Here is a 57,671-nt window from a genome sequence, read left to right as displayed (position 1 = left end):
AAATGAACAGGCAACGGCTGCAGAGGCGTTTCAGTGCGTGGAATGCGCAAGTTGAACAAGGCCGCCAGCACGTACAACAGGATCATGGTGGCGATGGCCGCCTCGGGTGGTGTGTCCACGCCGGTGTTGATCAAAGGCAAATCGAAAGCCAGCAGGTGCGGCGACACGACCTCGCCCATCAACTGACCGCCCAGCACCACACCCAGGATGATGGAGGTGATCGTCAAGCCCTCGATCCAGCCATTGGCCTTGACCAACTGTGAAGGCGGCAGCAACTCGGTCAGGATGCCGTACTTGGCTGGCGAGTAAGCAGCGGCGCCCAGTCCCACCACCGCATAAGCGATCAGGGGGTGGCTACCGAACAGCATCATCAGGCAACCGACCACCTTGACGCTGTTGGAAAAGAACATGACCCGGCCTTTGGGCACCGCGTCGGCAAAGGCGCCGACAAAGGGCGCCAGCACCACGTAGAACAAGGCGAACATGGGCACCAGCGCCGCAGGCTGCCAATCAGGAGCACCCGAACTTTTCAGCAATTCCACCGCGGCCACAAACAAGGCGTTGTCGGCGAGCGAGCTGAAGAACTGCGCCGCCATGATGGTGAAAAAGCCTTTTTTCATAAGCGGGCAGTCACTGTCTTCATGCGTGTGATGTTGGACCTTCTCCACCCACCAGACATCGGTAAAGCGGCAGGCCAAGCCGCGGTTTATAGCATGGCCACTGGCACAATCCCCTCATGCCCCGTCCCTTAGAAGCCCTCATCCACGTGGATGCCCTCCACCACAACTTGCAGCGTGCGCGCGACTGCGCGCCAGACGCGCGGGTGTGGGCTGTGGTCAAAGCCAATGCCTACGGTCACGGCATCGAGCGCGCCTTTGAAGGCCTTCGCGCCGCCGACGGCTTTGCCCTGCTCGACATCGCCGAGGCGCAGCGCCTGCGCAAACTGGATTGGCGCGGCCCCATCCTGTTGCTGGAGGGCGTGTTCGAGGCACGCGACCTGGAATGGTGTTCGCGCCTGGGCCTGTGGCACGTGGTGCACTGCGATGAGCAGATTGATTGGCTGGCCCAGCACAAGACCGAGTGGCCACACCGCGTCTTCCTGAAGATGAACACCGGCATGAACCGATTGGGTTTCACGCCACCCGCCTTTCGCAGCGCCTGGGCCCGTCTGTCGGCCTTGCCACAGGTCGACGAGGTGTCCTTGATGACGCACTTCTCGGACGCGGACGGGCCGCGGGGCATCAGTCAGCAGGCCGCGTTGTTCTTCACCACCTGCGCAGACCTGAGCGGTGAGCGCAGCCTGTGCAACAGCGCCGGTACCTTGCGACACGCGCAGGATGCGAAGGTGCGGGGCGACTGGGTCCGCCCGGGCATCATGCTGTACGGCTCCTCGCCCGATTACCCTGAACACGACGCCGCCCATTGGGGCTTGCAGGCCACCATGACCTTGAAGTCGCAGCTCATTGCCATCCAGCATCTGAAAGCTGGCGACACCGTGGGCTATGGCAGCCGCTTCGTCGCCGACCGCGACATGCGCCTGGGCGTGGTCGCTTGTGGTTATGCCGATGGCTACCCTCGCCACGCACCCGATGGCACACCCTTGATGGTCGATGGTGCGCGCGTGCCCTTGATCGGGCGCGTGTCCATGGACATGGTCACGGTGGACCTCAGCGCGGCGCCCCAGGCCCGGGTGGGCAGCGAGGCGACCTTGTGGGGCCATGGCCCTCAGCTCGACGGTCACGCGACCGAATTGTCAATCGACGAAGTGGCCCGGCATTGCGGCACCGTCGGCTATGAATTGATGTGCGCGCTTTCACAGCGGGTTCCAGTCAGCGCGGTGTAACGCACCAAATCGGCACAGCACTTGCATGCAGTTTTCCCTTTTGCCCGGCCCTCAATGAGTTTTGCACCAGAATCAAGCATGGACATCGACCACCACCGCCACCAGTTGCGCATGACCTTGCTCATGACGCCCGACATGGCCAACTTTTCCGGCAACGTGCATGGCGGCACCATCCTCAAGCTGCTCGATCAGGTGGCTTATGCCTGTGCCAGCCGCTATGCCGGCTGCTATGTGCTGACCTTGTCGGTTGACCGCGTGACCTTCCGCCAGCCCATCCACGTGGGCGAGCTGGTGACCTTCCTGGCGTCGGTCAACTTCACCGGCAACTCCTCCATGGAGATCGGCGTCAAGGTGATCGCCGAAAACATCCGCACCCAAGTGGTGCGCCATGCCAACAGCTGCTTCTTCACCATGGTCGCGGTGGACGACAACAACCGCCCCAAACCCGTGACGCCGCTGGAGCCCACCACGGCCGAGGAAAAACGCCGCTTCGAATCCGCCCTGTTGCGCCGCCAGTTGCGCCAGGAACTGGACCGCAAATTCAAGGCCATCCAGGACAACCAGAAGGACGGCGACGAGATCGCCTGAACGACGACCTTTCATGGCCAAAGACAAAACGATCTTCACCTGCTCCGAGTGCGGCGGCACCAGCCCCAAATGGCTGGGCAAGTGCCCCCACTGCAATGCCTGGAACACGCTGGAAGAGACCCGCGCGGACACGGGCCCGGCCAAGAACCGCATGCAGGCCCTGACGCGGGGGCTGAACGCGCCGCAGCCGGTGGCGACCTTGTCCCACATCGAAGCGGCCGACATTGCCCGCACCCCGACCGGCCTGGAAGAGCTGGACCGGGTGCTGGGTGGCGGCATCGTCACCGGGGGCGTGATCCTGATTGGCGGCGATCCGGGCATCGGCAAATCGACCCTGCTGCTGCAGGCGCTGGACGCCCTGTCGCGCCAGATGCCGGTGCTGTACGTGACGGGTGAGGAAAGCGGTGCTCAGGTTGCGCTTCGCGCGCAGCGGCTGGGCCTGGATGGCTCGAAGGTGCGGGTGCAGGCCGAGATCCAGCTGGAGAACATCATCGCCACCTTGGAGGCCGAGCAACCGTCCTTCTGCGTGATCGACTCGATCCAGACCATCTATTCGGACCAGCTGACTTCGGCACCGGGTTCGGTGGCTCAGGTGCGTGAATGCGCCGCCCACCTCACCCGCGTGGCCAAGTCCAGCGGTTGCACCATGGTGCTGGTGGGGCATGTGACCAAGGAAGGCGCCTTGGCCGGGCCACGCGTGCTGGAACACATCGTCGACACCGTTTTGTACTTTGAAGGCGAAACCCACAGCAGCTTCCGCCTGGTGCGCGCCATCAAGAACCGCTTCGGGGCCGTGAACGAGATCGGCGTCTTCGCGATGACCGACAAGGGTTTGAAGGGCGTGAGCAACCCCAGCGCCATCTTCCTGTCCACGCACGATGAGCCGGTGCCCGGCTCGGTGGTGATGGTGACGCTGGAAGGCACGCGCCCGCTGCTGGTTGAAATCCAGGCACTGGTCGATTCCGGTGGCCCCAGCCCGCGCCGCCTGAGTGTGGGCCTGGAGCGCGATCGCCTGGCGATGTTGCTGGCGGTGCTGCACCGCCACGCCGGCATGGCCTGCTTTGACCAGGACGTGTTTGTGAACGCGGTGGGAGGCGTGCGCATCAGCGAGCCAGCGGCCGACTTGGCCGTGTTGCTGGCGATTCAAAGCAGCCTGCGCGGCAAGCCTTTGCCCAAGGGGTTTTTTGCGTTTGGCGAGGTGGGCCTGGCCGGTGAGATCCGGCCTGCGCCGCGTGGCCAGGAGCGCTTGAAGGAAGCGGCCAAGCTGGGGTTTTCAATCGCGGTGGTGCCCAAGGCCAATGCGCCCAAGAAGCCGATTGAGGGCTTGACCATTCACGCCGTGGACCGGGTTGAACAAGCGGTGGACTTGGCACGTTCGCTCTGAGTGCTGAGCGTGCCGCCTATGGTGCTTTTCATCAAAAAGCGCGAGGCGGGGATGAGGCGGTGGCTGGCAGGGCTCCTATGGTGGCAGTCCACCGCTGCGCGGCGGACTGCTCTGTGGTGCTCGCCCCATCCCTCATCGCCTCGCCAGCGGCGTGGCATGAACGGGGCCTTGACATGCCACCAGCAGGGCGAAAAAGGGCTGGGCGGGCATCCGGCGGGGCGCCTTGTTGGTGCTGAGGAGCGGAGTGGCGAGGTGGGCGCGCGAAGCGCGCATCGTCATCTGGCTTGTCGCCGATGTTTGAACGAAGCGCCTGAAGGGCGCGCAGTGAGTTTCGGCGACACCACCTCGGCGCGAGCACCGCAAGGGCGTCTCGCTTGAAAAGCGGGACCACCAACATGAAGCCCTGCCGGATGCCCGCCCAGCCCGCGCCCTGCGCCGCCTGCAAAAACCCACAACCCCTGCGAACCGGCAGACCAAGAAAACTAACGCTTGATGGCCTGGCGCAGGTTCATGCCCGACAGCAGCAAAGTGCCAAAGTAAAGCACCCCCGCCGCCGCCAGACAGCCGGCCATCAGCCCCACACGCAGGAGCGGCTGACCATGCAAGCCCAGCCAGTCAATGCGGTGCGCCGCGAACCACAGCAACACGCCCAACAAGCCAGACGCCAGCACCACGCGCAGCGCGAACAACACCCATCCCGGCGAAGGCTGATACCGCCCCGCGCGCCGCAAGCCAATCAGCAACCAGGTGGCATTGATCAGCGAGGCCACACCAATCGACAAGGCCAGGCCGGCATGGCCCAGCCAAGGCACGAACACCAGGTTGAGCAACTGCGTGAAAACCAGCACCGTGATGCCGATGCGCACTGGCGTGCGGATATCCTGCGTCGCGTAAAAGCCGGGCGCCAAGATCTTGATGCCGACCAGGCCCATCAGCCCCACGCCATAGCCACTCAGGGCCAGCACCGTCTGGCGCACATCGGTCGGGCTGAAACGGCCATAGTGGTACAGCACGGACACCAGCGGCTCGGCAAACAACAACAAGGCCACGGCGCAAGGCAGCGCCAGCAAGACCACGAGGCGCAAGCCCCAATCCAGCAAGTTGGAAAACTCGGTCTTGTCACCACTGGCTTGCGCCTTGGACAGCTGCGGCAACAGCACCACGCCCAGGGCCACGCCCAGCATGGCGGTCGGGAACTCCATCAGGCGGTCGGCGTAAGTCAGCCACGAGACTGAGCCGGCCTGCAGATGCGATGCGATCTGCGTGTTGACCAGCAAGGACAACTGCGCCACAGACACACCCAGCACCGCCGGCCCCATTTGGCGCAGGATGCGCCGCACGCCCTGGTGATGCCACGCCGCTTTGATGCCCGACCACGAAACGCCAATGCTGGGCAACGATTTGATCCGAACCAGTGCGGGGATCTGGATGCCCAGCTGCGCCACGCCCCCCACCATCACGCCCACGGCCAGCGCCAACACCGGGTCCAGGCCATGGGCCCGAAACACAGGCGCCGCGAACCACGCCGCGGCGATCACCGACAGGTTGAGCAATACCGGGGTGGCGGCCGGCACCGCGAAACGCCCCCAGGTGTTGAGGATGCCCGCGCTCAGCGCCACCAAGGACATGAAGCCGATGTAAGGAAACATCCAGCGCGTCATCACCACCGCTGCGTCGAACCCGCCGCTCTCGCGCAGTCCAGAGGCCATCAACCACACCAAGACCGGTGCCCCCACCACGCCCAGCACGCTCACCACCAGCAAAGTCCAGAACAGGACCGTGGCCACGGCGTTGATGAGCAGGCGGGTGCCTTCATCGCCCTGACGGGTGCGGCTTTCGGACAGGATGGGCACGAAGGCTTGCGAAAAGGCCCCTTCGGCGAAAAGGCGGCGCAGCAGATTCGGGATGCGGAAAGCGACATTGAAGGCGTCGGTGGTGGCGCTGGCCCCGAAGGCGGCGGCAATCAGCAGTTCGCGGACGAGGCCGGTGATGCGTGATGCCAGGGTCAGCAGGGAGACGATGGACGCGGATTTCAGCAAACTCATCGCCGGGATTATAGGAAGCGCGCGCCCGGCCTAGGCAAAAGCTTTCGGGGACGTTATAATCGTCGGCTTTTCCACCAACATCGGCTTTGTGGGGTGCGAATTGGCCGCCAGGGTTGCAAAACCCGAGGTTTGACCAGGCATCCGCAAGGCCCATTAAAAATCATGCCATCAGCATCGAAGCCCAAAAAGACCGTCCGCATTGCCTCTGGCCGCAAGCGCGTTCGTCAAGACGTCCGCCTGAACGCCGCCAATTCGGCCCTGCGTTCGAAGTTCCGCACCGCCATCAAGGGCGTGCTCAAGGCTGTCAAGGCTGGCGACAAGGCCCAGGCCTCTGACGCTTTCAAGACCGCCCAAAGCGTGATCGATTCGATCGCCGACAAGGGTCTGTTCCACAAGAACAAGGCTGCTCGCCACAAGAGCCGCCTGTCGGCCAAGGTCAAAGCCCTGGCTACCGCTGCCTGATCCACAGATCAGCCAACCGGGCTTCGGCCTCGGTTGTCAAAGGTCTGCAAAAAAGCCCGCAAAAAAGGTCCGCTTCAAGCGGGCCTTTTGCTTTTGGCGGCCTGTTCATTCCCTGCCAGGCAATGAACAGGCATCCGTCACTTGCAAATCGTTGTCGCGGGCAAAGTTCATCACAAAGTCCCAGGCCATGGGCTCCAGGTCACGCAAGGCTTCGTTGACGATCACACATTTGACGTCGCCAATCGATGTCGGCACGCAATAGGGTGAATAACCAATGTGGGCTGAACGGCCCATGTGGGCCGCCCCGGGCCTGAAAGATGACATGGCCCCCGCCAGGCGCTCGGCCCAATCGCTGGGCCGAAAAGTCTTGCCTGATTTGGTCAGGCCCTGGATGAAAACCTCGCGAGGTTTGGAACTTCGGGGGGGAGTCAATGACACGTTGGGGCTTTCGATGGCGGCCGGTTTTGCCGGCGTGCTGCAAAGAGAGGTCGCGACTTCAAGGGTGGTATCCATCGGCAACAGCCCCACATTGTCGATCACAAGACTGGTGCGTCGCAACATTGATGCCAGTAACCCCGTGCATCGGGGGGCGCAAACACAACGCTCCCGAGGGCGCGCCGAAGCCGCGCCTTTTCCTTAGAATGCCCGTAGCGCGGTATTGCCACTGCGCTTTTTCTTTTTTGCGAGAAACCAAGCCATGAACGCCCCTGTGACGATGCCCCACGTGATGCCCACTTATGGACGCCTGCCCATTGCCTTGTCGCACGGCCAGGGCGTCCGAGTCTGGGACACCGATGGCCGCGAGTACCTGGACGCGCTGGCTGGCATCGCCGTGAACACGCTGGGCCACAACCACGCCAAGCTGGTGCCCGCACTGCAAGACCAGCTCACCAAGCTGATCCACAGCTGCAACTACTACCAGGTACCACTGCAAGAAGAATTGGCGCGCCTGCTGGTCGAGCGCTCGGGCCTGACCAATGTGTTCTTCTGCAACTCTGGCCTGGAGGCCAACGAAGCCGCGCTCAAGATCGCGCGCAAGTTCGGCCATGAAAAGGGCATCGACAAGCCTGAAGTGATCGTTTATGAGAAGGCCTTCCATGGCCGCTCGATCGCCACACTGTCGGCCACGGGCAATCCCAAGGTCTGGGCTGGCTTTGAGCCCCTGGTCGAAGGCTTTGTGCGCGTGCCGCTGAACGATGTCGCCGCGTTGAACGAAGTGGCCGAGACCCACCCCAATGTGGTGGCGGTGTTCCTGGAAGTGATCCAGGGCGAAGGCGGCGTGAACCCCGCCCGCAACGACTACCTGCAGGCCGTGCGCAAGCTGTGCGACGAGCGTGGCTGGTTGCTCATGCTGGACGAAGTGCAATGCGGCATTGGCCGCACCGGCAAGTGGTTCGCGCACCAATGGGCCGGCATCCAGCCTGACGTGATGCCGCTGGCCAAGGGCTTGGGCTCGGGCGTGCCGATCGGCGCGGTGGTGTGCGGCCCCAAGGCAGCCAATGTGCTGCAGCCAGGCAACCACGGCACCACCTTTGGCGGCAACCCGCTGGCCATGCGCGCCGGGGTCGAGACCTTCAAGATCATGGAAGAAGATGGCCTGCTGGCCAATGCCGACCGCGTGGGCGCTCACCTCAGGTCCGCACTGACGCGCGAGTTGGGCGAGCTGAAAGGCGTGGCCGAGATCCGCGGCCAGGGCCTGATGATCGGCATCGAACTGGACCGCCCTTGCGGCGTGCTGCTGAGCCGGGCCATGGAAGCCGGCCTGCTGCTGAGCGTGACCGCCGACAAGGTGATCCGCCTGCTGCCCGCCCTGATCCTGACCACGGAAGAAGCCGACCAGATCGTGGCCTTGCTGGTGCCCCTGGTCAAACAGTTCCTGAACGAAACCAACGCGGCCTGAGCATGAAACCCGGATCCAGCCTGATCAAGCACTACCTGCAGTTCAAGGACCTCCGCGCCGAGGAATACGCCTACCTGTTCGAGCGCGCGGGCCTGATCAAGCGCCGCTTCAAGAACTACGAGAAGTACCAGCCGCTGGCCGACCGCACGCTGGCCATGATCTTCGAGAAGGCCTCCACGCGCACCCGCGTGAGCTTTGAAGCGGGCATGTACCAGATGGGTGGCTCGGTGGTGCACCTGACCACCGACGGTAGCCAGTTGGGCCGCAGCGAGCCGATCGAGGACAGCGCGAAGGTCATCTCGCGCATGGTTGACATCGTGATGATCCGCACCTACGAGCAGTCCAAGCTGGTGAAGTTCGCGGCCAACTCGCGCGTCCCGGTCATCAACGGGCTGACCAACGAATACCACCCCTGTCAGATCCTGGCCGACATCTTCACCTACATCGAGCACCGAGGCACGATCCAGGGCAAGGTGGTGGCCTGGGTGGGCGATGGCAACAACATGGCCAACACTTGGCTGCAGGCAGCCGAGATCCTGGGCTTCACGGTGCACGTGAGCACCCCCAGCGGCTATGAGATCGACCCAGTGGTGGCCGGCATCAACAACACGGCCTGCTACAAGGTCTTCAAGGACCCGATGGACGCCTGCCGAGGTGCTTCGCTGGTCACCACCGATGTGTGGACCAGCATGGGATTCGAGGCCGAGAACGAAGAGCGCCGCCTGGCCTTTGCCGACTGGTGTGTGGACGAAGAGATGATGGGCGTGGCCCAGCCCGATGCCCTGTTCATGCACTGCCTGCCCGCCCACCGCGGCGAGGAAGTGGCCGCCGAGGTGATCGACGGCCCGCAGTCAGTGGTGTGGGATGAGGCCGAGAACCGGCTTCACGTGCAGAAGGTGCTGATGGAGTACCTGCTGTTGGGCCGCATTGGCTGACCCAGGCTGAGGAACGCTCAGCGCTGAAGCGACACAGGCACGCGGAACACATCCATTGCGTGCGACAGCTCGTCGGCCTGGCGGCTCAGGCTCTCGGCGGCAGCGGCTGTTTGTTCCACCAAGGCGGCGTTGTGTTGCGTGGCTTGGTCCATGCGGCCAATGGCTTGGTTGATCTGGCCAATGCCGTCGTTCTGTTCCGAGCTGGAGACCGCGATCAAGCCCACCAGTTCCGTCACGCGGCGCACCTGGCCCACCAGCTCGCCCATGGTCTGGCCCGCGCTGTCGACTTGCGTCGAGCCGGCCTCGACCTGGTCCACGCTGCTGCCAATCAATTGCTTGATTTCCTTGGCGGCTTCAGCGCTGCGTTGCGCCAGCATGCGCACCTCTGAGGCCACCACCGCGAAGCCGCGGCCTTGCTCGCCAGCCCGGGCGGCTTCCACCGCCGCGTTCAGCGCCAGGATGTTGGTTTGGAAGGCAATGCCATCGATCACGCCAATGATGTCGGTGATCTTGCGGCTGGATTGCTGGATGTCACTCATGGTGGTGACCACGCGGCTCACCGACTCGCCGCCCGCCAATGCGAATTGGGATGCGGTGCCCGCCAGCTGATTGGCTTGCTGCGCGTTGGTCGAGGTGGACTTGATGGAGCTGACGATCATCTCTACCGAGGCCGCGGTTTCTTCGATGCTCGCGGCCGCCTGCTCGGTGCGCTGGCTCAGCGACTGGTTGCCTGCAGATATCTCACCGGAGGCCACACGCACGGATTCAGCTGCCTGGCGCACCTGGTTGATCGACTGGGCGATGTGGCGCAGGGCGTCCAGCAGTCGCATGGTGCGCCAGTCGTCAGACCGGGTATCGGCCACCGACAAGTCCACGCTGCCATCGTCCGCGCGCAAACGGTCCACGATGGACATCAGTTCCTGGGCGGTGGCAAAGTCTTTGCGGGCCTGGGCGGCCAAGAACAAAAGCACCGCCGCTTCAGCCACGACATACAGCGCATGCTCTACCACTTTGCCAAAGCCTGGCTCGGTAAAACAGAGAGGGCCCCAAGCCCAGGTTTGAAGTTGGTTGAACAAGACGTGGTGCACCGCGATCGTGGTGGCCCCCACCAGGATGGGCACCGCTTTGCGGTAGGTGACCAGGCAGGCCATGAATGCGAAGACGGCGAAGTGCGCCTCGTTGTGGCCACGCGCCACGTGGATCATCAAGCCGACCATGCCCATCCCCAGCGCGGGCAAAAGCCATTGACTGAGCGGACCGCCACGCGAACTGGTGGTCACCAGCAAAGCCGCGATCATGATCGGCACACCGATGGCCAGGGCCAGGCTCACGCCGCCGTAAACGCCGCCATACACCACAGCACCAAGCAGCGTCGCGGCAATGGCCGACAGCACGACAAAGTCCTGCGCTTGGATCTTCCAGACAGAACGGGAGGTGTCTTGGCTCATGGTGTAGCTTGATGGGATGTCACTGTATTTCGGCCAAAAGTCCGAATACTTTAGAAATCGCTCAGAACTTGTAGGCCAGACGCAGCCCGCCCCAATGGCGGCCTTGCACGATGATGGGCGCAGAGGCCTCTTTCAACAGCACGAAGTGGCCGCCGCCCATGTCGCGCCGGTAGGTCTGCAACAGGAAGGGGCGCTGGTTGCGGGCCGAGGCCAGGCCGGTGCGGTCGTTGAAAACGCGGCGCCAGCGCGAGTTGGCCGTGTTCCACACCACATCGCCCGCCCGCTGCGGCTGGCAGTACTTCTTGTTGTGGGTGGAGATGTAGCCGTTGCGGTCGGCCGAGATGCAAAACACGATCTCTGGCAAGGCCGTCAGCGCGGCTTCCTGGATAACCGGGAAGCTGGCATCGGTGACCGCGTTGAATTTGGTTTGATGCTGCTGCGGCTGGCTGCCCTGGATGGGGCGGTAGTGCTCGTCGAACAGGTCGGCCAGGCTGATCTTGCCGTTGGACACGGCCGACTCCAAGACGTGGGCAATCTGGCCAGCCACGCTTTGGGCCAGTTCGATGTACGGTGTATCGGCTGTGCGGACCCCGCTGCCCGCGATCAACTCCATCAAGCGCTCGGACACGCCCAGCACGGCTTCGCTGCGCTTCATCGCGGTGTTCAGCGCCGTGTGCGTGCGCTTGATTTGCGCGCCCATTTGCGACACCTGCTGGTTCACACCATCCGACAGGCCACGGCTTTGATCCGCGGCTTCAGTGATGTGCAACACGCCTGTCTCGACTTGCGTCAAGGCCTGGTGAAACGTGACACGCTGGGTGCGGCCATCACCCGATGTGGCAACCTCATCCCGCGACAGCAACTCGCGCGACAAGGCCTGGATGCGGTCGTCCAGTTGGCTGACTGTGCTCATGATGGTTTTCGAGGTGGCTTCCACCTGCGTGGCCAAGTCCTTGACCGCATCGGCCACCACGGAGAACCCCCGTCCTGCTTCGCCCGCGCGCTTGGCTTCGACCGAGGCGTTGAACGCCACCAGCCGGGTTTGCAAAGCCACCTGGGTGATGTCGCGCGCGGCCGAGGCCACCTGCTTGAGCGTGTCGACCACCTGGGACACCTCGTGACCCACGTGTTCCACGCTTTGGCGGGCTTGCGCCACGGAGGCCAAGCTCTGGTGGCTGGTGCCCTGGATGCGGTGCTGGGCCTGGCCGATGTCTTTCAACTGGCCGGCCAGCACGGTGAAGCCTTCTTCCTGTTGCAAAGCCACGGCGGAGGAATCCTCCAGCGTGCCCCGCAGTTCGGCGGCTTCATGGCCAAGACCATCAGTGTCTTGCTGGAGCTTTTGCGCCAGCATGTGCACATCAGAGTGAGATTTCTGCGCCGAATCAGTCAATGCAGACGAAGTTGCCGGCGCTGCAACCTGGTCCTTGCGCTTGAAACCCCACACGTGATCACCACTCTCTCAGTTTGACCCTCAGACGGGCGATGGACTGGCTGTGCAATTGGCAGACCCGCGATTCGGTCACGCCCAGCACGGCGGCGATTTCCTTGAGGTTCATGTCCTGCTCGTAGTACATGCTCATCACGAACTGCTCGCGTTCCGGCAGATTCTTGATGGCCTCGACCAGGGCGGAGCGCATGCGGTGGTCCGCGAGCAGGGCCAGGGGGTCGTTGCCTTCGTCAGTCACATGGCGGTCGAGGTAGTCGTTGTCGCCATCCTCGCCGCTCATGTCTTCCAGGTGGATGAGTTGGGTGCCACGCACCTTGCCCAGCATCTCCTGGTAGTCGGCCAGGGACATGTCCATTTCCTTGGCGATTTCGCTTTCCTGCGGCGCGCGGCCCAGGCGCTGCTCCAGCCGGTGCACGGCACCTTCGATGTCGCGCTGCTGCTTGCGGGTGCCGCGGCTCATCCAATCGGCGCCGCGCAGCTCGTCGAGCATGGCGCCGCGGATGCGCTGGGTGGCGAAGGTTTCGAACTGCACGCCCTGCCCTGCGTCGAAGCGGGTCAAGGCGTCGCTCAGGCCGATCATGCCAACCTGGATCAGGTCATCGATCTCGACGTTGGCCGGCAACTTGGCAATCATCTGGTGAGCCAGACGTCGCACCAGCGAGCTGTATTGCTTGAGCTGGGCGTCCATATCGAGGCGGCCTTTGGCGGTGTACATGCGCTGCTCCATGAACATCAATTGAGTACGGGGGCCATGCGCGACGGCAAGGCAGACCCTGGTGAGACCAAATGGTCGAATGCGGCATCGCCCAAGGTGAGCGGCAAGGCACACTGCAAAAGTCCGGCGGCCAGTTCCATGAACCGAGGGCTGGGGTCTTGGCTGGCCGGCTCGTGGGGATTGATGCGCAGCCAGTCACGTTGCGCAGCACCGAGGAAGTTGTCCGCGCACTGGCCCAGGCGTTCGGCCACGGCATCGGCCTGGTCCGAGTGGGGGTGTGCACACACCAGCAGGTCGTAGGCCAACCACGGGCCCCGCTGGCTCATGATCTTGACGGCGGCGTAGGCCTGCTTGAGACCTTCGGCCACGTCGTTGGTGAAGACCAGTGGCCGCAGGTTGCCGTGCCGTGCACGCTCGCCAAAGATGCGCACCAGTTCGCTGGCCGAGGCATGCACCAGCACCGCATCGCATTGCGGTGCAGCATCGGCCAGGGCATGCAGCAAGCTGGCACAAGAACCTCGTGCATCGGCATGCCGCAGCGGCAGGCCGCGGGCGGCCAGGTAGCTCACCTGCTTGGACAAAGGTTCGATGCCTTCGCTCAAATCAAATTCAGCCAATTCGCTGGGCGCTCGGGCCTGGTCACCGGCGTCCACCACCAAAGTGTGCAGGCCAAAGCTGGCGTAGGCAGCGCACAGGCGCTCCAGCACCACCCCGCCACACACTGCGCCCGGGTTGGCCACCACGGGCACGAAACGCAGCACGCGCGAGGCGAACATCTGGCGCAAACCCTGGGCCTGGTCGGCTGGCGGGCTGGCAGCGTAGGTTTGAGGCGAAAAACTGGTCATGGGCAGCGACAGGTCAAAGCGCGGACGGAGAGGCCGTGACGTCGGTCATGGCGGGGGTCGAGAACACCAGGCTGACTTCATTGGGATCCAGGCGGTACGCGGGATTGAGGCTGGCGCGCAGAGCGCGGTGCACCAAAGCCTGCGATGACAGTCTGTGCCAATCTTCTGGCACGCGTTGGCCGTTGGCGACGCCCAGCACCTTGGATTTGTGACGGATTAACGCATCCAGCGCCGGACCGAGCTTCACGGCCTCGTCCAGCTTGGACAGGATGACCCCGGCGCAGGCATTGACCTGGTAGGACGCCATCACGTCTTCGATCGCATCACCTTGCGACGAAGCGTTGATCACCAGCACCTTGCGGATCGCCGGGTGGGCCAGCATCTCCAGCAGATCCTTGGTGCGGCCATCGCGCTGGGCCATGCCGGCCGTGTCGATGAGCACCATCTTCTTGCCGGACAGCAATTCCAGCAGGTCCTCCAGCGCAGCGCGGTCGTGGGCCATGTGCACGGGCACACCCAGGATGCGGCCGTAGGCGCGCAGTTGGTCGTGAGCACCAACGCGGTAGGCGTCCAGCGTGATCAGGCCCAGGTTCTGCGCGCCATGCTTGGCGGCGAACATGGCGGCCAGCTTGGCGGTCGAGGTGGTCTTGCCCACGCCGGTCGAGCCGATCAGGGCAAAGATCCCGCCCTGGTCTTCGATGGCCAGTTCCTTGTCGGCGGTGTTCAGGTTGCGTTGCAGCACCTGGGCGGCCCACACGTTTTCATCTTGAGCGCCAGAGCTCACTTCGGCGGGCATGGCGTCCAGCATCTTGCGGATCAGCACCGCCGAGAAGCCACCGTCCAACAGTTTTTGGGCCAGGCCAGCCTGGGCAGGCGTGCGGCGCAGCTTTTCGATGAAGGCGATGGTTTCAAACCGCTCTTTCATCATGGCCCGCATGGCGCGCAGCTCATTGAGCATCGAGGCATTGGCGTCTTGCGAGGCCTTCAGCGCGGCCATGGTGGCAGCGTCGGGGCGCGAACTGTCGACCGAGGCGGTGCTGCGGCCAGTCACGGCTTTGAGCGTCAGCTCAGCGGGGTCACTGGCGGGACGGACGGCCTTGGCAGGCGCCTGGCGAGCTGGCTGAGCCTCCTCACGCGATTCGGCGCGCAGTGGCAGCACCTGGGCCACGCGGCTGGTGTCTTGCGGCGCAGGGCGAACGGCTTGCACTGGAGGACGGGCTGCAGCGGCTTGAACCGGGACCGAAGGCGAGGATAACCAGGCCTCCAGGCCCGCCGACAGGTCAACATTGGGGCTTGACTGCACAGATTGCTGAGCTTTGACATTGCCCAGACGCTGCGAGAGTTGGTCTTCCGGCGTGCCAGCCAACGCGGGCTCGGTGCGGGCGGCCTTCAGGGCCACCTGGCGGCGCTTGAGCATGCGTTCACGCACATAGTCCTGGAAGGACAAGGTGCTCATGGCCAGTTGCTTGACATCGTCCTGCACGGTCGAGGCCAGGTTGGCCATCGCAGAGCGGGCCTGGGATTGAGCGGCGACCGGGGCAACTTCGGCTTTGCGGGCCGGCGCGGCAGCTTGCGTTGCAGCCGCTTGCTGACGGGCGGCAGGCGCACGCTCTTCACGTTCGGCCGGTGGGTACGAGTCCATCGACGGCACGCTGTCGCCAGCCATGGCCAACACCTCGATGCCACCCTCTGGAGCAGGCTTGGTCGACAACACGACAGCGTCGTTGCCAAACTCGAGCTTGACCTTTTGCATGGCCTCGCGTGAGGTGCGTCCAATAAAGCGTTTGACGTTCATGCGTGGCCTCCAATCAGGGTACCGATGCGGATCGAATGGGTCTCAGGGATTTCGCTGTGACCCAGCACCTTCAGACGCGGTGCTGCGCGTTTCAACAAGCGGGCCACCATCGGCCGGATGGCGTCGGGCACCAGCAGGCAGGCGGGGTGGCCCAGGTTTTCCTGGCGCTGGGTGGCGTCGGCCGCCTGGCGCGTGAGGTGGTCGGCCACGCCGGGGTCCAGCATGGGACCGCTGGGTGCGGTCAGGGCCTGGGTGAGCAGGCGTTCCAGATCGGGTTCGATGGCAATCACATCCAGTTCCTTCACCGGGCCGTAAATCTGCTGAACGATCGCCGGGGCCAGGCCGACGCGGATGCGGCGGGCCAGCTCGGCAGGGTCGTTGGCCAGGTGGCCCGCGCCCGAGGTCTGCTCGGCCAGCGTTTCAATGATCGAGCGCATGTCACGGATGTGAACGCCTTCTTCCAACAGGAGCTGCAGCACTTTCTGCAAGGTCGCAATGCCAACCATCTTGGGAACCACGTCTTCGATCAGTTTGGGGGCCAACTTCGTCACATGCTCCACCAGCTGCTGGGTCTCTACCCGTCCCAACAACTTGGCCGCATGGATCTGCATCAAGTGTGAAAGATGCGTGGCCACCACGGTCGAGGGATCAACGACGGTGTACCCGGCCATTTGCGCCGCTTCACGTTGGCGTTCTTCCACCCACACCGCGGGCAATCCGAATGCCGGGTCGACGGCGGCCGTGCCCTTCAAAGGGTTGGTCACGTGGCCGGGGTTGATGGCCATCAGCATGTTGGGGAAGACCTCGCCCTCGCCCACGATGGCGCCGCGCAAAGTGATGCGGTAGAAGCTGGGGCGCAGCTCCAGGTTGTCCTTGATGTGAACGGAAGGCGGTAAAAAGCCCACTTCTTGTGCGAACTTGCGGCGAACGCCCTTGATCCGGGTCAGCAAGTCGCCGCCACGGTCTTTGTCCACCAGCTGGATCAGGCGGTAGCCCACTTCCAGGCCCAGGGTGTCCACGGGCTGCAAATCTTCCCAGGTGGCCTCGCCATTGTTGTTGACGGGGGCCTCGGCGGGTTTGTCGGCCGGCTTGGGCGCATTGCGGGCCGCCTCCTGCTTTTCCTGCATGCGCCAAGCCGCCCAGCCAAAACCACCGGCCATCGGCAAAAACACCAGGCTGGGCATGCCGGGGATCAGGCCCAGCAGGCCGATCACACCCGCCGCCACGCCCATGACCTTGGGGTTCTGGAACATCTGCGTGATGATCTGCGCGCCGACGTCCTCGCCCTTGCCGACGCGGGACACCACCATGGCGGACGCCACCGAGATCAGCAAGGCCGGGATCTGCGCCACCAGCGCGTCACCCACGGCCAGCAGCACATAGGAGCTGGCGGCATCAGCGGCCGACAGGTCATGCTGCGCCACGCCAATGATGAAACCGCCAATGATGTTGATGAACAGGATCAGGATGCCGGCGATCGCATCGCCCCGCACAAACTTGGAGGCACCGTCCATGGCGCCGTGGAATTCAGCCTCTTCGCCCACCTCGATGCGGCGGCGTTTGGCCTCCTTTTCATCGATCAGCCCGGCGTTCAGGTCGGCATCGATGGCCATCTGCTTGCCGGGCATCGCGTCCAAGGTGAAGCGCGCGCCCACTTCGGCAATCCGCTCGGAACCCTTGGTGACCACCACGAAGTTGATCACCACCAGGATGGCGAACACGATGATCCCGACCGCGAAGTTGCCGCCGATCAGGAAGTGACCGAAGGACTCGATCACCGCGCCCGCAGCGCCGGGGCCGTTGTGGCCTTCCAGCAGCACCACCCGAGTCGAGGCCACGTTGAGCGACAGGCGCAGCAGCGTCGTCAGCAACAGCACCGAAGGAAAGGCCGCGAAATCCAGCGGACGCAACATGGTGGCCGACACCATCATCACCATCACCGCCATCGCGATGTTGAAGGTGAAGAAGATGTCCAGCGCCAGCGGCGGCAAGGGCAGGATCATCATGACCAGCACCAGCAACACGGCAATGGGCGCGGCCAGCACCTGGAAGCCCTTGGCGGACTTGCCGCTCATCACGGTTTGAAGTTGTTGCAGGAACGGGTTCATGCGTGTGCAGCCTTATGGGCAGGATCCAGGGAAGCAGGAACGTCCAGGTCAGGCAGGTTGCCCGGCAGGGGCGCCTTGCCGGCCAAAGCCGCTTTGAGTTGGTACACATAGGCCAGCACCTGGGCCACGGCGCCGTACAGGGCCATGGGCACTTCGGCGTCGATCTCGGTGTTGGCGTACAGGGCGCGGGCCAGCGGTGGGGCTTCCAGCACGGGCACCTTGTTCTCGGTGGCCAGGTCGCGGATGCGCAGGGCCAGCAGGTCCAGGCCCTTGGCCACCACGCGGGGGGCGCCCATCTTGCCTTCGTCGTACTTCAGGGCCACGGCATAGTGGGTGGGGTTCATCACCACCAGGTCGGCGGTGGGAATGGCGGCCAACATGCGCTTGCGGCTCATCTCGCGCATCCGTTGCTTGATGCGCTGCTTGGCCTCCATGTTGCCTTCCATCTGCTTCATTTCGTCCTTCTGATCCTGGTGGCTCATCTTCATGCGGCCCATGAACATGAAGCGCTGCAGGGGCCAGTCCACCATGGCGAACAAGGCCAGCACCAGCAACATCGAGGTCATCACGCTGCCCAGCGTCATGCCGAAATCATGGATGGCCGCGGGTAAGGGCAAGCCCATCAGGCTCACCATGTCGGGCCACACGCGGGACAAGAAGAAAGCGCCGGTGCCGCCCAGGATCAAGCCCAGGGCACTGGCTTTCAATGCATCCACCATCTGCTGCTTGGACAGCAAGTTGGCGAAGCCGGTGATGGGGTTGAGCTTGCCAAACTTGGGGAAGATCACCTGGAAGGACATCACCCAGCCGCCCGCCAGGACGCTGGCCGCCACCGAGGCCAGGGCCACGCCCGCGCCAAAGGGCACCACCATCATCATGGCTTGGGTGCTCCACTGCGACAGGCGCTGCAACATGAAGTCGGGGTTGGCCACCGCGCGGGCATCAAAGCGCATGCCGGCATTGAGCTGCAGCTGCATCTTGTCCATCCAGAACGGCGTCAGCGCCATCAGCACACCGGCCGCGGCCAGGATCACCAGGAAGTGCCCCAGATCACGCGAACGAACCACCTGGCCTTCTTCACGGGCTTTCTTAAGCTTCCGCTCTGAGGCTGGTAATTGTTTGTCTTGGGAGCTGTCGGACATGGTGGATGGGTGCCTGGGTGCTTGCTCCGATTCTTGGCGACCCGGCGGAAATCTTGAGCGAGATAAGCGGCTGCCAAAACGCCCAATTCACGCCCCATTTGAGTGTCCAAAATGCATCATTTCCTGATGTGTGATGCATTTCACGGACCTTTTTTGCGCGCATTGCGCATGGCGAGATTGACTGCCATGTGAAACGCGCCTATTTTTAAAGATTGGTGACCGACTTTCCGATATACGGTCGTCTCTGGCCGTTTAAGTGGATGTTTGAACTGCGGCTGAACATAACCAATTGGAGCAACCATGCCTCTTTTCCGAGCGTCATCAAACACCCTCGTATCGCGCCCCTACCAAAAAACCTCCGGAGCCTCCTCCATGAAGCACTATCTGATCGCGGCGGCTGCCGCCACCGTCTGCAGTGCCTCCATGGCCGCCGATGGTCCTGAATTCAAATTCAGCGGCTTTGGCACGCTGTCCGCTGTTCATTCCAACAACGACGAGGCAGATTTCGTCGGTTCCATCTTCCAGCCCAACGGCGCAGGCAGGACCAAATCCTTGTCCTTCGCTCCAGACACCAAGCTTGGTGGCCAAGTCAGCGCGGTGTTCAACCCCCAGTGGTCGGCCGTGCTTCAGGTGGTGTCACAGCACCAGTACGACAACAGCTACAACCCGTTTGTCGAATGGGCCAATGTGAAGTACCAGGCCACAGACAAACTCAGCCTGCGCCTGGGGCGCGTCGCCACCCCGTCCTACCTGCTGTCTGAATCGCGCTTCGTGGGCTATGCCAGCCCCTGGGTCCGCCCTCCCCACGAGGCCTACGGTGTACTGGCCATCACCAGCAACGACGGCATCGACGGCACCTACCGCAGTGCGATGGGCAGTGCCAACAACACTTTGAGCGCCTACTATGGAACGAGCACCTCGAAGATTCCCAACGGGGGCAAATTTCAGGCGCATCCCGGCTGGGGCATCAGTGACTCGGTCGACATCGGCTCCCTGACCCTGCGCGCCGGGTACACCTCGGTCAAGCTGGACACCGACATCTCGTCCTTTGCGCCCCTGTTTGGAGCGCTCAACGCCTTTGCGCCGCAGTTTAGCCAGAAGTACGGTCCCAACAACTGGGAGTTGTCGGCCGTGGCCTTGGGTGCCAACTACGACCCTGGCAACTGGTTCCTGATGAGCGAAATCATCGAGTTCAAGGGCGACAGCCTTTTGTCGGACAGCACCACTTGGTACATCAGCGGCGGCTACCGCTTCGGCAACTTCACGCCCTACGTCACCGTTGGCGGCACCAAAGCCCACGTCACCCTCGAAACAGACCCAACCGCTGGCTCAATCGTCAACCAGGCGCTGGTATCGACCACTCCGACGCAACGGACCACCTCCGTCGGCATCCGCTGGGACTTCATGAAAAACATGGCGCTCAAGGCGCAATACGACAAGGTCAATACGGGTAGCAACTCCAATGGCAAGTTCGTGGTGCCTCTGGGCAACACGACGTTCAAAGGCAGCAGCGTCGATCTGATCACCGTCGCTCTCGACTTCGTGTTTTAAGGAGACCCCATGAGCCATCGCAAAATCGTCTCCATCCTGTCGGTGTTTTTTGCGCTGACAGGCGCGGGCCATGCGGCCGACATCGTTGCCATCGGCAACCCTTCGGCTGCGGCCATGACCAAAGATCAGGTCGCCGACGTCTTCCTGGGCAAGAGCCAAAGTGCGGTTCCCATCGACCAGGTGGAATCCTCCCCTATTCGAGCCGAGTTCTACAAGAAAGCCACAGGCCGGGATCCGGCCCAGATCAAGGCCCTGTGGTCACGGCTGGTCTTCTCCGGCAAGGCCCAGCCACCCAAGGAAGTGGCTGATTCGAGCGCCGTGAAAAAAGCAGTCGCGGCTGATCCCAAGGCCATTGGCTACATTGAAAAGAGCGCCGTGGATGGCAGCGTGAAAGTGCTGACAGCCATTGAGTAATCAGGCGATCTCATGAACAAGGGCCGCGAGTTGCGGCCCTTTTTTTTTGCCCTGCCAGTGTTCATTCCATCGACGCGGGCACCACCGTCCACTGCTGGCGAACATCGCCATCGCTGTTGACGCTTTCCATGTGCACCGGAAAGCCCCAAAGCCTCGCCACGTGCTTGAGCACCTCGCGCGTGCCATCGGCCAAGGGCCGGTTGCCCTGTTGCGTGTGTCGCAAGGTCAGGGAACGATCGCCCCGCAGGTTCACGCTCCAGACCTGGATATTGGGTTCGCGCGCGCTCAGGTCGTATTGACGTGACAAGCTCTCGCGCAACGCACGGTAGCCTGCTTCGTCGTGGATGGCCGACACCTCGTATTCCGGCTCGTCTTCGTCATCACGGATGGCGAACAGGCGAAAATCTCGCATCACTTTGGGCGACAGGAACTGCCCCACAAAGCTCTCATCCTTGAAGTTGCGCATGGCGTAGTCCAAGGTCTTGAGCCAAGCGTGGTCGCCCTTGGGCGCGCCTTCGGCCGAGCCGGCGAACTCGGGGAACCAATGGCGGTCTTCCTCCGTCGGGTGTTCGCAAATGCGCTTGAGGTCGGTGTACATCGCAAAACCCAGGGCGTAGGGGTTCAGCCCGCTGTAGGCGCGGTGCCCCACCGGCGGCTGGTACACCACATTGGTGTGCGACTTGAGCCACTCCAGCATGATGCCGTCGGTCAGGTGACCGTCTTCGTACATGGTATTGAGCAAGGTGTAGTGCCAGAACGTGGCCCACCCTTCGTTCATCACCTGCGTCTGCCGCTGCGGGTAGAAATACTGCGCCACCTTGCGCACGATGCGCACCACCTCGCGCTGCCAGGGCTCCAGCAGCGGGGCGTTTTTCTCGATGAAGTACAGGATGTTTTCCTGCGGCTCCGGCGGAAAGCGCCGCGCGCCATCGTCGTCGCCAATCTTGTCGACACGTCTTGGCAGTGTCCGCCACAAGTCGTTCACCTGTTGCTGCAGGTAAGACTCGCGCTCCTCACGACGCGCCAGCTCCTTTTCAAGCGACAGCTTGCTGGGGCGACGATAGCGGTCCACACCGTGGTTCATCAACGCGTGGCAGGAGTCGAGGATTTCTTCAACGGCGTCCAGACCATGGCGCTCTTCGCAGGCCGCGATGTAGTTCTTGGCGTAGACCAGGTAGTCGATGATGCTGGACGCGTCCGTCCACATGCGGAACAGGTAGTTGCCTTTGAAGAAGCTGTTGTGCCCGTAGGCCGCGTGCGCGATCACCAGGGCCTGCATGGCCATGGTGTTTTCTTCCATCAGGTAGCTGATGCAGGGGTTGGAGTTGATGACGATTTCATAGGCCAGGCCCATGAAGCCGCGGCGGTAGTTCTTCTCTGTCGCGATGAATTCCTTGCCGTACGACCAGTGCCGGTAGTTCACCGGCATGCCCACGCTGGCGTAGGCGTCCATCATCTGTTCAGCGGTGATGATTTCAAGTTGGTTGGGGTAGGTGTCGAGCTTGAAGCGCTCGGCCGTGGCGCGGATCACGTCGTGGTATTGCTCGATCAGCTCGAACGACCAGTCCGACGGGCCCGGCAGGGGATCGGGTCTCAAAATGGCACTCATGCGTCCACCCCTTCCTTCTTGAACAGTTCACGGAACACCGGGTAGATCTGCGAGGCGTCCAGCACCTTGCGCATGGCAAATTGCTTGTGCATTTCCGCCAGGCCCATGTACTCATCCCACAGGTTCTGCTCGGTTTGCGCCACTTGCACATAAGCAAAATAGCGCACCAAGGGCAGGATCTTGTCTTCCAGGATCTCTCGGCAACGGGCCGAATCATGGTGCCAGTTGTCGCCATCACTGGCCTGAGCCACGTACAGGTTCCACTCGTTGGTCGGGTAGCGGGCGGTGATGATCTCGTCGAGCAGCACCAAAGCGTTGGACACCACAGTGCCGCCCGTTTCAGTGGCGTGGAAGAACTCGTCTTCCGTCACCTCTTGCGCCTGCGTGTGGTGGCGGATGAAGACCAGTTCGATCTTGTCGTAGTGCCGGGTCAGGAACAAATACAGCAGGATGAAGAAACGCTTGGACAGCTCTTTGCGCTGCTCGTCCATCGAGCCCGAGATGTCCATCACGCAGAACATGACGGCCTTGGTGGTGGGCACCGGCACCTTGATGCGGCTGCGGTAGCGCAGGTCAATCGGGTCCAGAAAAGGAATGCCGCGCACACGGGCGCGCAGGTGGTCGATGCGGGCTTCAATCTCTTCGATCTCTTGGGCATGCTCACGCACCAGGGCGTCGTCGCCGGATTCGTCTTCGGCCCGCAAGGCGGCCAGGCGCTCTTCCAGCTCTTTCAGCTCACGGCGCACGCCGGCGCCCAGGGCAATGCGCCGGCCCAACGCGCCGCGCATGGAGCGAACCACGTGCAGGTTGCTGGCCGTGCCGTCGCTGGAGTAACCAGCGCGCTGGCTTTTCCACTCGGGGATCTCGGCCAAAGCGGTTTTGACCATGTTCGGCAGGGCCAGGTCCTCGAAGAAGACCTGCATGAACTCTTCCTTGCTGAGCGAGAAGACAAAGTCGTCCTCACCTTCGCCGGAATCGCTCGCCTCGCCAGAACCACTGCCCTGCCCGCCACCGCCCGGAGGCCGCTCGATGCGGTCGCCTTGCACATATTCGCGGTTGCCAGGGTGCACCACATCGCGGATGCCGCCCTGGCCATGGCTGAACACAGGTTCGGACAAATCGCGTTTGGGGATGGCGATGTCTTCGCCTTTTTCGATGTCCCGGATGCTGCGTCCATTGATGGCCCGCTGCACTGCATCGCGAACCTTGTCGCGGTAACGCCTCAGGAAGCGTTCGCGATTGCCGATCGACTTGTTTTTGCCAGCAAGCCGTCGGTCAATGATGTGTTGCCGCATCGGGACTCCGTTTTATGACGACTTTCGAACTCGTAAATACCATTCGCACAGCAGGCGGACCTGCTTGGCGGTGTAGCCCTTTTCAACCATGCGGTTGACAAAATCCTCGTGCTTCTTGACTTCGTCAGCACTGGCCTTGGCATTGAAGCTGATGACCGGCAACAACTCTTCGGTGTTGCTGAACATCTTTTTCTCGATCACTGTGCGCAGCTTCTCATAGCTGGTCCACAGCGGGTTCTTGCCGCCATTGTTGGCCCGTGCGCGCAGCACGAAGTTGACGATTTCGTTGCGGAAATCCTTGGGGTTGGAGATGCCCGCGGGTTTTTCGATCTTTTCCAGCTCGCCGTTCAGCGAGCCGCGGTCGAAGATTTCACCCGTGTCGGTGTCGCGGTATTCCTGGTCCTGGATCCAGTAGTCGGCGTAAGTCACGTAGCGGTCGAAGATGTTCTGGCCGTATTCGCTGTAGCTTTCCAGGTAGGCGGTCTGGATTTCCTTGCCGATGAACTCGGCATAGCGGGGCGCCAGCGACTCCTTGATGTAAGCGATGTACTTGGCTTCCAACTCCGCCGGGAACTGCTCGCGCTCGATCTGCTGCTCCAGCACATACATCAGGTGGACCGGGTTGGCGGCCACTTCGGCACTGTCGAAGTTGAAGACCTTGGACAGGATCTTGAACGCGAAGCGGGTGGAGACACCGCTCATGCCTTCGTCCACGCCCGCATAGTCACGGTACTCCTGCAGCGACTTGGCCTTGGGGTCCGTGTCCTTGAGGTTTTCACCGTCGTACACCTGCATCTTGCTGTAGATGCTGGAGTTTTCGGGCTCCTTCAGGCGGGTCAGGATGGCGAACTGCGACATCATCTTGAAAGTACCCGGGGCGCAAGGCGCTTTGGACAAGGACGAGGTTCGCACCAGCTTTTCGTAGATCTTGATTTCTTCGGACACGCGCAGGCAGTACGGCACCTTGACGATGTAGATGCGGTCCAGGAAAGCTTCGTTGTTCTTGTTGTTGCGGAAGGCTTTCCACTCGCTCTCATTGCTGTGGGCCAGCACCACGCCATCAAACGGAATGGCGCCAAAGCCTTCAGTGCCTTTGAAGTTGCCTTCCTGGGTGGCCGTCAGCAAGGGGTGCAGCACCTTGATGGGCGCCTTGAACATTTCAACGAATTCCAGCAAACCCTGGTTGGCCAGGCACAGGCCGCCGGAGTAGCTGTAAGCGTCAGGGTCATCCTGGGCGTAGGTTTCCAACTTGCGGATGTCGACCTTGCCCACCAGCGAGCTGATGTCCTGGTTGTTCTCGTCGCCAGGTTCGGTCTTGGCGATGCCGATCTGCTTGAGCACGCTGGGGTAGCGCTTGACGACGCGGAATTTGCGGATGTCGCCACCGAACTCGTCCAGGCGTTTGACGGCCCAGGGGCTGAGGATGCGTTGCAGGTAGCGACGCGGAATGCCGTATTCGGCTTCCAGGATGGGGCCATCTTCCGTCGGCTCGAACAGGCCCAGAGGCGATTCATTGACCGGGGAGCCCTTGATGGCATAGAAGGGCACGCGCTCGGCCAGTTGCTTGAGGCGTTCGGCGATGGACGATTTGCCGCCGCCCACCGGGCCCAGCAAATACAGGATTTGTTTCTTTTCTTCCAGTCCTTGCGCGGCGTGGCGGAAGTAGCTGACCACCTGTTCGATGGCGTCTTCCATGCCGTAGAACTCTTCGAACGCCGGGTAGATCTTGATGACCTTGTTGGCGAAGATGCGGGACAGGCGCGTGTCGTTGCGGGTGTCGATCGTCTGCGGCTCGCCAATGGCTTGCAGCATGCGTTCGGCGGCCGTCGCGTAAGCGGTTTTGTCGCGCTTGCAGATGTCCAAGTATTCCTCCAGGGAATACTCTTCTTCACGGGTGCGCTCGTAGCGAGCGGCGAAGTTACTGATCACGTCCATGCAGACCTCCGAACCATCGACACAAGCCATCGATGCTGGGGTGAACTGCCGGTAATCCGTCTGGTGGCCCGGCGCGAGCACACAAGCATCGCCATAACACCAAAGATCGCTGAAATCACCCCTTGTTCATACCCCGAATAACCAGAAGAAGACAAGGCAGATCTGTGACTTCATTGGTGCTTATCTTGCACCTTTTTCAAAGGCCGCGTGCGGCTTGGGCACAACAACATCAGGAGTTGCTGGTGGCGCGCACTTCTTCCATGCTGGTGATGCCCATCAAAACCTTCTCGATTCCGTCCTGCCGCAGGGTACGCATGCCCTCGCGCAAAGCTTGTTGCTGAATCTGTTCGGCGCGGCCACCGGTCTGGATCATGTGCCGCAATTCGCGGCTCATGGCCATCAATTCGTGCAAACCGGCACGGCCCTTGTAACCCGTCTGGTTGCAGGTGGGGCAACCGGGGTTGTGATACTTCATGAGCTTGCCGTCCTGGCCAAAGCGGCTCAACCAGTCCTTATAAACGTGGTCGCGGTCGAACTCGGGCACGTCTTTGGGCGACACCTGCAAGAAATCGCGCAGCAGGATGTCGACGTCTTCCTCGGTGGCGGGTTCGGCCACTTTGCATTTCGCGCACAGACGGCGCACCAGGCGCTGGGCCAGCACCACCAACAGCGAATCGGCGAAGTTGAAAGGGTCCAGGCCCATGTCCAGCAAACGGGTCACCGTTTCGGGCGCACTGTTTGTGTGCAGGGTAGAGAGCACCAAGTGGCCCGTCAGCGAGGCTTCCACGCCCATGCCGGCGGTTTCCTGGTCGCGCATTTCGCCCACCATGATCACGTCGGGGTCAGCCCGCAGGAAGGCGCGCAGGGCCTTGGCGAAAGTCCAGTCGATCTTGGGGTTGACCTGCACCTGGCGCAAACCGGGCTGCGTGATTTCAACCGGGTCTTCGGCCGTCCAGATCTTGCGCTCGGGCACGTTGATGAAGCTGAGCGCCGAGTGCAGCGTGGTGGTTTTGCCGGAGCCCGTGGGGCCGACGCACAGCACCAGGCCATAGGGCCGCTCCATGGCCTCTTTCAGGCGCTCCAGGTTGGTCGGGCTCAGACCGATCTTGTCCAGCGGCAGCGGCTTGGCCGAGGCCAGGATCCGCATGACGATGTCCTCCATCCCGTTGTTGGTGGGAATGGCGGCCACCCGCAACTCGATCTTGTGCTGCGGCACGAACTTGGCGAAGTTGATCTTGCCGTCCTGCGGCTTGCGGCGCTCGGAGATGTCCAGATCGCACATGATCTTGATGCGAGCGATCATGGCGCTGCGGTAGTTGGGCGGGAGCTCCAGGTAAGGCATGAGCACACCGTCCTTGCGGAAACGGATCTTGACCTTTTCCTTGCCGGGGTAGCTTTCGACGTGGATGTCGGAGACGCCCTGGGCGTGCGCCTCGATGATCATGGTGTTGATCAGGCGCACCAGCGAGTTGTCGCTTTGCTCGATGGGCGCCTCGTCCTCGCTGGATTCCTGCTGCTGCTTTTCCAGGTCCTCCATCAAGGAGCCGGAGCTTTGCGGCTCCATGTCGAAATCGGTGCTCGAATTGAGCGATGAGGCCCGGCCATAGGCGTCGGCGCTCACGTCGGCGCCGATCTTGCTGTACGCGTCCTTGATGGCGAATTCAAGCTGGGTGTGCTGGGCCAGCACCGGCACGATCTTGCACTGGGTGATGAATTCCAGTTCAGACAGGGTCAGGCGTTTACTGGGGTCTTCCACCGCGATGATCAGGTTGCCCTCGCGCAGCAGCAGGGGCACGGTCATCAGGCGGTAGGCCACCGTGAAGGGCACTTTGCGCAGCGCCTCGGCCTCGATCGGGAACTTGTCCAGGTCGACCAGCGGATAGCCCATCTTGCGGGCCAGGGCCGTTTGCAGATCGTGGCGCGACACCAGCCCCTGGGTGACCAGCAACTCGCCCAGCGGCACGCTGCGGTCGCGCTTTTGGCGCTCAAGGGCATCTTCCAGCTGCGCCTGGGTGATCATGCCCAGGGCGATCAATGCTTCACCGATGCGCACCATGGGCATCTTGCCCTGCTGCTCGATGGCGGCCAGCAATTGCTCGGGCGAGACCACCTGCTGGGTTAGCAGAATGTCGCCCAGCTTCTGGTTGCGCATCTGGCTTTGCACCTCGACCGCTTGCTCGACCTGCTCTTGCGTGACCGCGCTGGCGCCCACGAGGATTTCGCCGATTTTGCCACCGACCTCGAAAGCGCCCAGCACCTCGCGCCCGATGAAGAGGCGTTGCACGGCGCCTTCGTCACCCACCGGCGGAAACAGGAAGATGCCGAACTCGGTTTCCCGGTGACCCATGGTCTGGCCTTCGATCTGGCCGCCGGCCTTGAAGGTCACCCTGAAATCGACACTGGCGCGGTGCCCCAGCATGGAGGCGTGGGGGTCCTGCCCGTCCGCCGTCTTCTTGGGTTTGAGGGGGTTGGTGAGCAACAGGGTGCGGAACTGGCCAAAACGCAAGGCCATGGTGGTGCGCGAAGGCGGCACCTGGATGTGGGCCACTTCCTCGTCGGGCACGAAGAAACTCAGGCGCCCCTTCATGATCCGGCCATTGAGGCCTTCGATCTCGCAGGCTTCGTGTTCGGTCTGCTGCCGGGCGGCGGGATAGGTGGCAAAAGGCGGAGTGGGCCAGAGGAACACCCCGCTTTCGTTGTCGATCATGGACTGATCCTGGTCTGCCGAATCGGCCGACCCGGGCGAGCCTGACTCGAGCTGGCTCAAGGCACCCTCCCAGTTCAACGGCGGCAATGGTGAATCAGACATGACACTCCTAACGTTCCACGTCCCGACGGTGGTCGTGAATGATTGCCATGCTATGAAATCGCCTAGGATCTTGAAACTGGCATATGAGGCAGTTTTTCACGGCAAATGAAAATCAGGGGCCCGGTGTCAGATTTCTGGACATTCACCGACCAAGAAATCGGCGGCCACTGCAACCGCCGCACCGTCAACCACTTCTTTGGAGTCTACAAAATGAACCAACGTCAACTGCTGTCTTCTGCCCTCGCCTCGGTCATGGCCTTGGGCCTGGTGTCCCAGGCTTCGGCCGACATGGGCGCCGAAAAAGGCAAGGAAAAGTGCTTCGGCATCGCCAAGGCAGGCGAAAACAGCTGCGCCAACCTGTCGGGTAGCCATTCCTGCGCTGGCCAGGCCTCGGTCAACAAGTCCCCGGACGAATGGAAACTCGTGGCCAAGGGCACTTGCGCCAAGCTGGGCGGTCTGTCTGCCGAGGAAGCCAAGGTGGCCTTGGCCAAACAAGCCGACAAGAAGTAAGACAGTGGGGACCGCGCTTGGCGGCGGACTGGCCGGCATCGGCCTGCGCCAGCCGCACTACCAAGCCTTGATGGCGCAATTGCCGCCCCTGGGGTTTGTGGAGGTCCACTCCGAAAACTTCTTTGGAGACGGCGGCGCCCCCCTGGCCGTGCTGAGCGCCGCCCGGGAACATTACCCCGTGAGCCTGCATGGCGTGGGGCTGTCACTGGGCTCGGCCTGCGGCCTGGACGCCCGGCATTTGGACAAATTGGCACGGCTGGTGGACCGGATTGAGCCCGTCCGGGTGTCCGACCACGCCTGCTTTGCCCGCGGCGCGTGGCTGGGCGGTGACACGGTGCATGCCAGCGACCTGCTGCCTGTCGCCTTCACCCCTGCCTCTTTGGACATCCTGGTGCGCAACGTGGAGCAGGTGCAATCGCGCCTGCGGCGTCCCATCTTGCTGGAGAACCTGTCTGCTTACCTGAGCTATGCCGACGATTGCATCCCCGAGCCGCAGTTCATGGCCGAGCTGTGCCAGCGCAGCGGCTGCCAGTTGCTGCTGGATGTCAACAACCTGGTGGTGAACGGGCTGAACGCCACGCGCCAAGCCCGTTCGGGGCTTGATGAGGCGTCCCTGGTCGAAGACCTGGCGGCGGCTGGCGCCCACGCCCTGGCGTTCATCCAGGCCCTGCCGCCCGGCGTGGTGGGCGAGGTGCATCTGGCCGGTTTCCGGATGCCCACAGCGGCAGGCCAGCTGGTGGTAGACGACCACAGCACCGAGGTGCACGCCGTGGTGTGGCAGGTTCATGCCGCCGCCATGCAACGCTTTGGGCCACAACCCACGCTGATCGAATGGGACACCGACCTGCCTGAACTGGAGGTGCTGCTGGCCCAGGCCCACCAGGCCGATGCATTGGCCGCTGATGTGATGGCAGCCCGCCCATGAGCGCATTAGAAGCCGAGGCTGAAGGCCAACGCCAAGCCTTGGTGTTGCAAGCCTTGTGGCGCCTGCCGGCCGATCCTCCTGCGTGGGGAGAGCATGGGGAGCGCTTGCAGCTGGGATTGGCCGCCTACCAAGGCAACGCCCGCGCAACGGCCGAACGCGTCCTGGCCGCCGCCTACCCCACGGTGCAGGCCTTGCTGGGCGCGGAGGCCCTGGCACTGTTGGCCAGGCAATTGTGGCAACACCACCCTCCAAGCCAAGGCGACCTCACGGCATGGGGACGCGCCTTGCCCGAGTGGCTCGCCCATTTGCCCGAAGTGCGCGACTGGCCCTACCTGCCGGATTGCGCCCGCCTTGATTGGGCCCGGCACACCGCCGAGTCGGCCGAGGACGCGCCCTTTGAACCAGATTCGCTGGCCTTTCTGGGCTCGCACGACCCTGCCCACTTGCAGATCCAATTGCGCCCTGGCTTGAGCCTGGTCCGATCAGACTGGCCGGTGGTCGCGCTGTGGCAAGCCCACCAGACCGCCGACCCCGTGGAACACCTGCACCAGGCCTTGCTGAAACCACACGCGGAAACCGCCGTGGTGTGGCGCCCGCAATGGCGTGCCGAGGTGCTGGCGCTGCCTGATGCCTGGGTGGACTGGATGAGCGCACTGGCGCCCTCCACCACCCGGCCGCTGCCCTGCCTGTCGACCATGCTGGACAGTGCCCCCGAGGGCTTCGACCTGGGTCAATGGCTGGCGCTCGCCCTTCAACATGGCTGGATCTGGCGCGTGGGCATCACCGATCGCGCGGGCTGATGCCGATCTGGAAGACTGTGTCCGGCAAGCGGCCCCGTTCATCGAAAGGCAGTGAACGCGTCTTGTCGATGCCATCCAGCACGGCCTTGTCCCAGGCGGGCGAGCCGCTGGGGTCCAGCAGGCGGCGCGACAGGATGGTGCCATCGGGCGCGCAGCGGATCTCCACAAAGGCCGTGGGATTGCCGCTGCCCTCGTCCATCAGGAAGGTGATGTTGGGGATGATGCGCGCCCTGAGCTTGCCCACGTAATTGGCCGAGGGGCCGGCGGAGTGCTCCGACGTGCCCAGCGAGCCCAGGTCTTTCATCATGCGCTGCATGGCGGCCTTGCGCTGGGCCTCGCGCTCGGCCGTCGACACTGTGGGCGTGGTCGGTGGCGCGGCAGGGGTCTTGGGCTTTTTGGCAACCACCGGCGGCTCGTTGATGAAGGTTTCCTTGGGCGGCGGCGCTTTTTTCTTGGGCTTGGGTGGGGGCTCCACCTTGGCCACGGGCGGCAGAGGCTTTTCTTTCTTGCGCTTGGCCTTGGGCACGGGTGCGCTGGGGATGTCGGCCTCGGGTTCTGGCGCCGGTTCGGGCTCGACCTGCGCCACAGGGGGTGGCGGTGGTGGAGTTTCTTCAACCGGGGTGGGTGGCGGTGGCTCTTCGGCTGGCGCGGCGGCCTTGGGCACTTCGGCCCAGACTTCGGCCTCGGCGATCATCGGGGTGTGCGTCCGCCAGTTCACGCCAAAGGCCAGGGCCAGCACCAGCAGAAGGTGCGCGGCCAATGCCAGGGCCATGCCCAGGCCCAGCGTGTCCTCGGCCTTGGGCCGAAACACCTCCGCGCGCGCCATGGCCATGCCGCTCATCCTCCGGTCGTGTGCACCGTCAGCCCGACGCGGGCCACGCCTGCACGTTGCAAGGTGTCCATGATCTTGAGCACAGCGTCGTAGCGCACGTCCTTGCGGGCGCTGATGATGACGGGGGCCGCGGTCGGGCCGCCCGCCGTGCTGTCCTGGGCCGCCTTGACGCGCTTGGTCAGCTCGGCCAGTTTCATGCTGCCACTGTCTTGCTGGTCAATGCGCAGGCTGACCTGCTCCCCCTCGCCCACCACCACCTCAATGACCTTTTCAGGTGCCTGCTTGGCTTTGCCCACGCTGGGCAAATCAACCACGCCCGTGGGCATCAAGGGGGCACTGACCATGAAGATGATCAGCAGGACCAGCATGACGTCGATGAACGGCACCATGTTGATCTCGTTCTTGGTGCGCCGGCCGCGCCCGCCTCGCCAATTGCTTTGCGCCATGGCGGGACCTCAGCGAACGTTGGTTGCAGGGCGGGCGGCTTCGGCACCGGCCGCAGGCTGCGTGTTGCGCGCCAGGATGTTGGAGAACTCCTCGATGAAGGACTCCAGGTGGGTGGCGATGCGGTCGATGTCGCGCGAGAAGTTGTTGTAGGCCAGAACGGCCGGGATGGCCGCGAACAGCCCGATGGCCGTGGCCACCAGCGCTTCAGCGATGCCGGGGGCCACGGTGGCCAGCGTCACCTGCTGCATGTTCGACAAGCCCGTGAAGGCGTGCATGATCCCCCACACGGTGCCAAACAGGCCGATGTAAGGCGAGACCGAGCCCACCGAACCCAGGAAGTCCAGGCGGGCTTCGATGACGTCCATTTCACGTTGGTAGCTGGCGCGCATGGCGCGGCGAGAACCTTCCAGCAAACTGACCACATCAGTCACCCGGCGCTCGCGCAGCTTCAGGAACTCGCGCATGCCAGCCGCGAAGATGCGCTCTTGTGGCGACGGCGGCCCGGTGGCCCGGGAAGCGTCTTGGTAAAGTTCTTGTAAAGTGCGACCCGCCCAGAATTCGCGGTCGAATTCTTCGTTGTCGCCCTTCAGTCGCTTAAGGCCAATGGCTTTGCCGAAGATGATGCTCCAGCTGGCCAGCGACACCGCCAACAAAAGCACGAGCACGATCTGCACCACCACGCTGGCATGCTTCACCAATTCAATGATGGACAAGTCTTGGTTCATGGGCGGTCAACCTCCGGAGTCTGGTTTTGGGATCGGCAAGATGGCCAGGATCTGAGCGGGAATGCGGGCGGGTTTGAAGTGGTCTTCAAACGGTGACACCCAGCCAATGCGCACGCGGCCCTGGGTCAGCAAGGTATCACCCCGCCAGACTTCCTGCACAAAGGTGATGGTCGCACGGCCCAGTTCGGCCAGACGCACCGTGACGGTGAGCATGTCGTCCAACCGGGCCGGCTTGATGTAGCGCAATTGGGTTTCACCCACCACGAACATGCCTTCGCCGCCACTGCGCAGGCGTTCCTGGCTGAAACCCAGGGCGCTGAGCCATTCGGTGCGGGCGCGTTCCATGTACTTGAGGTAGTTGCCGTAGAACACGATGCCGCCGGCATCGGTGTCTTCCCAATAGATCCGCACCTGGTGCCTGAAATGCCAGGTGTCGGGCGCGGGCGCGCTGGATGGGGAGACAAAGTCGGTCGTCGGGCTCATGTGCCCTGATTATCCCGGGAATCGCGCACCGCCTGCAGGCTCAGAGAAAGTCGGGCGACTGCACCGCATGCAAAGTCACCTCCAGCTGGCCTTCACGTTCACGGCCACGGAACCACCAGACCGCCCCTTTGCGCAAGGTCCAGGGCAGGTCCTGCCCAGCCAGCAAGCGAGCTGCCAACAGCCCCAGGGTCGGCTGATGGCCCACCAGCAGCACCGGGTCCTTGGCATGGGGCCACCGGGCGGCCATCAGCAGGTCATCCACCGACGCGTCGGGCGCGATGGAAGCCACCGTCTTGAAGGATCGGCCCAGGGCCTGCGCCGTTTGCTGGGTGCGCTTGGCAGGGCTGACGAGGATGCGGGTGGTGTCGGTCAGCCGTTGATTCAACCAAGCGGCCATGCGTTCGGCCTGCCGGTCGCCCTTGGGTGTGAGGGCCCTGGCCAGGTCCTCGGCGAACGATGCGGCTGAACCATCTTCAACCACGTGGGCATGGGCTTGCGCATGTCGCCAGAGGATCAGGTCCATGGTCTGCCTCACCCTTTGGTCAATCAACCGCGCGATGCAGTTCCATCAGGGCGCGCTGTGCGCTGGGGCCATCCACGCCCACGCGCTCGTAACGCCCTTCGGCCTGCTGCTGCCAGGCATCGCAGCCGTCCATCAGGTACGGCACCAGGCATTCATCGATCACGCGCTGACGCAAGGCCAGGTCACGCACTGGCCAGGCCACTTCGATGCGCCGCGTCATGTTGCGGTTCATCCAGTCGGCGCTGGACAAGTACAAGGCCTCGTCGTGCTCGGACTCACCCCAGCGAAAGTACAGGATGCGCGTGTGCTCCAGCATGCGCCCCACCACCGAGCGCACGCGGATGTTGTCGGTGAAGCCCGGCACGCCAGGCGGCAGCACGCAGGCCCCGCGCACGATCAGGTCGATCTTGGCACCGGCTTGGCCTGCTTCGATCAGGGCCACGATCAAGGGCTCGTCGGTCAGTGAGTTGAGCTTGAGCACGATGCGCGCGGGGTGCCCGGCCTGGGCCGCTTCCCCCACGCGGGCCATCATGCGGATCAACTGCTTTTGCAGCCCGAATGGCGCCAGCATCAGCTGTTTGGGCGACCGCAATTGCGTCAGGCTGGACAGCTGCTGGAACACCATGTCCACGTCGGCTGTGATTTCCTGGCTGGTGGTCAGGTACCCCACGTCGGTGTAGACGCCAGCCGTGCGCGGGTTGTAGTTGCCGGTGGACAGGTGCGCATAACGGCGCAATCGCGTGCCTTCGCGGCGTGTGACCAGCATCATCTTGGCGTGCGTTTTCAGGCCCACGATGCCGTAGACCACCTGGGCACCCAGGGCTTCGAGCCTCTCGGCCCAGTTGATGTTGGCCTCTTCGTCAAAGCGGGCCTTGAGCTCCACCACGGCCAGCACTTCCTTGCCACGGCGCACGGCTTCCAGCAGCAGCTCCATCAGCACCGACTCGCTGCCGGTGCGGTAGATGGTTTGCTTGATGGCCAGCACATCGGGGTCGTGCACGGCCTCGCGCAGGAACTCAACCACCGTGTCGAATGACTCGAAGGGATGGTGCAACATGATGTCGCCCTTGCGCAGGTGCTCGAGCATGCCGCCTTGCTGCGGCAAGCCTTCGGGCCACCCAGGCTGGTACGCCGGAAAGCGCAAGGTCTTGCCCTGCACCTGGTCGATCAGTTGCGTCAGGCGCACCAGGTTGACCGGGCCGTTGACCTTGTACAGCGCCTGCTCGGTCAGGCCGAACTGCTCCAGCAGGAAATCCGACAGCTCGGGTGGACAGCTGCTGACCACTTCCAGGCGGATGGTCTGGCCGAACTGGCGCGTGCTCATCTTGCTGCGCAAGGCTTGGCGCAGGTCGGTCACGTCGTCTTCATCGACGTCGATGTCGGAATCGCGCGTGACGCGGAACTGCGAGAACGACAGGATCTCTCGCCCTGGGAACAACTCGTGCAGGTGAGCCCGGATGACGCTGGACAGCAGCACGAAAGACTGCCGGCCGTGGCTGATGTCTTCCGGCAGAAGAATCACGCGGGGCAGCACGCGCGGGATGCGCACGATGGCGATGGAGTTGTCACGGCCAAAGGCATCGCGGCCACCCAGCTTGGCGATGAAGTTCAGCGTCTTGTTGGCAACTTGCGGGAAGGGGTGCGAAGGGTCCAGGCCGATGGGCACCAGCAACGGGCGCACCTGCTTGTGGAAGAAGCCCGACACCCACTCGCGCTGCATCAGGTCGCGGTCGGCGTGGTTGAGGATGTCGATGCCCTCGGCCTTGAGCGCCGGCCCCACCACTTCATTGAAGATCTGGTATTGCTCTTGCACCAGGCGGTGCGCCTCGTCGGAGACATCGGCCAGGTACTTGGGGCCGATACCGGTGCCCTGCATGCGCGAGGCTTCGAGCACATCGGCGTAGCGAACCTCGAAGAACTCGTCGAAGTTGGACGACACGATGCAGATGTAGCGCAGCCGTTCGAGCAGGGGCACATCATCGCGTTGGGCCTGGGCCAGGACGCGCCGGTTGAACTCCAAGATAGCTTGTTCGCGGCTGAGCAGTTTCAAGCGCAGTGCTCCCGATGCCTTGGGCACCTCATCTGACGGAATCATGTTTTTTCTGGTGAGCTGGCCCCAGTCAACAACACGGAATGGGGCGACTCAGTGTACGCAAACATTGTGACAAGCGTTTGACAGCCTGCGCAGGTCAATGCGCGGACTCCCAGTTGGGACCGGACCCCACCTCGGCCAGCAGCGGCACGCGCAACTGCGCGACCGAGGCCATCAGGGCGGGCACCTGCGCGCGCACCCAATCCAGTTCAGCCTCGGGCACTTGCAGCACCAATTCATCGTGCACCTGCATGATGATCAGGCTGGCCTTGTGCTCGGCGTCCAGGACCTTCTGCACCTCGATCATGGCCAGCTTGATCAGGTCGGCCGCGGTGCCTTGCATGGGCGCGTTGATGGCGGCGCGTTCGGCACCTGCGCGGCTTGGGCCGTTGGGGCTGTTGATCTCGGGCAGCCACAAGCGGCGTCCGAACACGGTCTCCACATAGCCTTGCTCTTTCGCCTGGGCGCGGGTCTCGTCCATGTAGCGCTTGACGCCAGCAAAGCGGTGAAAGTAGCGTTCGATGTAACTGGACGCCGCCGACCGGTCGATGCCCAGGTTCTTGGCCAGGCCGTGCGCGCTCATGCCGTAGATCAGGCCGAAATTGATCACCTTGGCATAGCGGCGCTGCTCGCTCGAGACCTCATCCACTGGCGCGCCAAAGACTTCGCTGGCGGTGGCCCGGTGCACGTCCAGGCCCTCGGAGAATGCCCGCAGCAGGTTCTCGTCCTGCGAGATGTGGGCCATGATCCGCAACTCGATCTGCGAGTAGTCGGCCGACACGATGAAGTGGCCCGGCGGGGCAATGAAAGCCTCGCGTATCCGGCGGCCTTCCGCCGTTCGAACGGGGATGTTCTGCAGATTGGGGTCATTGCTGGACAGGCGCCCCGTGACCGCCACGGCCTGCGCGTAGTTGGTGTGCACGCGGCCCGTCTCGGCATTCACCATCAGCGGCAGCTTGTCGGTGTAGGTGGACTTGAGCTTGGCCAGGCTGCGGTATTCAAGGATGCGGGCGGGCAAGGGGTAGTCCTCGGCCAGCTTTTCCAGCACCTCTTCGTTGGTGGACGGCGCCCCCGTGGCGGTCTTCTTGACCACCGGCAGGCCTTGCTTGACGAACAGGATCTCGCCAAGCTGCTTGGGCGAGCCCAGGTTGAAAGGCTGGCCGGCCAGGTCGTAGGCCTCTTGCTCCAGCGCCACGATGCGCTGCGCCAACTCATGGCTTTGCTGCTGCAGCAGCTGGGCATCGATCAGCACGCCATTGCGCTCGATGCGCTGCAGCAGCACGGACACCGGCATCTCCATGCGCTGGTAGATGTCCTGCAAGGCGGGTTCGGCCTGAAGTTGTGGCCACAAGGTCTGGTGCAGGTGCAAGGTGAGGTCACTGTCTTCGCACGAGTATTGCGACGCGCGCTCAACCGCCACCTGCGCGAAGGGAATCTGCTGGGCGCCTTTGCCGGCCACATCTTCGTAGCTCAGGCCTTTGCGGTTCAGGAAACGCAGTGCCAGGCTTTCCAGGCCATGCGGCTTGTGCGCTTCGAGCACATAGCTTTGCAGCATGGTGTCGTGCGTGTAGCCTTGCACAGCAATGCCATGGTTGGCCAGCACGTGGCTGTCGTACTTGATGTTCTGGCCGACCTTGGGGTACTGGGCACCTTCCAGCCAGGGCTTGAGGCGGGCCAGCACCTCGTCCATGGCCAACTGCTCGGGGGCATCAGGGCCCTGGTGCGCCAGGGGGATGTAAGCTGCCTCGCCCACCGCCACCGAGAACGACAGGCCCACGATACGGGCTTTCATGGGCTCAAGCGAATCGGTCTCGGTGTCGAAAGCGGTGATCTCGGCCGCCTCGATCTTGGCCAGCCAGCGGTCAAAGGTAGGCCAGTCGGTGACGGTGTCGTAGCGCGTTGCCAGGGTGGCGGTTGCGGGCAGTTCTTCGGCGATTTCTTCACCGGCCTGCCCGGCGCCAAACAAGTCATCGGTGCCACTGGCTTTGGCAGGTTTGGCTTTGGCCTTGCCGGCCGGTGCGGCGCCCAGGGCCAGCTCCAGCTCGCGCACCCAGGTCTTGAAGCCATGGGCCACGGCGAAATCCTTCAAGGCCGCCGTGTCGGGCTCGCGCAAGGCCAGCGCGTCCAGCGCGGGCCATTGGGGCACGTGGTTGCGCAGATCGCAATCGGTGCGCACAGTGATGAGGCGGCGGCCTTGAGGCAGCCAATCCAGGGCCTTGCGCAGATTCTCGCCAGCCACGCCCTTGATGGTGTCGGCCACGGCCACGAGCTGGTCCAGCGACCCATGCTCGGCAATCCATTTGGCGGCGGTCTTGGGGCCGACTTTTTCGACGCCGGGGATGTTGTCCACCGCGTCGCCGACCAAGGTCAGGTAGTCGACGATGAGCCGGGGTGGCACCCCAAACTTGGCCAGCACACCGGCCTCGTCCAGCGTCTCGTTGCTCATGGTGTTGACCAAGGTGACGCGTTCGTTCACCAATTGCGCCAGGTCTTTGTCGCCGGTGGACACCACCACCTTGTAGCCGGCTTCGGCCGCAACCACGCAGAGGGTGCCAATCGCATCGTCGGCCTCGATGCCGGGCACTTCCAGCACGGGCCATCCGAGCAGCTTGACCACGTCGTGGATCGGCGCGACCTGGGCAGCCAGGTCTTCGGGCATGGAGGGGCGGTGCGCCTTGTAGTCGGCGTACCACTCGTCACGGAAAGTGGGGCCCTTGGCGTCGAACACGCAGACCGCGTGGCTGGAGGCCACCTGCTTGCGCAACAAGCGCAGCATGTTGACCATGCCATGCAAGGCACCCGTGGGTTCGCCCTGCGGCCCGCGCAGGTCGGGCATGGCATGGAAGGCACGGTACAGGTAGCTGGAACCGTCCACCAACAGCAGCGTTGGCAGGGCGTCGGGAGAAGAGGCCAGATCGTTCATGGCCCGCATTGTGAGGCCTGCCGAGGCAGGCCTATCGGATCAGAACTCGGCCTGGAGACCGCCACCCAGCAGGTGACGGTTGCGGTTGCCGGGGCCACTGACGGCGATGAAGTCATAGCCCGTCACCACACGCAGGTTGCGGCCGAACGGGATCGACAAGCCCAAGCCAATATACGGTGACGTGGTGAGATCCGTCTCGTGAGTCGCCACGTTCGTGGGGCTGAACTGGTCAGACCGGTTGCGTACACGCGCCACGCCCAGGCGAATGTGGCTGGTCATGGTTTCGAACATTTCAATGTTCCAGTTCATGCCAAAGGTCAGTGCCCGGGCGCTTGTACGCACACGAGTTTTTGAACCGTCGTCGGGCGAACCATTGGCGGCGCCAAAGTAGAAGTAATTGATTTCAGCCGCCACGTTGGGCGTCACGTTCCAACCTACAAAGGCCTTGCCGCCACCGGACACGCGATCGCAACCCTCTTGCCCGTTGCAGTTTTGCGAATTGGGCGCCAAGCCAATCGTGGCGCCAGCATAAGCACTGAATGGGCTTGCATGAGCCACCGAGCCCGCCAGCACGCTGGACACAAGGGCCGCAGCCAGGGACAGTCGCTTGAACGACAATGAATTGCACAGTGCTGGGGTACGCATGATGATCAACCGGCTCCTCTTGGGGAATTAGCGGGCCCCGCCAACCTTTGGGGGGGCCTGATTTCAGAACTGTGAGCAGTCTGCCACAGCGACTCCTACAATCACACGTTCTGCGTGCCCCGAACGTTGAGGGTTTTCTCCTACGTCCGAGGGCTTTCCCGAGCGGTTGTCTTCCAACCCGCCGCCTTTGCTGCCCGACCTGTCTCATGGCCGTTTTCACTGAAGTGTCCCCGCTTGAAGCCTCCGGCCTGATCTCGGCCTTGGGATTGGGCACCTTGCAATCGCTGCAAGGCGCCACCTCGGGCATCGAGAACACCAATTACTTCGTTGGCACAGACCAAGGCGACTACGTGCTCACCTTGTTCGAGCGGCTGAGCTTTGAACAACTGCCGTTCTACCTGGAACTGATGCGCCATCTGGCCGAGCATGGCATCCCCGTTCCGGCACCGCAGGCCAACGACAAAGGCGAGATCCTGCACACGCTCAAAGGCAAGCCAGCCGCCGTCGTCACCCGCCTGAAAGGCCGCAACCAACTGGCACCCCAGACGGCAGATTGCGCGCAAGTGGGGGCCATGCTGGCCCGCATGCACCTCGCGGGGCAAGACTACCCCCAGCACCAACCTAATCTGCGCGGCCTGGCCTGGTGGGCCGAGACGATCCCGGTCATCGTTCCCCACCTGGACGCGGCCCAGCGCGAATTGATCGAGTCGGAGCTGGCCTACCAGCAAGCGCTGGCCGCCTCACCCGCTTACCAACGCTTGCCCCACGGCGCCATCCACGCCGACCTGTTCCGCGACAACGTCATGTTCGATGGCCCCGTGCTGTCGGGCTTCTTTGATTTCTACTTCGCTGGTTGCGACACCTTCGGTTTCGACATTGCCGTGTGCCTGAACGACTGGTGCATCAACCTGGCCACCGGTCAGCTCGACCCGGCCCGGGCTCAAGCCTTCGTGGCCGCCTACGACGAACAACGCATACTCACCGACGATGAACTGGCCTTGCTGCCCGCCTTGTTGCGGGCCGCTGCCTTGCGATTCTGGACCTCCCGCCTGTGGGATTTTCACCTGCCCCGGGATGCCGCCATGCTGCAAGCGCACGACCCCACGCACTTCGAGCGGGTGCTGACGCAGCGCCGGCAAGCGCCCTGGCAATACCAGCGTCCTTCGCCCATCACCGGAACCCCTGCCGCATGAAACTGCGCATCATGCCCGCCCGCATGGGCCTGACCTGGATGGGCCACGGCCTGCGAGCCTGCGTTCGCCAACCCCTGGGCTTCATCGGCTTGTGGGGATTGGTCGTGTGTGCGGCCATCATCACCTGCGAAATCCTGGCGCAAATCGGGCTGGCGGCACTGGGGCCCCTGCTGATCGTGTCCCTGATGCCCGTGGTGTGGATGGGCTTCATGCTGGCCAGCCGCCGGGTGCTGACCGACCAACGCGTCACGCCTGGTGTCTTTCTGGAACCATGGCGCGGGCAGCCATCCCAGATGAAGTGGATGTGGGCGAAGCTGGGTGGCGCCTACCTGCTGGCCACCCTGCTGGTCATGGTGCTGGCCGACGCCTTTGGGCCTGGCTCCGACACGCTGGCCAAAGCCATGAAAACGGCCAAGGAAACCTCCGACCTCATCGGCAACCCCGACGTGCAGTCCGCGATGCTGTGGCAGTTCATGCTCACCATACCGGTGTCACTGATCTTCTGGCACACGCCCGCCCTCACCTATTGGGCCAAGCTGTCCTTGGGCAAGGCCTTGTTCTTCAGCGCCATCGCGTCGTGGCGCAACCTGGGCGCCTTCATGCTGTTCGGGCTGGGGTGGATGGGCCTGGCCGTGGCCTTGGTCCTGCTCAACGGGGTGTTGGCCGCCATGCTCAACGAGCCCATGCTGGTCAATGTGCTGCTCACCATGGGCGCCATGTGGATGGCGTCGGCGTTTTACGCCTCGCTGTACTTCTCGGTGGTCGACTGCTTCGAGCCCGACGAGGCCTTTGGCACCTCATCGACAGCGGCGTAAGCGACCTCAGGCCGTCAGGCGCTCAACGCCTTCCAGCGGGCAGGCGTACACCGCGTTTCGCAATGCCGCGATGGCTTCGTAGCGCGTGAAACTGCGGCGCCACACCAGCACCACGCGGCGCTTGGGCACCGGCTCGTCAAAGGGAATGAAGGCCAGGTGTGGGTGGGGCTCTTCGGGGACCGACAGCCTGGGGACCACGGTCACGCCCATGCCGGCCGCCACCATGTGCTTGATGGTCTCAAGGGACGAGCCTTCAAAGCTCTTGCGGATGCCTTCCGCATCGCTGGAAAATCGCGCGAACTCAGGGCAGACATCCAGCACGTGGTCGCGGAAGCAATGGCCCGTGCCCAACAACAGCATGGTCTCGCGCTTGAGCTCTTCCGCGCTGATCTGCTGGCGCTTTGCCAGGGCGTGGGTCCTGGGCACCGCCACCAGAAATGGCTCGTCGTACAGCGGCGCCACGGCCAGCCCGGCATCGGGAAATGGCTCGGCCAGGATGGCGCAATCGAGCTCGCCCGCCCGCAGCATCTCCAGCAGCTTGACGGTGAAGTTTTCTTGCAGCATCAAGGGCATCTGCGGCACGCTGGTGATGATGTTGCGCACCAGGTCAGGCAGCAGGTAGGGGCCGATGGTGTAGATCACGCCAAGGCGCAGTGGGCCGCCCAGCGGGTCTTTGCCACGCTTGGCGATTTCCTTGATGGACTGCGCTTGCTCCAGCACAGACTGGGCCTGGCGAACGATTTCCTCACCCAAAGGCGTGACGCTGATCTCGGCGCTGCCACGCTCGAACAGTTTCACATCCAGTTCGTCTTCCAGCTTCTTGACGGCCACGGACAGCGTGGGCTGAGACACAAAGCAAGCCTCGGCGGCCCGGCCAAAGTGGCGCTCGCGGGCCACGGCAACGATGTAGCGGAGTTCGGTCAGGGTCATGGTGAGGCTGATTGTCGGTGATTTGAGGATCGATCAGGCCTTGAGGTATTCGGCTTTGTGGCCCAGCCAGCGCTGCACATGCCGCTGCGCGATGTGCGGATGATCGCGCAACAGCATCTGGGCGCTTTCGCGGGCACGTTCGATCAGCGGCTGGTCTTCACCCAGGTCGGCAAAACGCAGCAAGGCCGCCCCGGATTGGCGCGCGCCCATGAACTCACCGGGCCCGCGGATGTCCAGATCACGGCGGGCGATTTCGAAGCCGTCATTGGTTTCGACCATCGCCTTCAAGCGCGCCTTGCCCGAGTCTGACAAGGGCGACGAGTACAACAGCACGCAGACGCTGGCCACCGCGCCGCGGCCGACCCGCCCGCGCAACTGGTGCAACTGGCTCAGGCCAAACCGCTCGGCATGCTCGATGACCATGAGGCTGGCGTTGGGCACGTCCACGCCCACCTCGATCACCGTGGTGGCCACCAGCACCGACAACTCGCCCTTCGAAAAACGGGCCATCACCTCGGCTTTCTCGGCCGTGGGCAATCGCCCATGCAGCAAGCCCACGGCGCGCCCTGCCAAGGCGTCTGACAACTCCTGGTGTGTTTGTGTGACGTTGCTCAGGTCCAGCGGCGGGCGTTGGTTGCTGTTGCGTCCCGCCGCCTGGTCGGCCGCCTGGTCGGACTCTTGCGTCTCGTCGATGAGCGGGCAGACCCAGTAGACCTGGCTGCCCTTGGCCGCCTCGTCGCGGATGCGCTCGATGACCTCGTCGCGGCGCGAATCGGCGAACACTTTGGTGACGATCGGCGTTCGGCCTGGCGGCAACTCGTCGATGGTGCTGACCTCCAGGTCGGCCAGATAGGTCATGGCCAGGGTGCGAGGGATGGGGGTGGCGCTCATCATCAAAAGGTGGGGCTCCAGGTCGGCGCCTTTGAGTTTGCCGCGCAGCTGCAGCCGCTGGGCCACGCCAAAGCGGTGCTGTTCGTCGATCAAGGCCAGGCCCAGCCGCGCGAACTCGACCTGGTCCTGGATCACGGCGTGCGTGCCCACCACCAGTTGCGCTTCGCCCGAGGCCACCATGGCCATCTGCTCGCGTTTGGCCTTGGCTTTCAAGCTGCCGGTGAGCCAGGCCACCTTGATGCCCAGGGGCTCCAGCCAGCCCACCAGCTTGCGAAAGTGCTGCTCGGCCAGGATTTCCGTGGGCGCCATCAAGGCGCATTGCCAACCGGCATCCATGGCCACGGCGGCCGCCAGGGCGGCCACCACTGTCTTGCCTGAACCGACATCGCCCTGCAGGAGTCGGTGCATGGGCTGAGGCCGCGCCAGGTCCTGCGCGATCTCATCGCCAACCCGGCGCTGGGCCGGCGTGAGTTGAAAAGGCAGCACGCTCAACAGGCGCTCATGCAAGCCCCCCGCCCTGGAAGGCAGCGCGGGGGCCTTTAGATGAGCACGCTCCTGCCTGGCCTGCAATTGCGAGAGCTGCTGGGCCAGCAGTTCCTCGTACTTCAACCGCATCCAGGCCGGATGACTGTGGTCTTCCAAGGTGGCCAGCGGCACATCGGGGCTGGGGTGGTGCAGAAAATTCAGCGCCTGGCGCAAAGTGGGCCAAGCGGCAGGCACCACGCCAGGCGGCAGGATCTCATCCAGGTGGGCGCGCTCCAAGCCCGAGGCCACGGCCTTGCGCAGGTAGGTCTGGGGCAAGCCGGCACTGGTGGGGTAGACCGGCGTGAGCGCTTCGGCCAGTGGCGTGTCGGCAGACACCACCTTGACCGCCGGGTGCATCATCTCGCGGCCAAAAAACCCGTGCCGCACCTCGCCCCGCACACGCAAGCGCACGCCCGGTGCCCAGGCCTTTTGCTGCGTGGCATAAAAATTCAGGAAGCGCAGTTGCACCTCGCCACTGCCATCGTCCAGCTTGATCAGCAGTTGCCGCCGGGACCGCATCTCGATGCGGTTGTCACGCACCATCCCTTCCACCTGCACGGTGTCGCCATCGCGGGCGTCGCGCAGCAAGGTCAGGCGCGTTTCGTCCTCGTAGCGCAATGGCAAGTGCAAGGCCAGGTCGATGTCGCGCACCAGGCCCAGCTTGTCCATGGCCTTGGCGGGCGCCGACTTGGGAGGGCTGGGGTTGGGCTTGGGGGCCGGCACGGAGGGCTGCTTGTCATGGGTGGATGAACACCGGATTGTGCAATGCGCTTGCGCATCGTCCGCGAAAGGCTTCGCCACCCCCCGCAACAGGTGGTGATTAACGCCCATTGACATACCCAAACTCACCGACAATCATGCCTTCCTTGGCACGGGGCTCGTCAGCCCCTCAATGGCAGCAGTCATGACCCGCAGTTACTCTCTTGGCGATTTCGATTTTGAGCTCCCGCCCGAACTGATCGCCCAACATCCGGCTGCCGAGCGCAGTGCCTCGCGCCTGCTGGATGGCCGTAGCCCCACCCCCGTCGACCGCATTTTTCGCGAGCTGCCATCGCAGTTAAACGCGGGCGACCTGCTGGTGTTCAACAACACCCGCGTGATCAAAGCCCGTCTGCACGGCCTGAAAAGCAGCGGGGGCACGGTGGAAGCCCTGGTAGAACGCATATTGCCGGGCCAGGAGGTGTTGGCCCACATGCGCGCCAGCAAATCGCCCAAGCCAGGCAGCCTGGTCCGTTTTGCCGATGCCTTTGAGGCCACCGTGCTGGGCCGGGGGGGCCCCGATGACGGCCTGTTCCACTTGCGCTTTGACGGCGATCCGTTGACGCTGTTGGAGCAACACGGCCATGTGCCCCTGCCGCCCTACATCACCCATGCCGATTCCAGCGACGACGTCAAGCGCTACCAGACCGTGTTCGCGGCGCGTCCCGGCGCTGTCGCCGCACCCACCGCCGCCCTGCATTTCGACGAGGCCCTGCTGGCCGCGCTGGCCCAACGCGGTGTGCAGACGGCCGAGGTGACTTTGCACGTGGGTGCCGGCACCTTCCAGCCCGTGCGCACCGAGAACCTGGCCGAACACAAGATGCACAGCGAGTGGTTCGAAGTGAGCCAGCCCACCGTGGACGCCATTGCACGCACCAAAGCCCAGGGTGGCCGCGTGGTGGCCGTGGGCACCACCACCTTGCGCGCGCTGGAGTCGGCCGCCCTGTTCTGCCCACCCGGCCAGATCCTGAAGGCGGGCAGCCGCGACACCGCCATCTTCATCACGCCAGGGTTCGAGTTCAAGGTGGTGGACGTGCTGGTCACCAATTTCCACCTGCCCAAGAGCACCTTGATGATGCTGGTCAGCGCCTTCGCGGGGTACGAGCACATCCGCGCGCTGTACCGGCACGCCATCGAACACCAATATCGATTTTTCAGCTACGGAGATGCAATGCTGATTCGAAGATAGAGTGCGCGTCAAACAAGTAATTCAATAAAAAAATCATGGGATTGAACTGGCTTAAATACGCACGGCACCTGGGAATGCTGTTGGTCCTTTGGGCCGTGGGCGCGGCGTGGGCATCGCCCAGCATGGTGGTGACCAATGCCACGCTGGCCAAAGGCCTGTGCTCCGAGCACCAGAAGGAAATCCCCGTCACGCTGCCGGACGACTGGAAGGCGCACAATCTCAAGCCTCCGGCCGTGGCCTGCTACCGCGCCAAGATCTTCATGGCGCACTCACCCACCATCGCGTGGGCCTTGCGCATTGACCGCCTGCCGGGCAACCACCGCATCACCGTCAATGGCATCCAGCTGACCACCCGCCACATGGAAGGCGCGGACGTGACCAGCATGGCCACCCTACCCTACCTGATCGAGCTGCCGGTGAACGTGCTGCTGGCAGGCGACAACGACATCGAGATCGACGTGCGCATGGGGCCTTTCCGCAAGCCCGGCATCTCGCCCATGACCGCTGGCCCCATCGCCCTCATGCGCGCCGATTTCGACACCTGGACCTCGCTCACCGTCGACCTGCCCAAGACCCTCAACTGGATGGTGGCCGGCATGGCCCTGTTCCTGCTGCTGGCCTGGCGCGCGCGCCCCTCGGACAAGGTCTTCGCCTATTTTGGGGGGCTGATGGTCGTCATGTCCTCGCGCAATGCCTTCTACTTTCTGGAGACCATCGGCTGGCCGATCCCGATCGTGGACTGGCTGTTCTTCTCGTCGCACGCGGTGACCAGCTTCTACCTCGTGGCCTTCGGGATGAGCTACGCCAACGTCGACCTCAGCCGCATCATCAATCCCCTGCGGGTGCTGGTGGTCGCGTTCATCCTGGGCTCCTTCGCCGCGCTGGACACCCCCCACCTGAACACCCTGCGCCTGATCGCCTACCCGATCATGATGATCGGTGGCATCGTGGTCGTCATCAAGGTGGTGCAGACCGCCTGGAAGCGCGACTGGGTGGAAGCGGTGTTCATGACGGCCGGCCCCGTGGGAACCTACATCAGCGTGGCCCACGACTACCTGTTCCTGACGCCTTACCTGGACGTCACTGACCTGTATTGGACGCCCTACTGCACGCCCGTCATCTTCCTGGGTTATGCCCTGACGCTGATGCGCAAGTTCGTGGACACCATGAACCTGTCGGAGCGCATGAACATCACGCTCGAAGAACGTGTGGCTGAACGCACCCGCGCGCTTGAGGTGGCCAACCAGTCCAAGACCCGCTTCCTGGCCTCCGCCAGCCACGACCTGCGCCAACCGACCGCGGCCATCGGCCTGCTGGTCAGCCTTTTGCGCCAGCAAAAAGTGGCGCCCGAAGTCAAAGAATTGACCGACATGCTGGACGAGGCCGTGGCCTCGATGGAATCCCTGCTGGTGGGCCTGCTCGACATCTCGCGCCTGGATGCTGGCGCGGTGCAGGTGCAGTTCCAACCCGTCTGTTTGAACGACGTTTTCCATGCCGTGCGCGTGCATGAGAAAAGCGCGGCCGACGCCAAAGGCCTGCAACTGCGCTTTCGCTTTCCCGCCAATGCCGGGCCACACCTCACCGTGCTGACTGACCCGGTGCTGATCCACGGCGTGCTGCGCAACCTGGTCGCCAACGCCATCCGTTACACCAAGCAGGGCGGTGTGCTGGTGGCCGTGCGTCGCCACGGCAAGCGGCGCCTGCGCATCGAAATCTGGGACACCGGCATCGGCATCGCGCCCGACCAGCAGGAACGCATCTTCGACGAGTTCTACCAGGTGGGCAATTCGGCGCGCGACCGCAGTCGGGGCATCGGTCTGGGCCTGGCCATCGTGCGCCGCACAGCGTCCTTGCTGGGCGAGCAAGTCACCGTCAAATCGCGTGTGGGCCGAGGATCGTGCTTCTCCATCGAGTTGCCACTCAACCACGTCAACACCAGCAAGCCGGTGGCGCCATCATCGCCCCAGCACCCCATGGCCGGCCGCAACGCCTGGATCGTGGAAGACGACCCCATCCTGCGCCGCGCTCTGGGCGAGATGCTGCAAAGCTGGGGCGCCCAAGTGCGAACCTGGCCCGATGGCGAAGCCCTGCTGGACGAGCTGCCGCAACTGCTGGCAGCCACCTCCCGTACGCAACGCCCCGACATCCTCATCACCGACTACCGCCTGCCCGGCATCAATGGCCTGCAACTGAGCCAGACCATCCAGGCTTACTTGCGTGAGTCGGGCGTGTCGCTGTACACGCTGATCATCTCGGGCGACACCGACCCGGCCGAAATCGCCCGCTTGAACGCTTCAGGCCAGGTGGTGATGGCCAAGCCCTTCCGCAGCGAACGGCTGCTGGAGCAGTTGCTGGCATTGCACCAGGCGAAAGCAGCCTGAGCCACGTCCCGGCGCTCACTGCGGCGACAATACCCGCATGCTGAATTTCGACCTGATCAAGACCGAAGGCCACGCGCGCCGTGGCCGCCTCACCCTCAACCACGGCGTGGTCGAGACCCCCATCTTCATGCCCGTGGGCACCTATGGCACCGTCAAGGGCGTCATGCCACGCTCGCTGGAAGAAATGGGCGCCCAGATCATCCTGGGCAACACTTTCCACCTTTGGATGCGCCCTGGCCTGGACGTGATGAAGCAGTTCGGCGGCCTGCACAAGTTCGAGAGCTGGCAAAAACCCATCCTGACCGACTCGGGCGGCTTCCAGGTGTGGTCACTGGGCGAGATGCGCAAGATCAGCGAAGAAGGCGTGCGCTTTGCCTCGCCGGTCAATGGCGACAAGCTCTTCCTCACGCCCGAAGTCAGCATGCAGATCCAGACCGTGCTCAACTCGGACATCGTCATGCAGTTCGACGAATGCACGCCCTACTGGAAAGGTGGCAAAGAGGGCCAGGCCAACGGCCACATCACCACCGAGAAAGAAGCGCGCGTGTCGATGGAACTCAGCCTGCGCTGGGCCAAACGCTGCATCACCGAGTTCACCAATCTGCAGAACCCCAACGCGCTGTTCGGCATCGTGCAAGGCGGCATGTTCGAGAACCTGCGCGAAGAATCCCTGGCGGGCCTGGTGGACATGAACCTGCCCGGCTACGCGGTCGGCGGCGTCAGCGTGGGCGAACCCAAAGACGAGATGCTGCGCGTGATGAACCACATCGTGCACAAGCTGCCCGCCAACAAGCCCCGCTACCTGATGGGCGTGGGCACGCCCGAAGACCTGGTGGCAGGTGTGGCCGCGGGCGTGGACATGTTCGACTGCGTGATGCCCACCCGCAATGCACGCAACGGCCACCTGTTCACGCGCTTTGGTGACCTGCGGCTGCGCAACGCCCGCTACAAGAACGACGAGCAGCCGCTGGACTACACCTGCACCTGTCACACCTGCCAGAACTTCAGCCGCGCCTACCTGCACCACCTGGACCGCTGCAATGAAATGCTCGGCCCGATGCTGACCACCATCCACAACCTGCACTACTACCTGAACCTGATGCGCGAAGTGCGCGAGGCCCTGGACGCAGGCACCTTCACGGAGTTCCAGCAGCAGTTCGCGGCCGACCGGGCGCGAGGGGTCTAGCCGCGCCATGGGCGCAACCCTGTCGCGCTGGGTTCGCTGGCTATTGAAAAGCCTGCGCGGCCTGCTCGGCTCGCTGGGCATCTGGCTGATCGGCCTGGTGCTGTTGTTCGAGGAATGGGGCTGGGAATACCTGGCCCGTGTCCTGGCCTGGATCGGCCGCCTGCCCGGCCTGCGCTGGATCGAGGGGCGCATTCGCACACTGCCGCCTTACGCGGCGCTGGGCCTGTTCGTGGTACCCATCCTCACGTTGCTGCCGCTCAAACTGCTGGCCTTGTACTGGCTGGGCAAGGGCCACACCTTGCTGGGCATCAGCGTGATCATCGCGGCCAAAGTGGGCGGCACGGCCACCACCGCCCGGCTGTTCATGCTGACCCAGCCCACCTTGATGCGGCTGGCCTGGTTTGCACGCTGGTTTGGCCGCTGGATGGCCTTCAAGAACACCGTCTTGGCGCGCATCAAAGGCAGCCGGGCCTGGCAGCGGTGGACGAGGTTCAAATCGCGCGTGAAGCGCTTGTACCGAAAGCTGCGCGCTTAGTGGCGCACCAACAGCAGATCAGCAATGACTGGCCGGTGCTGCGAGGCCACCTTGCCACCCACGAACGCATCGCTCACGCCGATGTCACCACTGACCAGGACATGGTCGATGCGCAAAAACGAAATCCCGGGCCACAGTGAATGCCCATGGGTGTAGCCATAGCCCAGACCCGCAGAGGAAAACGCATCCCGCAACCCCGTGTCCAGCAGGTCCTGCACCACGTTGGAATTCTCGGGGGCATTGAGGTCACCGGCCACAACGCGCGGGCGATTCATCGCTCGCAGTTGTTCGGCCAAGGCCCCGGATTGGGTCAGGCGCTTGTTCATGTTGTCGCGCCAGGCACCCAGGCCTTTGACGCCCTCGCTGCGGGCTGCGTTCAAACCATAACGCGGTGTCACGAAGTGCACGGTGACCAGGTCAAAGTCGGTCCCGTTGGCCGAGACGACACAGTGCACAAAGGTGTGGTTCTGCCCGTTGTACGGGATCAAGCCGGGCTTGCATTCCTTCAAGGGAAAGCGACTGGCCACGATGTACTGGCCAAAGGCATAAATCTCTCTTTTCCCGAAAATGGTCTTGCGCGCATCGGGAGGAACAAAATGTTCGTCCATGAACTGGCCGGCATCCTGCATGACGATGACATCGGGATCGTGCTGCAACACCTCCATGGACACCTCGGCGAGGCCATGGGGCCGTTGCACGGCCAGGTAGGACTTGACGTTGTAGGTCATCAGCCGCACGCGCCGGTAGCCCTCGTCGGCATGCCCGAAGGCCGGCCGCATCAACACAATCAGGACCACCAGCAGGCTGGTCAAGGCCAGCACCCGCCAACGCCAACCCAGGCTGAATGACCAGATGAAGGCGACCAATGCCGGCAACAGGTAGACCGGGTAGGGAACGTACAGCAACAAGGCCAGGGCGGCGTGGTTTTCCGGGTCATTGGCCAGACACAGCCACACCACCACCACGCCCAAGGCCACGCCCAAGACCGCGGCCCGCCCAGCCCACTGCCACCAAACACTCGCCCTCTGCATGCCACCCATCCTTGCCGACCTGGTCACCAGAACTGCCAATTGCCATAGAGCACCACCCACACCCCCAACACACCATTGGTGACGGCATGGGCCAGGATGGGAGACCACAGGGAGCCTGTCCGCTTGTACAGCCAGGCGTAGGCCAGGCCCGCCAGGATGGCCGCCAGCCACTGGGTGTGCGCCAGCATGAACACCAAGGTGGACAGGGCCACCGCCTTCAAGGTGACGGCGCGCGCGTCCACCTTTTCAAAATCGGGGTTGTCCACCCAGCGCATCAGGAATGAACGCCAGAACAACTCTTCCATGACCGGGACCATCAGGGCAGCGCCGATCCAGCGCACCACCACCAGCCCCCACTCGACGTGTCCCTCGCTGTCCACGGGCCTGAAGCTGGCCGTGGCCTCGCCCAGCATCATCCAGGGTTGGGCCAGGTTGACCCACAGGTAAAACACCGCCACGCCGACGACCACCGCCAGCGCCAACTCCTTGGCTGCGGGCAACGTGCCGCGTGCCAACTCCTGGTAATCGCGCCAGAAGAACAGCAAGCTGCCGGTGACCACCAGCACGCACAGGCCATAGACCCACCTTGGGTCGATGCCCCAACTGCCATCGGCGGGCACCTGGCCGCGCAAGGCCAGCATCACCATGAACAACACAAACGGCACCACACGGGCCAGAACCGAGCGCGACAAGAAGCTTCCCATGACGTTTGAAGATTTGATGTGAATGGCTACGATTGTGACCCAAGCCACTGCCTGACCAGGATCACGGAGCGTCGGGCGAAAATCGGCTGCCATGCGAAGGCCACGCCGCACACCACGATGTGTACCCCGGCCTGGGCCGCGAACAGCTGCCCCATGCTCAGCCCAGCGGCACTCAACGCGCCCACCAGCACCGCGCTCAAGAGAATGAACAAGGCATTGAGGATGTTGTTGGCGGCGATGATTCGGGCCCGGTGGCTGGGCTCGGCGCGCGCCTGCAGTTGCGCGTACAAGGACACGCTGAACAGCCCCACCGACAAGGCCATCAACACCAGGTCCACCAGAAAGCGCCAGTGCGCCGGGTGCGCCACGAATTCCATCGCCGTCCAGGCAGGGCGAACGCCCGAGGCCTTGGCCTGCTCAAGCGCATGCACGGCCATCGACATCTCGATGGCGAACACGGCCATGCCCAAAGCCCCCAAGGGCACCAGGCCCAGTTCCACCCGGCCCCGTGACAGGCGCTCGCACATCAAGGCGCCCACCCCAATGCCCAGCGAGGTCAGCACCAACAGGAATGAGGCCACGCCCTCCTGTCCATTCAGCACGTCTTTGCTCAGGATCGGGAACATGGCCAAAAAGCCCGCGCCAAAGAACCACATCCACGAAATGCCGAGCATGGAGGCGAACACCAAAGGGTCTTCATGGCAACGCTTGAGGTTGCGCCAGGTTTCGGACACCGGGTTCCAATGGATGCGCAGGCCAGGGTCGACGGCAGGTGTGCTCGGGATCCAATGCGATGCGAGGCGACCCAGCACACTCATCGCCACCACCGCCAGGCCCACGATCCAGGTGCCGCCCAGTTCAGGCGCGACCAGCAGCCCACCCACCAAGGTGCCCATCAGGATGGCCAGGAAAATGCCCATCTCGAGCAAGCCGTTGCCCCCGGTCAGCTCATGCTCGCGCAAGTGCTGTGGGATGTAGGCATAGCGCACGGTGGAAAACAAGGCCACATGCACCCCGCACACCAGTACACAGGCCACCATCATGGGCGCATCGCGCCGCCACAAGGCCCAGGCGGCCAACCCCATCATGAGCACCTCCAGGCTTTTGCCCAGGCGGATCAGCCAGCCCAGGTCGCAGCGGTCGGCCCATTGGCCCAGGGTGGCGGACAAGAGCAGGGACGGGGCGATGAAGATGGCCCCCATCACCGGTCCAACCAGCGCCGGCGGCAACCAAGGCACCGCCAACTGGTAGGTCAACAACAAGGTGGTTGAGAACTTGAGCAGGTTGTCATTCATGGACCCCAGGAACACCGTGAAGAAGAACGGTGCAAAACGGCGCTGCGCCAGTAGTCGGAACTGGTGCGGCTGCTCGGTCTTCAAGGGGCAGGCTCGTTCAGCAAGGCCTGCACGCGGGCTTGCAGACCTTCAGGCGTGACCTGGTCGGGCGCGATGGCCTCGCCCACCACCAGGCCCACATGGTTGAACAGGCCCCGGCGCAAAGGCTTGGCCATGGCCACCCCATCGATGCGCGAGAAACTCGATCCCCACAGATTGTGCAGGGCAGAAGGGATCACTGGCACCGGGTTGGTTTCCAGGATCTTCATGATGCCGGCCTTGAAAGGCTGCAAGGTGCCGTCGCGGGTGATCGCGCCCTCCGGGAAAAGGCACAGCAACTCGCCTTCGCTCAAGGCATGGCGAGCGCGTTCAAAGGCACGCTCGTAGGCCGCTGGGTCTTCCTTCTGAGGGGCGATGGGAATGGCCTTGACGGCGCGGAAGAACCAACCCAGGCCGGGCGTCTTGAAGATGCGGTGGTCCATCAGGAAGATCATGGGCCGGGGGCTGATCACCCCCAGGATCACTGCGTCGACGAAGCTCACGTGGTTGCACACCAGGATGGCCGCGCCATCGGTGGGCAGGTGGTCTTCGCCCCGCACCTTCAGTCGGTAGACAATGCGGGTCACGAACAGCATCACCAGGCGCAGGATGTATTCCGGCATCAGCCAGAACACATAGCCGACCACGATGATGTTGAGCACGGCCGTGGCCCCGAACACTTCAGGGATCGACAGCCCCGCGCCCAACAAGGCGCCCGCCATCAGGCTGCTCACGATCATGAACAGCGCGTTGAGGATGTTGTTGGCCGCGATGATGCGGGCCCGGTGGCTGGGCTGGGCGCGCAGCTGGATCAAGGCGTACATGGGCACGCTGTACAAGCCTGCGCTGAAGGCCAGCAGGGCCAGGTCGATCATCACGCGCCAGTGGGCGTGCTGCGCCACGAACTGGCCGACGGTCATCAGGCTGCCCAGAGGATGGGTCAGGCCCCGGCTGGCCAGGTAGAGGTCGAATGCGAACACGGTCATGCCCACCGCGCCGATCGGCACCAGGCCGATTTCAACACTCCGGTGCGAGAAGGTCTCGCACAAGAGCGAACCCACGGCAATGCCCACCGAGAACACCACCAGCAGCAAGGACGCCACCTGCTCATCACCCCCCAGCACATCACGCGCAAAGGAAGGGAACTGCGCCAGAAAGACCGCGCCAAAGAACCACATCCACGAGATGCCCAGCAGCGAGCGGAACACGCTGGGGTATTCGCCCGCCAGCTTGAGGTTGCGCCAGGTCTCGGTGGCAGGGTTCCAGTTGAGCTTCAAGCCCGGATCGGAAGAGGGCGAGGCCGGGATCTGCAAGGCCATCAGCCAACCGATCACCGCGATGCTGAGGCAAGCCCCCGCGGCCCAATGCACGCCAACCTCGGGGATGCTCATCAACAAGCCACCACCGACGTTGCCCAGCAGGATGGCCACGAAGGTGCCCATCTCGACCATGCCATTGCCGCCAGTCAACTCGCGCGGGCTCAGGTGCTGCGGCAGGTAGGCGTATTTGACGGGCCCGAAGAAGGTGGAGTGCAAGCCCATCAGGAACACGCAAGCCAGCAGCAGCGGCACGTTCTGGCCAAAGAAGCCAAACGCCACCAGGACCATGATGGCCACCTCCAGCAGCTTGATGGCCCGCATGATGCGGCCCTTGTCATACTTGTCGGCCCATTGCCCCGCCGTGGCCGACAGCAGCACGAAGGGCAGGATGAACAAGGCGCCGATGACCAAGCCAGCCATCTTGGCGTCCAGCCAGGACACGCGCAGTTGGTAGGTCACCAGCACCGTGAAGGCGAACTTGAACAGGTTGTCGTTGGCCGCGCCCAGGAACTGGGTCCAGAAAAATGGCGCGAAGCGGCGCTGGCCCAGAAGGGCGAACTGTCCACTCGAAGGCGTGGCTTGACCGGGAGGGTTGCTCAAGATCGTGTTCCTCTCACTGATGCTGGCTGCAGTTATCGTCAGCCGAAAATGTATAGGCAAACTTGGGCCAGCCAATCAGTGAATAAGCAGGGGGGACTCGCCCAATCCTGATCGGCTCAGCCAGGTAAAAACCGAATCCACGGTCACGGTGCGGATCCGGCCTGAGAAGCGCAAGTGGCTGGGGTGATCGTCGAAGCTGACGTTGGCGGAGGTCAGGCGGGCGCCCAGGCGGCTCAAGGTGGACAGGTGCAGTTCCGTGGGCTCATAACCCTTGAAGCGCAGCCAGGCCTGGGCCTGGTCTCGGCGGTTCGCCTGGGGCTCCATCGCCAGTGCGAGGGTTTCGATCGCCCATTGGTTGCTCTGCTGGTACTGCTGAGCCCAGGAATAGGCCACCATGCTGTAGGCCCGCGTGTGCAGGGTCCGCAGGTCTTGGCCTTCCTTGAGCATGGGCCACAGGCGATCCTGCACCTGGGGTGACAGCACAATCGCACCGGCTTCGTACTCAAACGGCGAATCCATGAAGAAGTCACCGATGCCTTGACGGTACAGGGCCGAGCGGTCGGTGCCGCACTGGTTGAGCTTGTGCACCACGCGCCAGGTGCCGCCATCGCGGTATGCGAAGCCGAGGTGGGAGTAGCGCAGTCCGTATTGGCTCAGATCCTGCCCCACACGGGCCAACACCGCGACCTTGGCCCCGGTGTCGTTCAAGCGCTTGACGGTTTGCTCGGCCAAGGCCAGGCCTTTCTGCACGGCATCCACGGTCAGGGGCTTGAGCTCGCAAGGCCTGCCAGCATGCGCCGTGAAGGGCAGGGCCAGGCACAAGGCTGAGGCCCAAATGCGTTTAAGGGTGGACATGCTCGGCTCCGCTCAATCGGTGATGCGTTCGTTGTAGAGCAGCGAGGCCCCCAGGGCATTGGGCACGAAGGCGATTGCCTGGCCCGCCGCCGACAGGATGTAGCCCGCGCTGATCGCAGTCACGCTGACGGCCGTGCCCAAGGCCACCGAAGCCACGCCAGCAGCCTGTGAGCCCCAGCGGATCACCATGCGGGCACCGTCGCTGGCGCGCTGCACCACCCACACGGTGGCACCGGCCACCACCTGCACGGAGACGACGGTCAGCACCACGCCGGCCGACAGCACCATGGATGGCGCTGCCACGGACACCGCCACCGGCAGGGCCGACAGGGCGCTGGCTTCAGAGGCCGCTTGCTCGTTGTGGGCCTGCGCCATGGAGGCCAGACTCAAGGCCGCAGTCAGGGCCAGGATTCGGGTTGTTGTTTGCCAGAATTTCATGGTCATTCCTTGTGTTCGGCCACATCGGCTTCGTGGTCGTCACGCAGCATCTTGGCCAGGGTGAAGGCGCTGGAGATCAGGAACAGCCAAGTCACCAGCAGGTAGGCCTTGTAGGTCGGGTTGATGTCCATCTGATACAGGCCCCAACCGGTCAGGCCGATGGCAAAGGCAAAGCCCGACCACACCACCACCGACCACATCGGCGTGTCGTTGCCGCGCAGCTCCTTGTCCCGCACGAACTTGGACAGTGCGAACACCGCCGACAGGCAGAACACATAGCCCATCACCATGAACGCGCGCTCCAGGTCCGCACCGGGCAACCAGCCCAGGCCAGTGGCGCACACGGTCACGGCGACCCCGAAAGAGATCCAGACCTGGGCCTTCCAGGATTTGGTGTCACGGCGGATGGTGGTGGTCATCTTGGGGCCCCTTGGGAGCGTGTTGAACATGGGAATGGATTGTGTAAATTCAGCTTCCGCAGGTCAATCAATCAATACCGAGTAGCGTCATCGTGCATACTTGGTATCGAATTTCGATACCCAACAACCCATGAGCACCACGCAAGACCTCGTGAACATGCTGAAGCAGGAACTGAAATCTGCCGGCATCACCTATGCCCAACTGGGCGAACGCCTGGGGATGGCCGAGTCCAGCATCAAGCGCGTCTTCGCCAAGGGCGACATGCCCCTGTCCCGCATCGATGACATCTGCCGCGTGCTCAAACTCGATTTCGCCGACCTGGCCCGCCGCGTGGCCGATGCCCAGCCCTTGAAGCGCGAGCTGACCCTGGCGCAAGAGAAAGCGGTGGTGGCCGACCGCAAGCTGCTGCTGATGGCCATCTGCTGCCTGAGTCAATGGACCTTCGAGCAGATCGTGTCAACCTACGAGATCACCGAGACCGAGTGCTTCCGCCTGCTGGCCAAGCTGGACAAGCTGGGCATCATCGAGTTGCGGCCGCTCAACCGCTACCGGCTCAAGGTCTCCAAAACCTTCCGCTGGCGCCCCCATGGCCCGGTGATGAGCTTCTTCCGTGAACATGTGGTGGAAGAGTATTTCGCAGGCGGCTTTGAGGGCGATGACGAACTCCTGCTGCTGGTGCACGGCTCCATCGGACACAGCCTGGCCAAGCCTTTCGCCGAACGTTTGCAGCGCGTGGCGGAAGACTTTGCCCAGCAGCACCTGGCCGACCAGCGCCTGCCCGCCACACAGCGCAAGCCCTACACGCTGGTGATCGGCTTGCGGTCTTGGTGGTTCCAGGCGTTTGTCGACTTGTGGCGGCCCCATGCCACCGGCCAACGCTGAACCGGGCATCGGCATGCAGCAACTCTCTCAAAACACGCGGGCTCAGCAGCTCACCTTGCTCACCGGCCTCTACGCGGCCCAAGGCCTGCCCTTCGGTTTCTTCACCCTGGCCCTGCCCGTGCTGTTGCGCGAGGCAGGTTGGTCGCTGACCGCGATCAGTTTTCTGCAGTTCCTGGCCCTGCCCTGGGCCATCAAGTTCATGTGGGCCCCGCTGCTGGACCACCATGGCACCCGCCGTGGCTGGCTGCTGGGGCTGCAAGGCGCGGCCTGTGCCACCGCCCTGCTGCTGTCACAACTCGATCTTCAACTGGGCAGCATCGGGCTGTTCACCGCTGTCTTTGCCTTCAACCTCATCGCGGCCACCCAAGACGTGGTCACAGACGGCTTGGCCGTGCGGCTGCTGAACGCCAAGGAACGTGGCCTGGCCAATGCCATCCAGGTCGGTGCTTATCGCCTGGGCATGATCCTGG

At 63.4% G+C, this 57,671-nt stretch carries 50 protein-coding genes (2 of these 50 running past the window's edge); 19 read left to right on the top strand and 31 right to left on the bottom strand.

The features are described from left to right. A protein-coding gene (gene lplT, locus LQ232_RS04205) for a lysophospholipid transporter LplT (RefSeq protein ID WP_230179118.1) crosses the window boundary here: on the bottom strand, window positions 1–620 show its 5' portion. The gene continues 658 nt to the left of window position 1, outside the view; the window shows 620 of its 1,278 coding nt (coding positions 1–620); it begins with the start codon at window positions 618–620; the stop codon falls past the left edge of the window. Between the two features lie 116 nt (window positions 621–736). On the opposite strand from lplT, the gene alr reads away from it, so the two are divergent. From alr to radA, 3 genes are all read left to right on the top strand, one after another. Continuing rightward, the gene (gene alr, locus LQ232_RS04200) at window positions 737–1,843 is read left to right on the top strand and encodes an alanine racemase (protein WP_230179117.1); all 1,107 of its coding nucleotides are present in this window, start codon (window positions 737–739) and stop codon (window positions 1,841–1,843) included. Window positions 1,844–1,927: 84 nt separating this feature from the next. After that, entirely contained in the window at window positions 1,928–2,431 is a 504-nt protein-coding gene (locus tag LQ232_RS04195) for an acyl-CoA thioesterase (protein ID WP_230179727.1), read from the top strand. A 13-nt stretch (window positions 2,432–2,444) separates the two neighbouring features. Beyond that, entirely contained in the window at window positions 2,445–3,815 is a 1,371-nt protein-coding gene (gene radA / locus LQ232_RS04190) for a DNA repair protein RadA (protein WP_230179116.1), read from the top strand. A 482-nt stretch (window positions 3,816–4,297) separates the two neighbouring features. On the opposite strand, the gene murJ is transcribed toward radA, so the two are convergent. Beyond that, a complete protein-coding gene (murJ, locus tag LQ232_RS04185; protein WP_230179115.1) occupies window positions 4,298–5,860 on the bottom strand; it encodes a murein biosynthesis integral membrane protein MurJ in 1,563 nt (520 codons plus the stop codon). Window positions 5,861–6,022: 162 nt separating this feature from the next. Between murJ and rpsT the strand changes: the two genes are divergently transcribed. Beyond that, window positions 6,023–6,322 (top strand): 30S ribosomal protein S20, encoded by a 300-nt coding sequence (gene rpsT, locus LQ232_RS04180; RefSeq protein ID WP_230179114.1) that lies wholly within the window; start codon window positions 6,023–6,025, stop codon window positions 6,320–6,322. Window positions 6,323–6,427: 105 nt separating this feature from the next. Here rpsT and LQ232_RS04175 read toward each other — a convergent pair whose 3' ends face one another. Further along, on the bottom strand, window positions 6,428–6,754 hold the full coding sequence (locus tag LQ232_RS04175) for a DUF3579 domain-containing protein (protein WP_371820135.1): 327 nt from the start codon (window positions 6,752–6,754) through the stop codon (window positions 6,428–6,430). Between the two features lie 265 nt (window positions 6,755–7,019). On the opposite strand from LQ232_RS04175, the gene LQ232_RS04170 reads away from it, so the two are divergent. Further along, window positions 7,020–8,222 (top strand): aspartate aminotransferase family protein, encoded by a 1,203-nt coding sequence (locus LQ232_RS04170; protein ID WP_230179112.1) that lies wholly within the window; start codon window positions 7,020–7,022, stop codon window positions 8,220–8,222. 2 nt (window positions 8,223–8,224) lie between these two features. Then, window positions 8,225–9,157 (top strand): ornithine carbamoyltransferase, encoded by a 933-nt coding sequence (argF, locus tag LQ232_RS04165; protein ID WP_230179111.1) that lies wholly within the window; start codon window positions 8,225–8,227, stop codon window positions 9,155–9,157. Between the two features lie 17 nt (window positions 9,158–9,174). On the opposite strand, the gene LQ232_RS23575 is transcribed toward argF, so the two are convergent. From LQ232_RS23575 to flhB, 7 genes are all read right to left on the bottom strand, one after another. Then, complete coding sequence (locus tag LQ232_RS23575) at window positions 9,175–10,605, bottom strand: methyl-accepting chemotaxis protein (RefSeq protein ID WP_305878482.1); 1,431 nt, start codon at window positions 10,603–10,605, stop codon at window positions 9,175–9,177. A 61-nt stretch (window positions 10,606–10,666) separates the two neighbouring features. After that, window positions 10,667–11,956: a methyl-accepting chemotaxis protein gene (locus LQ232_RS04155; protein ID WP_230179110.1), complete on the bottom strand. Its 1,290-nt coding sequence runs from the start codon at window positions 11,954–11,956 to the stop codon at window positions 10,667–10,669. Window positions 11,957–12,053: 97 nt separating this feature from the next. Next, window positions 12,054–12,767 (bottom strand): RNA polymerase sigma factor FliA, encoded by a 714-nt coding sequence (locus LQ232_RS04150; RefSeq protein WP_230179109.1) that lies wholly within the window; start codon window positions 12,765–12,767, stop codon window positions 12,054–12,056. 17 nt (window positions 12,768–12,784) lie between these two features. After that, window positions 12,785–13,612, bottom strand: coding sequence for a flagellar biosynthesis protein (locus LQ232_RS04145; RefSeq protein ID WP_230179108.1), 828 nt, complete (start codon window positions 13,610–13,612; stop codon window positions 12,785–12,787). Between the two features lie 13 nt (window positions 13,613–13,625). Continuing rightward, the gene (gene flhF / locus LQ232_RS04140) at window positions 13,626–15,407 is read right to left on the bottom strand and encodes a flagellar biosynthesis protein FlhF (protein ID WP_230179107.1); all 1,782 of its coding nucleotides are present in this window, start codon (window positions 15,405–15,407) and stop codon (window positions 13,626–13,628) included. Continuing rightward, entirely contained in the window at window positions 15,404–17,515 is a 2,112-nt protein-coding gene (gene flhA, locus LQ232_RS04135; RefSeq protein ID WP_230179106.1) for a flagellar biosynthesis protein FlhA, read from the bottom strand. The genes flhF and flhA overlap by 4 nt, the downstream gene beginning before the upstream one ends. After that, a complete protein-coding gene (gene flhB / locus LQ232_RS04130; RefSeq protein WP_230179105.1) occupies window positions 17,512–18,657 on the bottom strand; it encodes a flagellar biosynthesis protein FlhB in 1,146 nt (381 codons plus the stop codon). Before flhB ends, flhA begins: the two co-directional genes overlap by 4 nt. A gap of 372 nt (window positions 18,658–19,029) precedes the next feature. Between flhB and LQ232_RS04125 the strand changes: the two genes are divergently transcribed. Both LQ232_RS04125 and LQ232_RS04120 read left to right on the top strand, forming a co-directional pair. Continuing rightward, window positions 19,030–20,208: a hypothetical protein gene (locus tag LQ232_RS04125; protein WP_230179104.1), complete on the top strand. Its 1,179-nt coding sequence runs from the start codon at window positions 19,030–19,032 to the stop codon at window positions 20,206–20,208. Window positions 20,209–20,217: 9 nt separating this feature from the next. Further along, complete coding sequence (locus LQ232_RS04120; RefSeq protein ID WP_230179103.1) at window positions 20,218–20,622, top strand: hypothetical protein; 405 nt, start codon at window positions 20,218–20,220, stop codon at window positions 20,620–20,622. A gap of 61 nt (window positions 20,623–20,683) precedes the next feature. Here the strand turns inward: LQ232_RS04120 and LQ232_RS04115 are convergent, their stop codons facing one another. The 4 genes from LQ232_RS04115 to LQ232_RS04100 all read right to left on the bottom strand — a co-directional run bounded on the left by LQ232_RS04115 (window position 20,684) and on the right by LQ232_RS04100 (window position 28,270). Continuing rightward, window positions 20,684–22,231 (bottom strand): SpoVR family protein, encoded by a 1,548-nt coding sequence (locus LQ232_RS04115; RefSeq protein ID WP_230179102.1) that lies wholly within the window; start codon window positions 22,229–22,231, stop codon window positions 20,684–20,686. Beyond that, the gene (locus tag LQ232_RS04110) at window positions 22,228–23,526 is read right to left on the bottom strand and encodes a YeaH/YhbH family protein (RefSeq protein WP_230179101.1); all 1,299 of its coding nucleotides are present in this window, start codon (window positions 23,524–23,526) and stop codon (window positions 22,228–22,230) included. Before LQ232_RS04110 ends, LQ232_RS04115 begins: the two co-directional genes overlap by 4 nt. Before the next feature lie 12 nt (window positions 23,527–23,538). Next, window positions 23,539–25,461 (bottom strand): PrkA family serine protein kinase, encoded by a 1,923-nt coding sequence (locus tag LQ232_RS04105; protein ID WP_230179100.1) that lies wholly within the window; start codon window positions 25,459–25,461, stop codon window positions 23,539–23,541. 229 nt (window positions 25,462–25,690) lie between these two features. Further along, window positions 25,691–28,270, bottom strand: coding sequence for an ATPase, T2SS/T4P/T4SS family (locus LQ232_RS04100; RefSeq protein ID WP_371820093.1), 2,580 nt, complete (start codon window positions 28,268–28,270; stop codon window positions 25,691–25,693). A 210-nt stretch (window positions 28,271–28,480) separates the two neighbouring features. Between LQ232_RS04100 and LQ232_RS04095 the strand changes: the two genes are divergently transcribed. From LQ232_RS04095 to LQ232_RS04085, 3 genes are read left to right on the top strand one after another with little or no spacing between them, the layout of a single operon-like run. After that, window positions 28,481–28,780, top strand: a complete 300-nt coding sequence (locus LQ232_RS04095) for a DUF2282 domain-containing protein (RefSeq protein WP_230179099.1) — start codon at window positions 28,481–28,483, stop codon at window positions 28,778–28,780. A 4-nt stretch (window positions 28,781–28,784) separates the two neighbouring features. Then, window positions 28,785–29,705: a DUF692 domain-containing protein gene (locus LQ232_RS04090; protein ID WP_230179098.1), complete on the top strand. Its 921-nt coding sequence runs from the start codon at window positions 28,785–28,787 to the stop codon at window positions 29,703–29,705. After that, window positions 29,702–30,505 carry a putative DNA-binding domain-containing protein gene (locus LQ232_RS04085; protein ID WP_230179097.1) on the top strand — a complete coding sequence of 268 codons (804 nt, stop codon included), beginning with the start codon at window positions 29,702–29,704 and terminating at the stop codon, window positions 30,503–30,505. Before LQ232_RS04090 ends, LQ232_RS04085 begins: the two co-directional genes overlap by 4 nt. On the opposite strand, the gene LQ232_RS04080 is transcribed toward LQ232_RS04085, so the two are convergent. The 8 genes from LQ232_RS04080 to LQ232_RS04045 form a co-directional block, all read right to left on the bottom strand. After that, window positions 30,486–31,346 carry an energy transducer TonB gene (locus LQ232_RS04080; RefSeq protein ID WP_230179096.1) on the bottom strand — a complete coding sequence of 287 codons (861 nt, stop codon included), beginning with the start codon at window positions 31,344–31,346 and terminating at the stop codon, window positions 30,486–30,488. The genes LQ232_RS04085 and LQ232_RS04080 overlap by 20 nt on opposite strands. Further along, a complete protein-coding gene (locus LQ232_RS04075; RefSeq protein WP_230179095.1) occupies window positions 31,343–31,783 on the bottom strand; it encodes a biopolymer transporter ExbD in 441 nt (146 codons plus the stop codon). Before LQ232_RS04075 ends, LQ232_RS04080 begins: the two co-directional genes overlap by 4 nt. 9 nt (window positions 31,784–31,792) lie before the next feature. Then, window positions 31,793–32,509 (bottom strand): protein TolQ, encoded by a 717-nt coding sequence (gene tolQ, locus LQ232_RS04070; RefSeq protein WP_230179094.1) that lies wholly within the window; start codon window positions 32,507–32,509, stop codon window positions 31,793–31,795. 6 nt (window positions 32,510–32,515) lie between these two features. Further along, on the bottom strand, window positions 32,516–32,992 hold the full coding sequence (ybgC, locus tag LQ232_RS04065) for a tol-pal system-associated acyl-CoA thioesterase (RefSeq protein ID WP_230179093.1): 477 nt from the start codon (window positions 32,990–32,992) through the stop codon (window positions 32,516–32,518). Between the two features lie 40 nt (window positions 32,993–33,032). Beyond that, a complete protein-coding gene (locus LQ232_RS04060; protein ID WP_230179092.1) occupies window positions 33,033–33,515 on the bottom strand; it encodes a histidine phosphatase family protein in 483 nt (160 codons plus the stop codon). A gap of 19 nt (window positions 33,516–33,534) precedes the next feature. Further along, window positions 33,535–35,610, bottom strand: coding sequence for a polyphosphate kinase 1 (ppk1, locus tag LQ232_RS04055; protein ID WP_230179091.1), 2,076 nt, complete (start codon window positions 35,608–35,610; stop codon window positions 33,535–33,537). A 94-nt stretch (window positions 35,611–35,704) separates the two neighbouring features. After that, a complete protein-coding gene (gene polA, locus LQ232_RS04050; RefSeq protein WP_230179090.1) occupies window positions 35,705–38,530 on the bottom strand; it encodes a DNA polymerase I in 2,826 nt (941 codons plus the stop codon). Between the two features lie 39 nt (window positions 38,531–38,569). Next, entirely contained in the window at window positions 38,570–39,175 is a 606-nt protein-coding gene (locus LQ232_RS04045) for an outer membrane beta-barrel protein (RefSeq protein ID WP_230179089.1), read from the bottom strand. A 206-nt stretch (window positions 39,176–39,381) separates the two neighbouring features. Here LQ232_RS04045 and LQ232_RS04040 point away from each other — a divergent pair, with 206 nt between their 5' ends. After that, window positions 39,382–40,368, top strand: coding sequence for a homoserine kinase (locus LQ232_RS04040; RefSeq protein WP_230179088.1), 987 nt, complete (start codon window positions 39,382–39,384; stop codon window positions 40,366–40,368). Then, window positions 40,365–41,183 carry a BPSS1780 family membrane protein gene (locus LQ232_RS04035; RefSeq protein WP_230179087.1) on the top strand — a complete coding sequence of 273 codons (819 nt, stop codon included), beginning with the start codon at window positions 40,365–40,367 and terminating at the stop codon, window positions 41,181–41,183. Before LQ232_RS04040 ends, LQ232_RS04035 begins: the two co-directional genes overlap by 4 nt. Window positions 41,184–41,189: 6 nt before the next feature. Here the strand turns inward: LQ232_RS04035 and LQ232_RS04030 are convergent, their stop codons facing one another. Then, window positions 41,190–42,113, bottom strand: coding sequence for a LysR substrate-binding domain-containing protein (locus tag LQ232_RS04030; protein WP_230179086.1), 924 nt, complete (start codon window positions 42,111–42,113; stop codon window positions 41,190–41,192). Between the two features lie 33 nt (window positions 42,114–42,146). After that, window positions 42,147–44,198 (bottom strand): ATP-dependent DNA helicase RecG, encoded by a 2,052-nt coding sequence (gene recG, locus LQ232_RS04025; protein WP_230179725.1) that lies wholly within the window; start codon window positions 44,196–44,198, stop codon window positions 42,147–42,149. Between the two features lie 235 nt (window positions 44,199–44,433). On the opposite strand from recG, the gene queA reads away from it, so the two are divergent. From queA to LQ232_RS04005, 4 genes are all read left to right on the top strand, one after another. After that, window positions 44,434–45,477 (top strand): tRNA preQ1(34) S-adenosylmethionine ribosyltransferase-isomerase QueA, encoded by a 1,044-nt coding sequence (gene queA, locus LQ232_RS04020; RefSeq protein WP_230179085.1) that lies wholly within the window; start codon window positions 44,434–44,436, stop codon window positions 45,475–45,477. 74 nt (window positions 45,478–45,551) lie between these two features. Next, a complete protein-coding gene (locus tag LQ232_RS04015; protein WP_230179084.1) occupies window positions 45,552–47,858 on the top strand; it encodes an ATP-binding protein in 2,307 nt (768 codons plus the stop codon). 37 nt (window positions 47,859–47,895) lie between these two features. Further along, window positions 47,896–49,044: a tRNA guanosine(34) transglycosylase Tgt gene (gene tgt, locus LQ232_RS04010; protein ID WP_230179083.1), complete on the top strand. Its 1,149-nt coding sequence runs from the start codon at window positions 47,896–47,898 to the stop codon at window positions 49,042–49,044. A gap of 7 nt (window positions 49,045–49,051) precedes the next feature. After that, window positions 49,052–49,579 (top strand): hypothetical protein, encoded by a 528-nt coding sequence (locus LQ232_RS04005; RefSeq protein ID WP_230179082.1) that lies wholly within the window; start codon window positions 49,052–49,054, stop codon window positions 49,577–49,579. Here LQ232_RS04005 and LQ232_RS04000 read toward each other — a convergent pair. From LQ232_RS04000 to LQ232_RS03970, 7 genes are all read right to left on the bottom strand, one after another. After that, the gene (locus LQ232_RS04000) at window positions 49,576–50,610 is read right to left on the bottom strand and encodes an endonuclease/exonuclease/phosphatase family protein (protein ID WP_230179081.1); all 1,035 of its coding nucleotides are present in this window, start codon (window positions 50,608–50,610) and stop codon (window positions 49,576–49,578) included. The genes LQ232_RS04005 and LQ232_RS04000 overlap by 4 nt on opposite strands. 23 nt (window positions 50,611–50,633) lie before the next feature. Then, window positions 50,634–51,314 carry a CAAX prenyl protease-related protein gene (locus tag LQ232_RS03995; RefSeq protein WP_230179080.1) on the bottom strand — a complete coding sequence of 227 codons (681 nt, stop codon included), beginning with the start codon at window positions 51,312–51,314 and terminating at the stop codon, window positions 50,634–50,636. Window positions 51,315–51,340: 26 nt separating this feature from the next. After that, a complete protein-coding gene (locus tag LQ232_RS03990; protein WP_230179079.1) occupies window positions 51,341–52,693 on the bottom strand; it encodes an MFS transporter in 1,353 nt (450 codons plus the stop codon). Beyond that, window positions 52,690–54,606: an MFS transporter gene (locus LQ232_RS03985; RefSeq protein ID WP_230179078.1), complete on the bottom strand. Its 1,917-nt coding sequence runs from the start codon at window positions 54,604–54,606 to the stop codon at window positions 52,690–52,692. Before LQ232_RS03985 ends, LQ232_RS03990 begins: the two co-directional genes overlap by 4 nt. A gap of 75 nt (window positions 54,607–54,681) precedes the next feature. Then, the gene (locus LQ232_RS03980) at window positions 54,682–55,461 is read right to left on the bottom strand and encodes a DUF2145 domain-containing protein (protein WP_230179077.1); all 780 of its coding nucleotides are present in this window, start codon (window positions 55,459–55,461) and stop codon (window positions 54,682–54,684) included. 12 nt (window positions 55,462–55,473) lie between these two features. Beyond that, complete coding sequence (locus tag LQ232_RS03975) at window positions 55,474–55,899, bottom strand: hypothetical protein (protein WP_230179076.1); 426 nt, start codon at window positions 55,897–55,899, stop codon at window positions 55,474–55,476. A 2-nt stretch (window positions 55,900–55,901) separates the two neighbouring features. After that, on the bottom strand, window positions 55,902–56,318 hold the full coding sequence (locus tag LQ232_RS03970) for a YiaA/YiaB family inner membrane protein (RefSeq protein ID WP_230179075.1): 417 nt from the start codon (window positions 56,316–56,318) through the stop codon (window positions 55,902–55,904). A gap of 130 nt (window positions 56,319–56,448) precedes the next feature. Here LQ232_RS03970 and LQ232_RS03965 point away from each other — a divergent pair, with 130 nt between their 5' ends. Both LQ232_RS03965 and LQ232_RS03960 read left to right on the top strand, forming a co-directional pair. Continuing rightward, window positions 56,449–57,201, top strand: coding sequence for a helix-turn-helix transcriptional regulator (locus LQ232_RS03965; RefSeq protein WP_230179074.1), 753 nt, complete (start codon window positions 56,449–56,451; stop codon window positions 57,199–57,201). Further along, window positions 57,182–57,671 carry the start of an MFS transporter gene (locus tag LQ232_RS03960; RefSeq protein WP_230179073.1) on the top strand. The gene runs 776 nt beyond the window's last position, so 490 of the gene's 1,266 nt are visible here — the first part of the coding sequence; the start codon lies at window positions 57,182–57,184; its stop codon lies beyond the right edge, outside the window. Before LQ232_RS03965 ends, LQ232_RS03960 begins: the two co-directional genes overlap by 20 nt.

It is taken from the genome of Aquabacterium sp. CECT 9606 (assembly GCF_918741295.1).
Lineage (GTDB): Bacteria > Pseudomonadota > Gammaproteobacteria > Burkholderiales > Burkholderiaceae_C > Aquabacterium.
This window is presented reverse-complemented; position numbering and strand designations above follow the sequence as displayed.

Bases quoted from the DNA above. Each gene is read 5' to 3' on its own strand.
- polA (WP_230179090.1), bottom strand. From the start codon at position 38,530: ATGAACGATCTGGCCTCTTCTCCCGACGCCCTGCCAACGCTGCTGTTG.
- LQ232_RS04040 (WP_230179088.1), top strand. From the start codon at position 39,382: ATGGCCGTTTTCACTGAAGTGTCCCCGCTTGAAGCCTCCGGCCTGATC.
- LQ232_RS04085 (WP_230179097.1), top strand. From the start codon at position 29,702: ATGAGCGCATTAGAAGCCGAGGCTGAAGGCCAACGCCAAGCCTTGGTG.
- LQ232_RS04105 (WP_230179100.1), bottom strand. From the start codon at position 25,461: ATGGACGTGATCAGTAACTTCGCCGCTCGCTACGAGCGCACCCGTGAA.
- alr (WP_230179117.1), top strand. From the start codon at position 737: ATGCCCCGTCCCTTAGAAGCCCTCATCCACGTGGATGCCCTCCACCAC.
- tolQ (WP_230179094.1), bottom strand. From the start codon at position 32,509: ATGAACCAAGACTTGTCCATCATTGAATTGGTGAAGCATGCCAGCGTG.
- ybgC (WP_230179093.1), bottom strand. From the start codon at position 32,992: ATGAGCCCGACGACCGACTTTGTCTCCCCATCCAGCGCGCCCGCGCCC.
- radA (WP_230179116.1), top strand. From the start codon at position 2,445: ATGGCCAAAGACAAAACGATCTTCACCTGCTCCGAGTGCGGCGGCACC.
- LQ232_RS04170 (WP_230179112.1), top strand. From the start codon at position 7,020: ATGAACGCCCCTGTGACGATGCCCCACGTGATGCCCACTTATGGACGC.
- LQ232_RS04035 (WP_230179087.1), top strand. From the start codon at position 40,365: ATGAAACTGCGCATCATGCCCGCCCGCATGGGCCTGACCTGGATGGGC.
- argF (WP_230179111.1), top strand. From the start codon at position 8,225: ATGAAACCCGGATCCAGCCTGATCAAGCACTACCTGCAGTTCAAGGAC.
- LQ232_RS03970 (WP_230179075.1), bottom strand. From the start codon at position 56,318: ATGACCACCACCATCCGCCGTGACACCAAATCCTGGAAGGCCCAGGTC.
- LQ232_RS04145 (WP_230179108.1), bottom strand. From the start codon at position 13,612: ATGACCAGTTTTTCGCCTCAAACCTACGCTGCCAGCCCGCCAGCCGAC.
- LQ232_RS04045 (WP_230179089.1), bottom strand. From the start codon at position 39,175: ATGCGTACCCCAGCACTGTGCAATTCATTGTCGTTCAAGCGACTGTCC.
- LQ232_RS23575 (WP_305878482.1), bottom strand. From the start codon at position 10,605: ATGAGCCAAGACACCTCCCGTTCTGTCTGGAAGATCCAAGCGCAGGAC.
- flhB (WP_230179105.1), bottom strand. From the start codon at position 18,657: ATGTCCGACAGCTCCCAAGACAAACAATTACCAGCCTCAGAGCGGAAG.
- LQ232_RS04015 (WP_230179084.1), top strand. From the start codon at position 45,552: ATGCTGTTGGTCCTTTGGGCCGTGGGCGCGGCGTGGGCATCGCCCAGC.
- LQ232_RS04005 (WP_230179082.1), top strand. From the start codon at position 49,052: ATGGGCGCAACCCTGTCGCGCTGGGTTCGCTGGCTATTGAAAAGCCTG.
- LQ232_RS03965 (WP_230179074.1), top strand. From the start codon at position 56,449: ATGAGCACCACGCAAGACCTCGTGAACATGCTGAAGCAGGAACTGAAA.
- rpsT (WP_230179114.1), top strand. From the start codon at position 6,023: ATGCCATCAGCATCGAAGCCCAAAAAGACCGTCCGCATTGCCTCTGGC.
- LQ232_RS04060 (WP_230179092.1), bottom strand. From the start codon at position 33,515: ATGGACCTGATCCTCTGGCGACATGCGCAAGCCCATGCCCACGTGGTT.
- LQ232_RS03975 (WP_230179076.1), bottom strand. From the start codon at position 55,899: ATGAAATTCTGGCAAACAACAACCCGAATCCTGGCCCTGACTGCGGCC.
- LQ232_RS04000 (WP_230179081.1), bottom strand. From the start codon at position 50,610: ATGCAGAGGGCGAGTGTTTGGTGGCAGTGGGCTGGGCGGGCCGCGGTC.
- murJ (WP_230179115.1), bottom strand. From the start codon at position 5,860: ATGAGTTTGCTGAAATCCGCGTCCATCGTCTCCCTGCTGACCCTGGCA.
- LQ232_RS04115 (WP_230179102.1), bottom strand. From the start codon at position 22,231: ATGAGTGCCATTTTGAGACCCGATCCCCTGCCGGGCCCGTCGGACTGG.
- queA (WP_230179085.1), top strand. From the start codon at position 44,434: ATGACCCGCAGTTACTCTCTTGGCGATTTCGATTTTGAGCTCCCGCCC.
- LQ232_RS04095 (WP_230179099.1), top strand. From the start codon at position 28,481: ATGAACCAACGTCAACTGCTGTCTTCTGCCCTCGCCTCGGTCATGGCC.
- LQ232_RS04080 (WP_230179096.1), bottom strand. From the start codon at position 31,346: ATGAGCGGCATGGCCATGGCGCGCGCGGAGGTGTTTCGGCCCAAGGCC.
- LQ232_RS04100 (WP_371820093.1), bottom strand. From the start codon at position 28,270: ATGTCTGATTCACCATTGCCGCCGTTGAACTGGGAGGGTGCCTTGAGC.
- ppk1 (WP_230179091.1), bottom strand. From the start codon at position 35,610: ATGATTCCGTCAGATGAGGTGCCCAAGGCATCGGGAGCACTGCGCTTG.
- LQ232_RS04150 (WP_230179109.1), bottom strand. From the start codon at position 12,767: ATGTACACCGCCAAAGGCCGCCTCGATATGGACGCCCAGCTCAAGCAA.
- LQ232_RS04110 (WP_230179101.1), bottom strand. From the start codon at position 23,526: ATGCGGCAACACATCATTGACCGACGGCTTGCTGGCAAAAACAAGTCG.
- recG (WP_230179725.1), bottom strand. From the start codon at position 44,198: ATGGACAAGCTGGGCCTGGTGCGCGACATCGACCTGGCCTTGCACTTG.
- LQ232_RS04120 (WP_230179103.1), top strand. From the start codon at position 20,218: ATGAGCCATCGCAAAATCGTCTCCATCCTGTCGGTGTTTTTTGCGCTG.
- tgt (WP_230179083.1), top strand. From the start codon at position 47,896: ATGCTGAATTTCGACCTGATCAAGACCGAAGGCCACGCGCGCCGTGGC.
- LQ232_RS03995 (WP_230179080.1), bottom strand. From the start codon at position 51,314: ATGGGAAGCTTCTTGTCGCGCTCGGTTCTGGCCCGTGTGGTGCCGTTT.
- LQ232_RS04125 (WP_230179104.1), top strand. From the start codon at position 19,030: ATGAAGCACTATCTGATCGCGGCGGCTGCCGCCACCGTCTGCAGTGCC.
- flhA (WP_230179106.1), bottom strand. From the start codon at position 17,515: ATGAACCCGTTCCTGCAACAACTTCAAACCGTGATGAGCGGCAAGTCC.
- LQ232_RS03980 (WP_230179077.1), bottom strand. From the start codon at position 55,461: ATGTCCACCCTTAAACGCATTTGGGCCTCAGCCTTGTGCCTGGCCCTG.
- flhF (WP_230179107.1), bottom strand. From the start codon at position 15,407: ATGAACGTCAAACGCTTTATTGGACGCACCTCACGCGAGGCCATGCAA.
- LQ232_RS04075 (WP_230179095.1), bottom strand. From the start codon at position 31,783: ATGGCGCAAAGCAATTGGCGAGGCGGGCGCGGCCGGCGCACCAAGAAC.
- LQ232_RS04155 (WP_230179110.1), bottom strand. From the start codon at position 11,956: ATGCTGGCGCAAAAGCTCCAGCAAGACACTGATGGTCTTGGCCATGAA.
- LQ232_RS04030 (WP_230179086.1), bottom strand. From the start codon at position 42,113: ATGACCCTGACCGAACTCCGCTACATCGTTGCCGTGGCCCGCGAGCGC.